General features: G+C 71.0%; 52 protein-coding genes and 1 pseudogene. 38 read left to right on the top strand and 15 right to left on the bottom strand.

The annotated features are described in order from the left end of the window. Positions 1 to 59 precede the first annotated feature (59 nt). From uvrC to pgi, 12 genes are all read left to right on the top strand, one after another. Entirely contained in the window at positions 60 to 2,306 is a 2,247-nt protein-coding gene (gene uvrC, locus ACZ6ZN_RS07830; protein WP_469644116.1) for an excinuclease ABC subunit UvrC, read from the top strand. Further along, positions 2,303 to 3,262: an RNase adapter RapZ gene (gene rapZ, locus ACZ6ZN_RS07825; RefSeq protein WP_451880166.1), complete on the top strand. Its 960-nt coding sequence runs from the start codon at positions 2,303 to 2,305 to the stop codon at positions 3,260 to 3,262. Before uvrC ends, rapZ begins: the two co-directional genes overlap by 4 nt. Then, on the top strand, positions 3,259 to 4,338 hold the full coding sequence (locus ACZ6ZN_RS07820) for a gluconeogenesis factor YvcK family protein (RefSeq protein ID WP_469644113.1): 1,080 nt from the start codon (positions 3,259 to 3,261) through the stop codon (positions 4,336 to 4,338). Before rapZ ends, ACZ6ZN_RS07820 begins: the two co-directional genes overlap by 4 nt. Continuing rightward, positions 4,329 to 5,318 (top strand): DNA-binding protein WhiA, encoded by a 990-nt coding sequence (gene whiA, locus ACZ6ZN_RS07815; RefSeq protein WP_398111900.1) that lies wholly within the window; start codon positions 4,329 to 4,331, stop codon positions 5,316 to 5,318. Before ACZ6ZN_RS07820 ends, whiA begins: the two co-directional genes overlap by 10 nt. 150 nt (positions 5,319 to 5,468) lie before the next feature. Further along, on the top strand, positions 5,469 to 8,420 hold the full coding sequence (locus tag ACZ6ZN_RS07810) for a M14 family metallopeptidase (RefSeq protein WP_469644110.1): 2,952 nt from the start codon (positions 5,469 to 5,471) through the stop codon (positions 8,418 to 8,420). 225 nt (positions 8,421 to 8,645) lie between these two features. Beyond that, entirely contained in the window at positions 8,646 to 9,653 is a 1,008-nt protein-coding gene (gene gap, locus ACZ6ZN_RS07805; protein ID WP_398111898.1) for a type I glyceraldehyde-3-phosphate dehydrogenase, read from the top strand. Between the two features lie 145 nt (positions 9,654 to 9,798). Beyond that, positions 9,799 to 11,010: a phosphoglycerate kinase gene (locus ACZ6ZN_RS07800; RefSeq protein ID WP_451880163.1), complete on the top strand. Its 1,212-nt coding sequence runs from the start codon at positions 9,799 to 9,801 to the stop codon at positions 11,008 to 11,010. 6 nt (positions 11,011 to 11,016) lie between these two features. Then, positions 11,017 to 11,793, top strand: a complete 777-nt coding sequence (tpiA, locus tag ACZ6ZN_RS07795) for a triose-phosphate isomerase (RefSeq protein ID WP_398111896.1) — start codon at positions 11,017 to 11,019, stop codon at positions 11,791 to 11,793. Between the two features lie 96 nt (positions 11,794 to 11,889). Next, positions 11,890 to 12,126, top strand: a complete 237-nt coding sequence (secG, locus tag ACZ6ZN_RS07790) for a preprotein translocase subunit SecG (protein ID WP_369196361.1) — start codon at positions 11,890 to 11,892, stop codon at positions 12,124 to 12,126. 207 nt (positions 12,127 to 12,333) lie between these two features. Further along, positions 12,334 to 12,669 (top strand): RNA polymerase-binding protein RbpA, encoded by a 336-nt coding sequence (locus ACZ6ZN_RS07785; RefSeq protein ID WP_078066843.1) that lies wholly within the window; start codon positions 12,334 to 12,336, stop codon positions 12,667 to 12,669. A gap of 121 nt (positions 12,670 to 12,790) precedes the next feature. Then, on the top strand, positions 12,791 to 14,059 hold the full coding sequence (locus ACZ6ZN_RS07780; protein WP_451880162.1) for an MFS transporter: 1,269 nt from the start codon (positions 12,791 to 12,793) through the stop codon (positions 14,057 to 14,059). A gap of 69 nt (positions 14,060 to 14,128) precedes the next feature. Then, positions 14,129 to 15,781, top strand: a complete 1,653-nt coding sequence (pgi, locus tag ACZ6ZN_RS07775; protein WP_469644103.1) for a glucose-6-phosphate isomerase — start codon at positions 14,129 to 14,131, stop codon at positions 15,779 to 15,781. Positions 15,782 to 15,847: 66 nt separating this feature from the next. On the opposite strand, the gene ACZ6ZN_RS07770 is transcribed toward pgi, so the two are convergent. Genes ACZ6ZN_RS07770 through ACZ6ZN_RS07760 form a run of 3 tightly spaced genes read right to left on the bottom strand, consistent with a single transcriptional unit; the run spans position 15,848 to position 19,440 of the window. After that, the gene (locus ACZ6ZN_RS07770; protein WP_469644101.1) at positions 15,848 to 18,130 is read right to left on the bottom strand and encodes an ABC transporter permease; all 2,283 of its coding nucleotides are present in this window, start codon (positions 18,128 to 18,130) and stop codon (positions 15,848 to 15,850) included. Between the two features lie 39 nt (positions 18,131 to 18,169). Next, a complete protein-coding gene (locus ACZ6ZN_RS07765; RefSeq protein WP_469644099.1) occupies positions 18,170 to 18,928 on the bottom strand; it encodes an ABC transporter ATP-binding protein in 759 nt (252 codons plus the stop codon). Further along, positions 18,925 to 19,440, bottom strand: coding sequence for a PadR family transcriptional regulator (locus ACZ6ZN_RS07760; protein WP_376331881.1), 516 nt, complete (start codon positions 19,438 to 19,440; stop codon positions 18,925 to 18,927). The genes ACZ6ZN_RS07765 and ACZ6ZN_RS07760 overlap by 4 nt, the downstream gene beginning before the upstream one ends. Positions 19,441 to 19,562: 122 nt before the next feature. Between ACZ6ZN_RS07760 and ACZ6ZN_RS07755 the strand changes: the two genes are divergently transcribed. Together ACZ6ZN_RS07755 and ACZ6ZN_RS07750 are read left to right on the top strand one after the other, a co-directional pair. Beyond that, positions 19,563 to 20,834 (top strand): ABC transporter substrate-binding protein, encoded by a 1,272-nt coding sequence (locus ACZ6ZN_RS07755; RefSeq protein WP_469644096.1) that lies wholly within the window; start codon positions 19,563 to 19,565, stop codon positions 20,832 to 20,834. A 165-nt stretch (positions 20,835 to 20,999) separates the two neighbouring features. Further along, positions 21,000 to 22,655 (top strand): glycoside hydrolase family 13 protein, encoded by a 1,656-nt coding sequence (locus ACZ6ZN_RS07750; protein WP_469644093.1) that lies wholly within the window; start codon positions 21,000 to 21,002, stop codon positions 22,653 to 22,655. 62 nt (positions 22,656 to 22,717) lie between these two features. Here ACZ6ZN_RS07750 and ACZ6ZN_RS07745 read toward each other — a convergent pair. Continuing rightward, positions 22,718 to 22,777, bottom strand: a pseudogene (locus ACZ6ZN_RS07745) (hypothetical protein); the annotation flags it as partial. Between the two features lie 5 nt (positions 22,778 to 22,782). Between ACZ6ZN_RS07745 and ACZ6ZN_RS07740 the strand changes: the two are divergent. Genes ACZ6ZN_RS07740 through ACZ6ZN_RS07730 form a run of 3 tightly spaced genes read left to right on the top strand, consistent with a single transcriptional unit; the run spans position 22,783 to position 26,309 of the window. After that, positions 22,783 to 24,105 carry an ABC transporter substrate-binding protein gene (locus ACZ6ZN_RS07740; protein WP_398112319.1) on the top strand — a complete coding sequence of 441 codons (1,323 nt, stop codon included), beginning with the start codon at positions 22,783 to 22,785 and terminating at the stop codon, positions 24,103 to 24,105. Between the two features lie 6 nt (positions 24,106 to 24,111). Further along, positions 24,112 to 25,473, top strand: coding sequence for a carbohydrate ABC transporter permease (locus ACZ6ZN_RS07735; RefSeq protein WP_469644091.1), 1,362 nt, complete (start codon positions 24,112 to 24,114; stop codon positions 25,471 to 25,473). Next, positions 25,470 to 26,309, top strand: coding sequence for a carbohydrate ABC transporter permease (locus ACZ6ZN_RS07730; RefSeq protein ID WP_398112321.1), 840 nt, complete (start codon positions 25,470 to 25,472; stop codon positions 26,307 to 26,309). Before ACZ6ZN_RS07735 ends, ACZ6ZN_RS07730 begins: the two co-directional genes overlap by 4 nt. Positions 26,310 to 26,387: 78 nt before the next feature. Here the strand turns inward: ACZ6ZN_RS07730 and pgl are convergent, their stop codons facing one another. The 5 genes from pgl to tkt are packed head-to-tail and all read right to left on the bottom strand — an operon-like array spanning position 26,388 to position 33,089. Continuing rightward, the gene (gene pgl, locus ACZ6ZN_RS07725) at positions 26,388 to 27,173 is read right to left on the bottom strand and encodes a 6-phosphogluconolactonase (RefSeq protein ID WP_398112322.1); all 786 of its coding nucleotides are present in this window, start codon (positions 27,171 to 27,173) and stop codon (positions 26,388 to 26,390) included. Then, positions 27,170 to 28,309, bottom strand: a complete 1,140-nt coding sequence (gene opcA, locus ACZ6ZN_RS07720; protein WP_469644087.1) for a glucose-6-phosphate dehydrogenase assembly protein OpcA — start codon at positions 28,307 to 28,309, stop codon at positions 27,170 to 27,172. The genes pgl and opcA overlap by 4 nt, the downstream gene beginning before the upstream one ends. After that, positions 28,306 to 29,829 carry a glucose-6-phosphate dehydrogenase gene (zwf, locus tag ACZ6ZN_RS07715; protein WP_398112324.1) on the bottom strand — a complete coding sequence of 508 codons (1,524 nt, stop codon included), beginning with the start codon at positions 29,827 to 29,829 and terminating at the stop codon, positions 28,306 to 28,308. The genes opcA and zwf overlap by 4 nt, the downstream gene beginning before the upstream one ends. Positions 29,830 to 29,833: 4 nt before the next feature. Next, complete coding sequence (gene tal, locus ACZ6ZN_RS07710) at positions 29,834 to 30,952, bottom strand: transaldolase (protein WP_398112325.1); 1,119 nt, start codon at positions 30,950 to 30,952, stop codon at positions 29,834 to 29,836. A gap of 34 nt (positions 30,953 to 30,986) precedes the next feature. Then, positions 30,987 to 33,089, bottom strand: coding sequence for a transketolase (tkt, locus tag ACZ6ZN_RS07705; RefSeq protein ID WP_469644083.1), 2,103 nt, complete (start codon positions 33,087 to 33,089; stop codon positions 30,987 to 30,989). 383 nt (positions 33,090 to 33,472) lie between these two features. On the opposite strand from tkt, the gene ACZ6ZN_RS07700 reads away from it, so the two are divergent. The 3 genes from ACZ6ZN_RS07700 to ACZ6ZN_RS07690 all read left to right on the top strand — a co-directional run bounded on the left by ACZ6ZN_RS07700 (position 33,473) and on the right by ACZ6ZN_RS07690 (position 36,120). Continuing rightward, complete coding sequence (locus ACZ6ZN_RS07700; RefSeq protein WP_451879830.1) at positions 33,473 to 34,390, top strand: heme o synthase; 918 nt, start codon at positions 33,473 to 33,475, stop codon at positions 34,388 to 34,390. 58 nt (positions 34,391 to 34,448) lie between these two features. After that, positions 34,449 to 34,781: a hypothetical protein gene (locus ACZ6ZN_RS07695; RefSeq protein ID WP_451879829.1), complete on the top strand. Its 333-nt coding sequence runs from the start codon at positions 34,449 to 34,451 to the stop codon at positions 34,779 to 34,781. 175 nt (positions 34,782 to 34,956) lie between these two features. After that, positions 34,957 to 36,120, top strand: coding sequence for an amidohydrolase family protein (locus ACZ6ZN_RS07690; RefSeq protein ID WP_469644080.1), 1,164 nt, complete (start codon positions 34,957 to 34,959; stop codon positions 36,118 to 36,120). Here the strand turns inward: ACZ6ZN_RS07690 and ACZ6ZN_RS07685 are convergent. The 4 genes from ACZ6ZN_RS07685 to ACZ6ZN_RS07670 all read right to left on the bottom strand — a co-directional run bounded on the left by ACZ6ZN_RS07685 (position 36,117) and on the right by ACZ6ZN_RS07670 (position 39,797). Next, complete coding sequence (locus tag ACZ6ZN_RS07685; protein ID WP_398112329.1) at positions 36,117 to 37,124, bottom strand: COX15/CtaA family protein; 1,008 nt, start codon at positions 37,122 to 37,124, stop codon at positions 36,117 to 36,119. The two genes, ACZ6ZN_RS07690 and ACZ6ZN_RS07685, sit on opposite strands and share 4 nt — an antisense overlap. A gap of 102 nt (positions 37,125 to 37,226) precedes the next feature. Further along, positions 37,227 to 37,997 (bottom strand): ABC transporter permease, encoded by a 771-nt coding sequence (locus ACZ6ZN_RS07680; RefSeq protein ID WP_469644077.1) that lies wholly within the window; start codon positions 37,995 to 37,997, stop codon positions 37,227 to 37,229. Continuing rightward, a complete protein-coding gene (locus ACZ6ZN_RS07675; RefSeq protein WP_469644074.1) occupies positions 37,994 to 38,917 on the bottom strand; it encodes an ABC transporter ATP-binding protein in 924 nt (307 codons plus the stop codon). Before ACZ6ZN_RS07675 ends, ACZ6ZN_RS07680 begins: the two co-directional genes overlap by 4 nt. A 31-nt stretch (positions 38,918 to 38,948) precedes the next feature. Continuing rightward, a complete protein-coding gene (locus ACZ6ZN_RS07670) occupies positions 38,949 to 39,797 on the bottom strand; it encodes an AAC(3) family N-acetyltransferase (protein WP_451879827.1) in 849 nt (282 codons plus the stop codon). Between the two features lie 161 nt (positions 39,798 to 39,958). On the opposite strand from ACZ6ZN_RS07670, the gene ACZ6ZN_RS07665 reads away from it, so the two are divergent. Genes ACZ6ZN_RS07665 through ACZ6ZN_RS07630 form a run of 8 tightly spaced genes read left to right on the top strand, consistent with a single transcriptional unit; the run spans position 39,959 to position 46,516 of the window. After that, positions 39,959 to 40,702, top strand: a complete 744-nt coding sequence (locus ACZ6ZN_RS07665; RefSeq protein WP_398112333.1) for a helix-turn-helix transcriptional regulator — start codon at positions 39,959 to 39,961, stop codon at positions 40,700 to 40,702. Further along, positions 40,699 to 42,120 (top strand): Fe-S cluster assembly protein SufB, encoded by a 1,422-nt coding sequence (sufB, locus tag ACZ6ZN_RS07660; RefSeq protein WP_376326047.1) that lies wholly within the window; start codon positions 40,699 to 40,701, stop codon positions 42,118 to 42,120. The genes ACZ6ZN_RS07665 and sufB overlap by 4 nt, the downstream gene beginning before the upstream one ends. 54 nt (positions 42,121 to 42,174) lie before the next feature. Next, positions 42,175 to 43,359, top strand: coding sequence for a Fe-S cluster assembly protein SufD (gene sufD / locus ACZ6ZN_RS07655; protein ID WP_451879825.1), 1,185 nt, complete (start codon positions 42,175 to 42,177; stop codon positions 43,357 to 43,359). Beyond that, entirely contained in the window at positions 43,356 to 43,673 is a 318-nt protein-coding gene (locus ACZ6ZN_RS07650) for a non-heme iron oxygenase ferredoxin subunit (protein WP_142164656.1), read from the top strand. Before sufD ends, ACZ6ZN_RS07650 begins: the two co-directional genes overlap by 4 nt. A gap of 7 nt (positions 43,674 to 43,680) precedes the next feature. Then, on the top strand, positions 43,681 to 44,445 hold the full coding sequence (sufC, locus tag ACZ6ZN_RS07645) for a Fe-S cluster assembly ATPase SufC (protein ID WP_398112335.1): 765 nt from the start codon (positions 43,681 to 43,683) through the stop codon (positions 44,443 to 44,445). After that, positions 44,442 to 45,698: a cysteine desulfurase gene (locus ACZ6ZN_RS07640; RefSeq protein ID WP_398112336.1), complete on the top strand. Its 1,257-nt coding sequence runs from the start codon at positions 44,442 to 44,444 to the stop codon at positions 45,696 to 45,698. The genes sufC and ACZ6ZN_RS07640 overlap by 4 nt, the downstream gene beginning before the upstream one ends. 18 nt (positions 45,699 to 45,716) lie before the next feature. Continuing rightward, complete coding sequence (sufU, locus tag ACZ6ZN_RS07635; RefSeq protein WP_398112337.1) at positions 45,717 to 46,187, top strand: Fe-S cluster assembly sulfur transfer protein SufU; 471 nt, start codon at positions 45,717 to 45,719, stop codon at positions 46,185 to 46,187. Then, positions 46,184 to 46,516, top strand: coding sequence for a metal-sulfur cluster assembly factor (locus ACZ6ZN_RS07630; RefSeq protein WP_469644068.1), 333 nt, complete (start codon positions 46,184 to 46,186; stop codon positions 46,514 to 46,516). The genes sufU and ACZ6ZN_RS07630 overlap by 4 nt, the downstream gene beginning before the upstream one ends. Positions 46,517 to 46,580: 64 nt before the next feature. Here ACZ6ZN_RS07630 and ACZ6ZN_RS07625 read toward each other — a convergent pair whose 3' ends face one another. Beyond that, entirely contained in the window at positions 46,581 to 47,417 is an 837-nt protein-coding gene (locus ACZ6ZN_RS07625; protein ID WP_469644066.1) for an AbfB domain-containing protein, read from the bottom strand. 219 nt (positions 47,418 to 47,636) lie between these two features. Here ACZ6ZN_RS07625 and ACZ6ZN_RS07620 point away from each other — a divergent pair, with 219 nt between their 5' ends. The 7 genes from ACZ6ZN_RS07620 (at position 47,637) to ACZ6ZN_RS07590 (ending at position 53,285) form a co-directional block, all read left to right on the top strand. Next, positions 47,637 to 47,957: a DMT family transporter gene (locus tag ACZ6ZN_RS07620; RefSeq protein ID WP_469644064.1), complete on the top strand. Its 321-nt coding sequence runs from the start codon at positions 47,637 to 47,639 to the stop codon at positions 47,955 to 47,957. Beyond that, a complete protein-coding gene (locus tag ACZ6ZN_RS07615; RefSeq protein ID WP_469644062.1) occupies positions 47,957 to 48,493 on the top strand; it encodes a TetR/AcrR family transcriptional regulator in 537 nt (178 codons plus the stop codon). The genes ACZ6ZN_RS07620 and ACZ6ZN_RS07615 overlap by 1 nt, the downstream gene beginning before the upstream one ends. Positions 48,494 to 48,678: 185 nt before the next feature. Continuing rightward, positions 48,679 to 49,668 (top strand): 2,3,4,5-tetrahydropyridine-2,6-dicarboxylate N-succinyltransferase, encoded by a 990-nt coding sequence (gene dapD, locus ACZ6ZN_RS07610; protein WP_469644060.1) that lies wholly within the window; start codon positions 48,679 to 48,681, stop codon positions 49,666 to 49,668. Positions 49,669 to 49,917: 249 nt separating this feature from the next. Further along, the gene (locus ACZ6ZN_RS07605; protein WP_469644057.1) at positions 49,918 to 50,838 is read left to right on the top strand and encodes a hypothetical protein; all 921 of its coding nucleotides are present in this window, start codon (positions 49,918 to 49,920) and stop codon (positions 50,836 to 50,838) included. Positions 50,839 to 50,882: 44 nt separating this feature from the next. Then, positions 50,883 to 51,398 (top strand): Pycsar system effector family protein, encoded by a 516-nt coding sequence (locus ACZ6ZN_RS07600; protein ID WP_469644054.1) that lies wholly within the window; start codon positions 50,883 to 50,885, stop codon positions 51,396 to 51,398. A gap of 412 nt (positions 51,399 to 51,810) precedes the next feature. Beyond that, positions 51,811 to 52,722 (top strand): ankyrin repeat domain-containing protein, encoded by a 912-nt coding sequence (locus ACZ6ZN_RS07595; protein WP_469644052.1) that lies wholly within the window; start codon positions 51,811 to 51,813, stop codon positions 52,720 to 52,722. Positions 52,723 to 53,054: 332 nt separating this feature from the next. Further along, on the top strand, positions 53,055 to 53,285 hold the full coding sequence (locus ACZ6ZN_RS07590) for a hypothetical protein (RefSeq protein ID WP_469644049.1): 231 nt from the start codon (positions 53,055 to 53,057) through the stop codon (positions 53,283 to 53,285). 70 nt (positions 53,286 to 53,355) lie between these two features. Here ACZ6ZN_RS07590 and dapA read toward each other — a convergent pair whose 3' ends face one another. Further along, a complete protein-coding gene (gene dapA, locus ACZ6ZN_RS07585) occupies positions 53,356 to 54,240 on the bottom strand; it encodes a 4-hydroxy-tetrahydrodipicolinate synthase (RefSeq protein ID WP_469644047.1) in 885 nt (294 codons plus the stop codon). Between the two features lie 144 nt (positions 54,241 to 54,384). Here dapA and ACZ6ZN_RS07580 point away from each other — a divergent pair, with 144 nt between their 5' ends. The 3 genes from ACZ6ZN_RS07580 (at position 54,385) to ACZ6ZN_RS07570 (ending at position 56,122) form a co-directional block, all read left to right on the top strand. Continuing rightward, a complete protein-coding gene (locus tag ACZ6ZN_RS07580) occupies positions 54,385 to 54,804 on the top strand; it encodes a phage holin family protein (protein ID WP_398112344.1) in 420 nt (139 codons plus the stop codon). Beyond that, positions 54,801 to 55,166 (top strand): DUF3618 domain-containing protein, encoded by a 366-nt coding sequence (locus ACZ6ZN_RS07575; RefSeq protein WP_469644043.1) that lies wholly within the window; start codon positions 54,801 to 54,803, stop codon positions 55,164 to 55,166. The genes ACZ6ZN_RS07580 and ACZ6ZN_RS07575 overlap by 4 nt, the downstream gene beginning before the upstream one ends. Positions 55,167 to 55,447: 281 nt before the next feature. Next, positions 55,448 to 56,122: an antibiotic biosynthesis monooxygenase gene (locus ACZ6ZN_RS07570; RefSeq protein ID WP_398112346.1), complete on the top strand. Its 675-nt coding sequence runs from the start codon at positions 55,448 to 55,450 to the stop codon at positions 56,120 to 56,122. Positions 56,123 to 56,251: the final 129 nt, after the last annotated feature.

The following is a 56,251-nucleotide window of genomic DNA, read 5'->3' as shown; positions in this document are numbered from 1 at the left end:
ACCCCGGGCAGGACCCGCCGCCCGGCCGCGCTGTCGGTCCTCGCCAGTAGGGTGTGAGCATGGCCGACCCCTCCAGCTACCGCCCGAAACCGGGCGAGATCCCCGACTCGCCGGGGGTCTACAGGTTCCGCGACGAGCACCGCCGGGTGATCTACGTCGGAAAGGCGAAGAGCCTGCGCCAGCGCCTGGCGAACTACTTCCAGGACCTGGCCGGACTGCACCCGCGCACCCGCTCCATGGTCACCACGGCGGCGTCCGTGGAGTGGACGGTGGTGTCCACGGAGGTCGAGGCGCTCCAGCTGGAGTACTCGTGGATCAAGGAGTTCGACCCCCGGTTCAACGTCAAGTACCGCGACGACAAGAGCTACCCGTACCTCGCGGTGACGATGAACGAGGAGTTCCCGCGCGTGCAGGTGATGCGCGGTCACAAGAAGAAGGGCGTGCGCTACTTCGGGCCGTACGCGCACGCGTGGGCGATCCGCGACACGGTCGACCTGCTGCTGCGCGTCTTCCCGGTGCGCACGTGCTCGGCGGGTGTCTTCAAGAACGCCGCCCGCACCGGCCGCCCCTGCCTCCTCGGTTACATCGGCAAGTGCTCCGCGCCCTGCGTGGACCGGGTCTCCCCCGAGGAGCACCGCGAACTGGCCGACGAGTTCTGCGACTTCATGACGGGCCGGACGACCACGTACATCCGCCGCCTGGAGCGGCAGATGGGCGAGGCGGCCGAGGAGATGGAGTACGAGCGGGCGGCCCGCCTGCGCGACGACATCGAGGCCCTGCGGAAGGCCATGGAGAAGAACGCGGTCGTGCTCGCCGACGCGACCGACGCCGATCTGATCGCCGTCGCCGAGGACGAGCTGGAGGCGGCCGTCCAGATCTTCCACGTGCGGGGCGGTCGCGTACGAGGTCAGCGCGGCTGGGTCACCGACAAGGTGGAGGAGATCACCACCGGCGCCCTGGTGGAGCACGCGTTGCAGCAGCTCTACGGCGAGGAGACCGGCGACGCCGTGCCGAAGGAGGTGCTGGTCCCCGCCTTGCCCGACCCGGTCGAGCCGGTGCAGGAGTGGCTGGCCGGGCGGCGCGGGTCGAACGTGTCCCTGCGCATCCCGCAGCGCGGTGACAAGAAGGCCCTGATGGAGACGGTGCAGCGCAACGCCCAGCAGGCGCTGGTGCTGCACAAGACCAAGCGCGCCTCCGACCTGACCACGCGTTCGCGCGCCCTGGAGGAGATCGCCGACGCGCTCGACCTCGACGGCGCCCCGCTGCGGATCGAGTGCTACGACATCTCGCATCTCCAGGGCGACGACGTGGTGGCCTCCATGGTCGTCTTCGAGGACGGGCTCGCCCGCAAGAGCGAGTACCGGCGCTTCCAGATCAAGGGCTTCGCCGGGCAGGACGACGTCCGCTCCATGCACGAGGTGATCACCCGCCGCTTCCGCCGCTACCTGGCGGAGAAGGAGAAGACGGGCGAGTGGACTGACGGAGCCGACACCGGATCGGGTGAGACGCCGCTCACCAGTACGGACGCCCTCACTGATACGGAGACCCCGGCAGGCCAGGACGCCCTCCCCGCCGCAGGGACCCCGGCCCCAGACACGCTCGCTCAGGCCCCGGACCCCCTCGCCCCGACCCCCGAGGGCCCCGGCACCCCCGAAGAGACCGCTCCCGACGTGCTCACCGCTTCCGGCGCCCCGGTCGCCCCCTTGGGACTCACCGAGGAGGACGGCCGCCCCAGGAAGTTCGCCTACCCGCCGCAGCTCGTCGTCGTCGACGGCGGCGCCCCGCAGGTCGCCGCCGCCCGGCGGGCCCTGGACGAGCTGGGCATCGACGACATCGCGGTGTGCGGGCTGGCCAAGCGCCTGGAGGAGGTCTGGGTCCCCGGGGACGACGACCCGGTCGTCCTGCCCCGCAGCAGCGAGGGCCTCTACCTGCTCCAGCGGGTCCGTGACGAGGCTCACCGGTTCGCCATCACCTACCAGCGCGCCAAGCGCTCCAAGCGCTTCCGTTCCAGCCCCCTGGACGACGTCCCCGGTCTCGGGGACACGCGCAAGCAGGCGCTCCTGAAGCACTTCGGCTCGTTGAAGAAGCTGAGGGCCGCCACGATCGACCAGATCTGCGAGGTCCCCGGCATAGGCCGCAAGACGGCCGAGACGATCGCCGTCGCGCTGGCCCGCTCGGCCCCGGCCGCACCCGCCGTCAACACGGCGACTGGAGAGATCATGGAAGAGGAACCGGGCACGATGGGTTCCGGTGGGGAGCCCGTGGCAGCGGGCGCCCCGGACGAACGACGGGGGCAGGAGACATGAATGTGAACGAGCACCACGGGCCGGACGAGCAAGCCGGGGACGGAGCACAGGTGAGTACGGGCAAGCCCAACGACAAGGCCCAGGTCCCCGAGCCGGCCATCCCCGAGCTGGTGATCATCTCCGGCATGTCCGGGGCGGGCCGTTCGACGGCCGCGAAGTGCCTGGAGGACCTCGGCTGGTTCGTCGTCGACAACCTGCCGCCCGCCCTGATCCCCACCATGGTGGAGCTCGGCGCCCGCTCCCAGGGCAACGTGGCCCGCATCGCCGTCGTCGTCGACGTGCGCGGCCGCCGCTTCTTCGACAACCTCCGCGAGTCCCTCGCCGACCTGGAGGCCAAGCACGTCACGCGCCGGATCGTCTTCCTGGAGTCCTCGGACGAGGCCCTGGTGCGGCGCTTCGAGTCGGTGCGCCGCCCGCACCCGCTCCAGGGCGACGGCCGCATCGTCGACGGCATCGCCGCCGAGCGCGAGCTGCTGCGCGAGCTGCGCGGCGACGCCGACCTGGTGATCGACACCTCCAGCCTGAACGTGCACGAGCTGCGCGCCAAGATGGACGCCCAGTTCGCCGGCGAGGAGGAGCCGGAGCTGCGGGCCACGGTGATGTCGTTCGGCTACAAGTACGGCCTGCCCGTCGACGCCGACCTCGTCGTCGACTGCCGCTTCCTGCCGAACCCGCACTGGGTCCCCGAGCTGCGCCCCTACACGGGTCTCAACGAGGAGGTCTCGGGCTACGTCTTCAACCAGCCCGGCGCCAAGGAGTTCCTCGACCGCTACACGGAGCTGCTCCAGCTCGTCGCGACCGGCTACCGCCGCGAGGGCAAGCGCTACGTGACCATCGCCGTGGGCTGCACGGGCGGCAAGCACCGCTCGGTCGCCATGTCGGAGAAGCTGGCCGCCCGGCTCGCCGCCGAGGGCGTGGAGACGGTGGTCGTACACCGGGACATGGGACGCGAATGACACCACGTACACCGCGGCTGGGCCGGCTGCGCCGGGTGGTGCCCGAGGGCGGCACCGGGCACCGGGGCGGCCGGCCCGCCGAGGCCCGGGGCGGCCGGCCGCGCCGCCGCGGCGCCCAGCCCAAGGTCGTCGCCCTCGGCGGCGGCATGGGCCTGTCCGCCTCGCTCGCCGCACTGCGCCGGATCACCGGCGACCTCACCGCCGTCGTCACCGTCGCCGACGACGGGGGCTCCAGCGGGCGGCTGCGCGACGAGCTGGGCGTGCTGCCGCCCGGCGACCTGCGCAAGGCGCTGGCCGCGCTGTGCGGGGACGACGACTGGGGCCAGACCTGGGCCCGGGTCATCCAGCACCGCTTCCAGTCCCAGGGCGACCTGCACGAGCACGCCGTCGGCAACCTGCTGATCGTCGCGCTGTGGGAGCAGCTCGGCGACCATGTCCAGGCCCTCGACCTGGTGGGGCGCCTGCTGGGCGCCCAGGGCCGGGTGCTGCCCATGTCGGCGGTGCCGCTGGCGCTGGAGGCCCTGGTCAGGGGCCACGACCCGGAGCGCCCCGACGAGGTCGACACGGTCCGCGGCCAGGCGACCGTGGCCCTCACCCCGGGCGAGGTGCAGTCCGTGCACCTGGTGCCCTGCGACCCGCCGGCCGTCCCCGAGGCGGTCGAGGCCGTCCTGGACGCCGACTGGGTGGTGCTGGGCCCCGGCTCCTGGTTCTCCTCGGTCATTCCGCACCTCCTGGTGCCCGAGCTGCTGGACGCGCTCTCGCAGACCAAGGCCCGCCGGGTACTCTCGCTGAACCTCGCCCCGCAGCCCGGAGAAACCGAGGGCTTCTCCCCGCAGCGTCATTTGGAGGTTTTGGGACGACACGCCCCTAAACTCGCCCTGGACGTGGTGCTGGCCGACGAGGCCGCCGTGCCCGACCGCGACTCCCTGACCGACGCCGCCAAGCGCTTCGGGGCCGCGGTCGAGCTGGCGCCGGTGGCCAGGCCCGACGGGACCCCGAGGCACGACCCGGAGCTGTTGGCCGCCGCGTACGACCGTATTTTTCGGATGCATGGAAGGATCGGCCCATGGCGATGACGGCAGCGGTGAAGGACGAGATCAGCCGGCTCCCCGTCACCCGGACCTGCTGCAGAAAGGCGGAGGTCTCCGCCATCCTGCGGTTCGCCGGCGGCCTCCACCTGGTGAGCGGCCGCATCGTGATCGAGGCGGAACTGGACACCGCGATGGCGGCCCGCCGCCTCAAGCGGGACATCCTGGAGATCTTCGGCCACAGCTCCGAACTGATCGTGATGGCACCGGGCGGTCTGCGCCGCGGCTCGCGGTACGTGGTGCGCGTGGTCGCCGGCGGTGACCAGCTCGCCCGCCAGACCGGTCTGGTCGACGGGCGGGGCCGCCCGATCCGCGGTCTGCCCCCGCAGGTGGTCTCGGGGGCCACCTGCGACGCCGAGGCCGCCTGGCGCGGCGCGTTCCTCGCGCACGGCTCGCTCACCGAGCCCGGCCGCTCCTCCTCCCTGGAGGTGACCTGCCCGGGTCCCGAGGCAGCGCTTGCCTTGGTGGGCGCCGCCCGGCGCCTCCAGATCCCCGCGAAGGCCCGCGAGGTGCGCGGCGTGGACCGGGTCGTCGTCCGTGACGGTGACGCGATCGGCGCCCTGCTGACGCGGCTCGGCGCCCACGAGTCGGTGCTGGCCTGGGAGGAGCGCCGGATGCGCCGCGAGGTGCGCGCCACGGCGAACCGGCTCGCCAACTTCGACGACGCCAACCTGCGCCGTTCGGCCCGCGCGGCCGTCGCCGCCGGCGCCCGCGTGCAGCGTGCCCTGGAGATCCTCGGCGAGGACGTGCCCGAGCACCTCGCCGCGGCCGGCCGGCTGCGCATGGAGCACAAGCAGGCCTCCCTGGAGGAGCTGGGCGCCCTCGCCGACCCGCCGCTGACCAAGGACGCGGTCGCCGGGCGGATCCGCCGCCTGCTGGCGATGGCCGACAAGCGCGCCTCCGACCTCGGCATCCCGGGGACCGAGGCCAACCTCAGCGACGAGCTGGCCGACAACCTCGTCGGCTGACCTCACAGACCGTCACCCCGCCGGTGCCGACGCCCACTTGGGTGGTCGGCGCCGGTGTTTCGCGTGTCCGAGGCCCCCTTGACTCGATCATGGTCTGTCATGAGCCTGGCATCTGTTCGCTGCTGTGGCGGACCCACGCTAGGGGGGTTCATGAGACGAAGAGCGAGATCGATCCTCGCTGTCGGCGCGCTCCTGTTCGGCGGAGCGAGCATCGCACCCATCGCCCAGGCACAACCCGGGAGTCCGGCCCCGTCCGACCCGGACGAGGTCAAGGTCTTCCGCGCCGACGTCACACAGAAGCAGGTACCCCTGCTGCTGGCGGCCGGCCAGGACGGCCACGAACTCGGTGAGCGCGTCCCCGAGAAGGGCACCGCCACCGTCGAGGTCTACCTGACGGACCAGCAGGCGCGGAAACTGGAGAGGCAGGGCGTCGACCTCACCGAGCACGACCTCACGGCCACGGCCGAGAAGCGCGTCGACGCCGCCGCCGAGGGCGTGTTCCGGCCGTACAGCGGCAAGGGCGGGCTGCGCGAGGAGCTGCTGCGCACCGCCCAGGAGAACCCGGACCTCACCAAGGTCGTCTCCATCGGCAAGACGGTCAAGGGCCAGGACATCCTCGCGCTGAAGCTGACCAAGGGCGCGAAGCGGAGCAAGGACGGCTCCAAGCCGGCCGTCCTCTACATGTCCAACCAGCACGCGCGTGAGTGGATCACGCCGGAGATGACCCGGCGCCTGATGCACCACTACCTGGACAACTACAAGAAGGACCGGCGGATCAAGAAGATCGTCGACTCCACCGAGGTGTGGTTCCTGCTGTCGGCCAACCCCGACGGCTACGACTTCACCTTCGCCGACCCCGCCAACCGCCAGTGGCGCAAGAACCTGCGGGACGTCAACGGGGACGGCACCATCACCACCGGCGACGGCGTCGACCTCAACCGCAACTTCGCCTACAAGTGGGGCTACGACGACGAGGGCTCGTCCCCGAACCCCACCAGCCAGACCTACCGGGGCGCCGGGCCGAACTCCGAGCCGGAGACCAAGGCCCTCGACGCCTTCGAGAAGCGGATCGGCTTCACGTACGGCATCAACTACCACTCCGCCGCCGAACTCCTCCTCTACGGGGTCGGCTGGCAGGTCGCCACGCACACCCCGGACGACGTGCTGTACAAGGCGCTCGCCGGCACGCCCGAGAACTCCGCCGTCCCCGGCTACCACCCGCAGCTCTCCTCCGAGCTGTACACCACCAACGGCGAGGCGGACGGCCACGCGGCGAACGTCAACGGCATGGCGATGTTCACGCCCGAGATGTCGACCTGCCAGAGCGCCTCGGACCTGGACCCGAACGACGAGTGGAAGGCGTCCGACTGCCAGTCGGTGTTCACCTTCCCGGACGACGAGAAGCTGATCCAGCAGGAGTTCGCCAAGAACGTCCCGTTCGCGCTCTCCGTCGCCGAGACCGCCGCGCACCCCGACCGGCCGTCCTCCTCCGTCGGGCTGAAGGCCGCCGACTTCACCCCGGCCGCGTTCGGCACGTCCTACTCCCGCGGCGCCGACCAGGAGGTGTCCGTCGTCGTGCGCAAGTCCGTGCGCGACAAGGAGCTCAAGTACCGCGTCGACGGCGGCCGCACCCGCGACATGGCGCTGCGCCCCTGGAAGGGCGGCGAGACCTACGGCGGCGAGGACAACCTCTACTTCGACGAGTACCGCGCGAAGGTCAAGGACGGCGAGCCGGGCGACGAGGTCGAGGTCTGGTTCACCGGTGAGGCGAAGAACGGCAAGAAGGTCTCCAGCGACCACTTCACCTACACCGTCGCCGAGCGGCCCCGCGCGGACGCCCTCGTCGTCGCCGAGGAGGGCGCGACCGCGACCCAGGCCCAGAAGTACGTCGACGCGCTCAAGGCCAACGGCCGCAAGGCGCTCGTCTGGGACGTGGCCCGTCAGGGCGCACCCGACGCGCTCGGCGTGCTGAGCCACTTCGACACCGTCGTCCACTACACCGGCGCGAGCACCCCGGGCGTGGCCACCCAGCTGCAGCTGCGGGCCTTCCTCAACGAGGGCGGCCGGCTGATCGAGGCGGGCGAGCAGGCCGGCGGCAGCGTCGACCTCGGCGGCGCCCTGTCGAACGACTTCAGCCAGTACTACCTGGGTGCCTACACCCGCACCTCCACCCCCGGGGCCACCGCCTTCACCGGCTCCGGTGAACTGGGCGGCGTCACCACCCCGCTCGGCGCGGCACCCGGCAACCCGCTCGACAAGGCGGGCACCTACAGCGTCACCTCCGACGAACTGCCCGTCGGGCAGTACCCGCAGTTCGCGAGCAAGGGCGCCGGGCAGTTCGCCGGGACCGTCAATCCGTACGGTCCCTACGCGGGCAGCGGGATGGCCGCCGCCGTCCACACCGACGACGCCTACAAGCGCCTCGGCCGCACCGTGGACCTCGGCGGCACCACCGCCGCGGAGCGGCCCACGCTGCGCACCCAGCTGCTGTGGGACACCGAGGCCGGCTACGACCACGTCGTCGTCGAGGCGCGCACCGCCGGCGCCGACGACTGGACGACCCTGCCCGAGAAGGGCGGCGCGACCAGGAGCACCGTGCCGACCGAGTGCGAGGGCGGGTTCTACATCGGCGAGCACCCCTGGCTGAAGCACTACCTGACCCAGGGTGCCGACGGCTGCACCGCCACCGGCACCAGCGGTGCCTGGCACAGCCTGACCGGCTCGTCCGGCGGCTGGCAGCAGGTGGAGTTCGACCTGAGCGCCTACGCGGGCAGGACGGTCGAGCTGTCGATCGCCTATGTCACCGACCCGGGCACCGGGGGGCGCGGTGTGTGCGCCGACAACGCCTCGCTCGTCGTCGACGGCGCGGCGAAGGACACCGAGGGCTTCGAGACCTCGCTCGGGGCCTGGAAGGTCACCGGACCGCCCGAGGGCAGCCCGGCCGTCCTCAAGGACTGGGCGCGCACCGGCGCCCTGTTCCAGACGTACGGCGCCGTCACCACGGACGACACCGTGCTGCTGGGCTTCGGCCTGGAGCACGTCACCGCGGCGGCCGACCGGGCGGCGCTGATGAGGAAGGCACTGGCCTCCCTGGACGTGTGACACCCCGGTCGGCGGGGACCCGGACCGTGGGCGGGATCGGCTGATCCCCCTTCGGCGGTGGGCGGTCCGTACCCCTACTGGCGGGTACGGACCGCCCTGCCGTGTATGAGGCATCTGAATGTCACCACCCGGGCTCCAGGGAGGTAGGGTCGTAGGCGGTCGGGGACATCCCAAACAGAGCTCGCCGGCACCTCATGGCCGGCGTACCAACGAGGAGATCGGTTCGTGACGATCCGCGTAGGCATCAACGGCTTCGGCCGCATCGGTCGTAACTACTTCCGCGCGCTGCTGGAGCAGGGTGCAGACATCGAGATCGTGGCTGTCAACGACCTGGGTGACACCGCGACCACCGCTCACCTGCTGAAGTACGACACCATCCTCGGCCGCCTCAAGCAGGAGGTCACGCACACCGAGGACACCATCACCGTCGGCGGCAGGACCATCAAGGTCCTCGCCGAGCGCAACCCCGCCGACATCCCCTGGGGTGAGCTGGGCGTCGACATCGTCATCGAGTCGACCGGCATCTTCACCAAGAAGGCGGACGCCGAGAAGCACATCGCGGGCGGCGCCAAGAAGGTCCTCATCTCGGCTCCGGCCAAGGACGAGGACGTCACCATCGTGATGGGTGTCAACCAGGACACCTACGACCCGGCGAACCACCACGTCATCTCCAACGCCTCCTGCACCACCAACTGTGTGGCGCCGATGGCCAAGGTCCTCGACGAGAACTTCGGCATCGTCAAGGGCCTGATGACGACGGTGCACGCGTACACGAACGACCAGCGCATCCTGGACTTCCCGCACAAGGACCTGCGCCGCGCCCGTGCCGCCGCGGAGAACATCATCCCCACCACCACGGGTGCCGCCAAGGCCACCGCGCTGGTCCTGCCGCAGCTCAAGGGCAAGCTGGACGGCATGGCCATGCGCGTGCCGGTCCCGACCGGCTCGGTCACCGACCTGGTGCTGGAGCTCGGGCGCGAGGTCACCAAGGAAGAGGTCAACGCCGCCTTCCAGAAGGCCGCCGAGGGCGAGCTGAAGGGCATCCTCGAGTACACCGAGGACCCGATCGTCTCGTCCGACATCGTCAACGCCCCGGCGTCCTGCACCTTCGACTCCTCCCTGACCATGGTCCAGGAGGGCAAGAACGTGAAGGTCATCGGCTGGTACGACAACGAGTGGGGCTACTCCAACCGCCTCGTCGACCTCACGGTCTTCGTCGGCAACCAGCTCTGATCGAATAGACCAGGCACCACGGTGTGAGAGCAGGGCTCGGGCAGCGCGCGGTCGCGCCGTCCGAGCCCTGACGCACGTACAGATCAGAGCTGTTCGATCACGAGCGCTTACGAGCGCTCACGAGCTCTTTCAGGAGTCCCCTTTCATGAAGACGATCGACGAACTCCTCTCCGAGGGAGTGGCGGGCAAGCGGGTCTTCGTCCGCGCCGACCTGAACGTCCCGCTGGACGGCACGACCATCACCGACGACGGCCGCATCCGCGCGGTGCTGCCCACGGTCGAGGCCCTCGCCGCGGCGGGCGCCCGCGTGGTCGTCGCCTCGCACCTGGGCCGCCCCAAGGGCACCCCGGACCCGGCCTTCTCCCTGGCCCCGGCCGCCACGCGCCTCGGTGAACTGCTCGGCGCCGACGTGGCCTTCGCGACCGACACGGTCGGCGAGTCCGCCCAGGGCGTCGTCGCCGGCCTGGCCGACGGGCAGGTGGCCGTCGTGGAGAACCTGCGCTTCAACGCCGGCGAGACCAGCAAGGACGACGCCGAGCGCGGCGAGTTCGCGGACCGGCTGGCCGCCCTCGCCGACGTCTACGTCGGTGACGGCTTCGGCGCGGTGCACCGCAAGCACGCCTCGGTCTACGACCTCCCGGGCCGCCTGCCGCACTACGCCGGCCACCTCATCGCCACCGAGGTCGGTGTCCTCAGGAAGCTCACCGACGACGTCAAGCGCCCCTACGCGGTCGTCCTGGGCGGCGCCAAGGTGTCCGACAAGCTGGCCGTCATCGACCAGCTGCTCGGCAAGGCCGACCGCCTGCTCATCGGCGGCGGCATGGTCTTCACCTTCCTCAAGGCCAAGGGCCACGAGATCGGCACGTCCCTGGTCCAGGAGGACCAGCTCCCGGCCGTCCGGGAGTACATCGAGCGCGCCGAGAAGAACGGCGTCGAGCTGGTCCTGCCCGTGGACGTCGTGGTGGCCCCGGAGTTCCCGGACCTGAAGACCAAGGCGCCGGCGCAGCCCAGCACCGTGGCCGCCGACGCCATGCCGGGCGGCCAGATGGGGCTGGACATCGGCCCCGAGTCCCGCAAGCTGTACGCATCGAAGATCGCCGACGCCGCCACCGTCTTCTGGAACGGCCCCATGGGCGTCTTCGAGCACCCCGATTTCGCCGAGGGCACCAAGGCGGTCGCCCAGGCTCTCCTCGACTCCCGGGCCTTCACGGTGGTCGGCGGTGGCGACTCCGCCGCGGCCGTCCGCATCCTGGGCTTCGACGAGAATGCATTCGGCCACATCTCGACCGGTGGCGGCGCCTCCCTCGAATACCTCGAGGGCAAGACGCTCCCCGGCCTCGCCGCACTGGAGGACTGACCCTTTATGAGCACGCGCACGCCGCTGATGGCGGGCAACTGGAAGATGAACCTCAACCACCTCGAGGCCATCGCGCACGTCCAGAAGCTCGCCTTCGCCCTGGCCGACAAGGACTACGAGGCCGTCGAGGTCGCCGTCCTCCCGCCCTTCACCGACCTGCGCTCCGTGCAGACCCTGGTCGACGGCGACAAGCTCAAGATCAAGTACGGCGCCCAGGACATCTCGGCCCACGACGGCGGTGCCTTCACCGGTGAGATCTCCGGCCCCATGCTGGCCAAGCTGAAGTGCACGTACGTCGCCATCGGCCACAGTGAGCGCCGCCAGTACCACGCCGAGACCGACGAGCTGGTGAACGCCAAGGTCAAGGCCGCCTACAAGCACGGCATCACCCCGATCCTGTGCGTCGGCGAGGAGCTGGAGGTCCGCGAGGCGGGCAACCACGTCTCCCACACCCTCGCCCAGGTCGAGGGCGGTCTGAAGGACCTCCCCGCCGAGCAGGCCGAGACCGTCGTGGTCGCCTACGAGCCGGTGTGGGCCATCGGCACCGGCAAGGTCTGCGGTGCCGAGGACGCCCAGGAGGTCTGCGCGGCGATCCGCGGCAAGATCGCCGAGCTGTACTCGCAGGAGCTGGCCGACAAGGTCCGCATCCAGTACGGCGGCTCCGTGAAGTCGGGCAACGTCGCCGAGATCATGGCCCAGGCCGACATCGACGGCGCCCTGGTGGGCGGTGCCTCGCTGGACGCCGACGAGTTCGTCAAGATCGTGCGCTTCCGCGACCAGTGAGTATGCGCTAACGGCGATTCGTCGTACCCTTGCGGGGTCCAGCGCCGTGCTGGGCCCCGCGTCGTCCGTCCGCATTCCGAGGAAGTTGGTCCAGCCGTGGTTTTGGGGTTCTCGATCGCCCTGATCGTCTTCAGCCTGCTGCTGATGCTGCTGGTGCTGATGCACAAGGGGAAGGGCGGCGGCCTCTCCGACATGTTCGGTGGCGGCATGCAGTCCTCCGTCGGTGGCTCCTCGGTCGCCGAACGCAACCTCGACCGGATCACCGTGGTGATCGGTCTGCTGTGGTTCGCGTGCATTGTCGTGCTCGGCATCCTGATGAAGATGAACAACTGACCGAGCGGCACTCCGCACGGACTCGTACGTAAAGCCCCATGTCGGGTACGCGCAGCTGAGCGCGGCCTATCATGGGGCTTGCGTCTAGGGGTGAGGGTTGTAACTCCAATCACTGGACGCGCGTTGGGCCTTACGTAGACTGAGGCGCTCGCAGCGAAGCGGAACGCCGAATCGCTTCGCGGCACCATCACGCAGGGAGTTACGACCGTGGCAAGTGGCAACGCGATCCGGGGAAGCCGGGTCGGGGCGGGGCCGATGGGCGAGGCCGAGCGCGGCGAGTCCGCGCCGCGGCTGCGCGTCTCCTTCTGGTGCTCCAACGGACACGAGACCCAGCCGAGCTTCGCCAGCGACGCGCAGGTGCCGGACACCTGGGACTGTCCCCGCTGCGGCTTTCCGGCCGGCCAGGACCGGGACAACCCCCCGGACCCGCCGCGCACCGAGCCCTACAAGACGCACCTGGCGTACGTCCGGGAGCGGCGCAGCGACGCGGACGGCGAGGCGATCCTCGCCGAGGCGCTGGCCAAACTGCGGGGCGAGATCTAGAAGTCGACACCGGCCGGGCACCCACAGGTGCCCGGCCGGAACTGCCTGAGGCCCTTGGCCCCGGCCGGTTGTCAGTGCCACCCCCTACGGTGTGCGCATCGGATGAACCGGAGGGGGAGCGGTGGTCACGGTGGAGGCGGGGCAGGCCCGTGCGCCCGCATGGCGCGGCAGTTTCGGGCGGCTGTGGAGCGCGGCGGTGCTGTCCAGTTTCGGGGACGCGCTGCGCACGTCCGCGCTGCCGCTGCTCGCCGTCACCCTGACCGACGAGCCGCTGCTCGTCGCCTCCGTCACCGCCTGCGGCTACCTGCCCTGGATCGTCTTCGGCCTGCTCGGCGGGGCCGTCGCCGACCGGGTGGACCAGCGGCGCGCGATGTGGACGGTCGACGCGGCGCGCGGACTGCTGACCGGCGCCTTCGCCGTCGCCGTCGCCCTCGGCCACGCCTCGATCGGCCTGCTCGTCGCCCTGGCCTTCGCGCTCACCACCTTGCAGACCCTCTTCGACAACGCGGCCACGGCCCTCCTGCCCGACCTGGTCGACCGGGACGCCCTGGGCAGCGCCAACGCCCGGCTGATGACCGGCCAGCGCATCGCCGGCGGCCTCCTCGGGGGGCCCGTGGTGCCGCTGCTGCTCGCTGCGGGGGCGGCGGTGCCGTTCGCGGCCGACGCCCTCACCTACCTGGTGGCCGCCGCCCTGATCGCCTCCCTGCCCGCCGCCCGGTCCGAGCGGGCAGCGCGGCCTGCGGGCAGCACCCTGCGCCGCGAGATCGCCGAGGGGCTGCGCCACCTCCGGCGCGACGGCCCGCTGCGCGGACTGTGCGCCGCCACCGCCCTGTGCAATATCGGCATGGGCGGCCTGCTCGCGCTGCTCGTCGTCCTCGTCACCGACTGGCTGGGAGCGGGGCCCGCGGGCTACGCGGCGGCCGGCACCGCGTTCACCGTGGGCAGCCTGACCGGGGGAGTGCTGAACGGCCGGATCGTGACGCGGCTCGGCCGCCTGCGCTCCGTGCTGCTCGCCGGGGCGGTGCAGACCGGCGCCCTGGTCCTCATGGGCACCGTGCGCAGCCTGGCCGTCCTCGTGTGCGCGCTGGCGGTGTTCGGGTTCATGGGCATGGTGTGGAACGTCAACACCACGACCTTGATGCAGGAACGCGCCCCGGCGGGCATGCTCGGCCGGGTCAGCTCCGCCTTCCGGACCCTCGCTCTCGCCGGAGTGCCCCTGGGCGCGCTGCTGGGCGGGGCCGCCGCCACCTTCTGGGGACCCAGTACCCCGCCCCTGCTGACGGCCGCCTTCTTCGTCCTGTCCGTCCTCGCGCTGATACCGGCGCTGCGCGCGGACGTATCTGTCGTCGAGCCGGACCCCGGCGCCACGGCGACCGACGTCACGCGCTGATCAATTAGGTTGGGACCGGCAGCGGGGCAAGGTACGCAGGCAGGACAGGAAAGAAGGCTGAAGACCGGGATGAACGCAGACGGCCGTACCAGGCTCAACCAGACGCCCGAGTGGACCGCACTGGCCCAGCACCGCGAGGAACTCGGCGGCGTCGGGCTGCGCGAGCTGTTCGCCGCCGACTCCGGCCGCGGCAGCGCCTACACCCTGCGCGTGGGCGACCTGTACATCGACTACTCCAAGCACCTCGTCACCGACGACACCCTGCGGCTGCTGCGGGAACTGGCCGTGGCGACGGACGTGTTCGGGTTGCGGGACGCCATGTTCCGCGGTGAGCGGATCAACACCACGGAGAACCGGGCCGTGCTGCACACGGCGCTGCGCGCGGCGCGGGACGCGGTGGTCGAGGTCGACGGCGAGAACGTGGTGCCGGGTGTGCACGCCGTGCTCGACAAGATGGCCGACTTCGCCGGGCAGGTGCGCTCGGGGGAGTGGACCGGGCACACCGGCAAACCGATCCGCAATGTCGTCAACATCGGCATCGGCGGCTCCGATCTGGGCCCCGCGATGACCTACGAGGCGCTGCGGGCGTTCACCGACCGCGAGCTGACGGTGCGTTTCGTGTCGAACGTGGACGGCTCCGACCTGCACGAGGCCATCCGGGACCTGGATCCGGCCGAGACGCTGTTCATCGTCGCCTCGAAGACCTTCACCACCATCGAGACCATCACCAACGCCACCTCGGCCCGTTCCTGGCTGCTGGCCGGGCTGGGCGACGACAAGGCCGTGGCCCGGCACTTCGTGGCCCTGTCGACCAACGGCGAGAAGGTCGCCGGCTTCGGTATCGACCCGGACAACATGTTCGAGTTCTGGGACTGGGTGGGCGGCCGCTACTCCTTCGACTCCGCGATCGGCCTGTCGCTGATGATCGCCATCGGCCCGGACCGCTTCCGGGAGATGCTGGACGGTTTCCGCATCGTCGACGAGCACTTCCGCAACGCCCCGGCCGAGGCCAACGCCCCGCTGATCATGGGTCTGCTGGGCATCTGGTACGGCAACTTCCTCGACGCCCAGTCGCACGCCGTCCTGCCCTACAGCCACTATTTGTCGAAGTTCACCGCCTACCTCCAGCAGCTCGACATGGAGTCCAACGGCAAGTCCGTGGACCGTGCGGGCGAGCCGGTCGGGTGGCAGACGGGGCCGGTGGTGTGGGGCACGCCGGGCACCAACGGGCAGCACGCCTACTACCAGTTGATCCATCAGGGCACCAAGCTGATCCCGGCGGACTTCATCGGCTTCGCCCGGCCGGTCGCCGAGCTGAGCGAGGAGCTGAAGGCCCAGCACGACCTGCTGATGGCCAACTTCTTCGCCCAGACCCAGGCACTCGCCTTCGGCAAGACACCCGAGGAGGTGCGCGCGGAGGGCGTGCCGGAGGAGCTGGTGGCGCACAAGACGTTCCGGGGCGACCACCCCACCACCACGATCCTGGCCACCGAACTGACCCCGTCCGTGCTGGGTCAGCTGGTCGCCCTCTACGAGCACAAGGTGTTCGTCCAGGGCGCGGTGTGGAACATCGACTCCTTCGACCAGTGGGGCGTCGAACTCGGCAAGGTCCTCGCCAAGCGCGTCGAACCCGCCCTCACCGAGGGCGCGGAGGTCGAGGGCCTGGACGCCTCGACCCGGGCGCTGGTCGCCGCGTACCGGGAGGCGCGCGGCCGTCGGTGACGGTCACGGGACAGCGTGAAGCGTCACGCACGGCGGGCGGGGCCGGACCCCGCCCGCCGGAGGGCGTCAGGCCACGGCGCTGAGGGTGTCGGCGAGGCGGCGCCGGGCCGACCGGGCGGCGGGGACGGCGGCCAGGGCGGCCGCGCAGAGCACCGCCGCGGCCCCGAGCAGCACCACGAGGAGTGCCGAGGGGCCCTGCGCGATGCCCGCGCCGATGCCGCTCGACCTGCCCTGGGCGTCGATCAGCCACCGGGCGAGGGGCAGCCCCAGGGCGGTGGCGGCGAGCACGGCCGCCAGGGCGGTGAGGCCGGTGGCCGTGACGGTGACCGCCGTGATCTGCCGGGGGGACAGGCCGACGGCCTTCAGCGCCAGCAGGTCCCGCTCCCCCTCGCGGACGGTGCCGCCGATCGCGGTGAGCAGCTCGATCAGCCCGATCAGGGCGAGGACGGCGATCAGCCCGGCGACCACGGCGCGCAGCGGGGAGAGCCCGTCGGCCGGGTTGGTCACGGCGTGCACGTCGAGGCGGCCGTGCCCGGCCGAGGCGAGCCGCCCGGCGACCTCCGCGGGATCGGCGCCGGGCTTCAGCCGCAGTTCGTAGAGGGTGGGGCGGAGCCCGGGGTCGTTGGCGCGGAGGGTGTCGAGCGACGTCGAGATCACCCGGCCGGCGTTCTCCGGTTCGATGCTGCGGCCCACGATGTGCAGGATCTGCGGCTGGTCCCCGACGGTCATGCGCACCCAGTCCCCGACGCGCACGTCCAGCAGGTCGAGCAGCCCCTGCCCGGCCACGGCCTCGTCGGCGCCGCGGGCGGGACGGCCCTCGGCGAGGCTGTACGGATACGGCTCGGCCCGGGTGCCGAGGCCGCGCAGGGCGATGGTCGCGGTCTGGCCCGGTACCAGGGCGGCCGTCTCGACGCCCGGGTAGGCGGCGGCGACCTGCGGGTCGTCCTCCAGGAGCGCGCGGACGCCCCGCTCGTCCGGTCCGGAATCGGCGCGGACGCTCAGGGTGGTGGGCAGACCGACCTGCTCGGGCCGGCTGTGGAAGCGGTCGAGGGTGGTCCACGCGCTCACCGCCACCACGATCAGCAGCAGCGGCAGCGCGAGGCGGGCGACCGTGGCCAGCGAGCGGGGACGGCGGGGGAACGCCGTGTGCCAGCCCAGGACGAGCGCGGGCGGCACCCGCACGCCGAGCGCCCGGCGGGCCACGCCGGACAACCGCCCGCCCGAGGTCGCGGCGGGCCGGGGCACCGGCACCGGCGGCACCCGCCCGGCGCGCCAGGCGGCGAGCCCGGTGGTCGCGCCGATGAACAGCACCGCCCCGGCGGGGACCACGAGCAGCGCCACCGTGTGCCCGGGCAGTCCCTGCCACACCCCGACCGCGTCCCCGAGCCGGCCCGGGATCCGGCTGCCCAGGGCCTCGGCCAGGGCGGCGGCCGACACCGCGCCGAGCAGGGCGTAGGCGAGGTGCTGAAGGAGGAAGACGCGCACGACCTGCCCGGGTGTGAAGCCGATCGCCTTCAGCACCGACAGGTCGCGCAGATGGCCCCGGATACGGGTGCTGATCGCGCCGTGCACGGCGAGACCGGCGGCGACCAGCGCGCCCAGCCCGAACAGTCCGAGCACCTGCCCGAGCAGCCGGTTGTCCCCCTGGGCCTCGGCGCGGGCCTGCTGCCAGGTGGAGACCTCGCCGATCGCGCCCGCCCCCAGCACGGTCACGGCCCGCTGCACGACGTAGGACGTGTCGCCCGGGTCGGTCAGCCGCAGCCCGATGACCTGGCCCCCGGGATCGGGCACGGCCGCCGGCAGCGCCCACACGAGGCCCGGCTGCTCACCGGGCCGGTAGCGCGGCTCGGCGCTGTCGGCGAGGCCGACGACGGTCAGCCGGCGGGCGGTGCTGGGCACCTCCAGGGTGTCGCCGGGCTGGACCAGCAGCGCCCGGGCCAGGCGGCTCTCCAGCACGACGCCGTCGGGCGTCGCGGGGTCGAGCCAGTGCCCGGAGACGAGCGGCGGGCGGCCGACGGACGGGCGCTGGGCGGTGGAGCGCAGTTCCACCGAGGCTCGGCTGCCGCGGGCGGAGACGCTGGTGGCGGCGGTGGGATACGGTCCGGCGACCTCGTCGACACCGTCCAGCGCGGCCAGTCTGCCCGCGTCGGCGGAGGAGTCGGTGTGCAGCCACACGTGCGCGCCGTGCGACTGCGTGAAGACGCGCTGCCAGGGGTTGGTCGCGTACCCGAACAGGGCGGTGGCCAGCAGCAGGGAGGCGACGACGCCCGCGGTGGCGAGGACGAGGAACAGCGCCTCGCCGCGGTGCGTGCGCAGATCGGAGTGGGCCCAGCGCAGGGTGGCTCGCATACGGGTCAGCCCTTCCGGGGTGTGTCGTACCCGCGCATGTCAGTCCCGGAGCTCCAGCACACCGGAGATCCCGGAGCGGCGTGGCGGGGTGGTGCCGCCGTCCAGTTCCGCGTCGTCGGCGATCCGGCCGTCGAAGAAGCTGATCACCCGGTCCGCCGCGCTCGCCAGCCGCGCGTCGTGCGTGACCAGCAGGATCGTCTGGCCGCGCTGGTGGAAGCGGGACAGCAGCCGCATCACCTCGCGGGTGCCCTTGCTGTCCAGGCTGCCCGCGGGCTCGTCGGCCAGCAGCAGCGGGGGGTGGTTGACCAGCGCCCGGGCCAGGGCCACGCGCTGCTGCTCACCGCCGGACAGTTCGCCCGGCATGCTGCGCTCCTTGCCGGTCAGGCCCAGCTCGGCCAGCAGCGCCTCCCGCTCGGCGCGCGCCTGCCTCGGCGACGTCCCGGCGAGCAGGGCGGGCAGCTCGACGTTGTCGGCGACGGACAGGTTGGACACCAGGTTGAAGAACTGGAAGACGATCCCGATCCGCTTGCGGCGCTCCACGGCCCAGCGGGCCTCGCCGTAGGTCTCGGTGGACTCGCCGTCGAGCCAGATGCGCCCCGCGTCCGGCCGCTGGAGCCCGCCGAGCAGATGCAGCAGCGTGGACTTGCCGGCGCCGGAGGGGCCGGTGATCGCCACGAACTCGCCCCGCCGCACGCTCAGGTCGACCCCGCGCACGGCCCGGGCGGGCGCGCCCTCGCCGTGGTGCGTCTTCACCAGGCCCTCGGCGCGCAGCACAGGAGCGGGACGGTCGTCGCTCACTCCAGCTCCTCCAGCTCTTCCTGGCACCGCTCCAGCCAGTCGAGGTCGGCCTGCAGGTGCAGCATCGCGCCCTCGATCAGCAGGTGGGCGATGCGGTTGTCGCGGTCTTCGGCGGCGGCCAGCCTCGACAGCTGCCGCATGGTGTTCAGGTACTGGCGCCGCTGCTGGTTGATCAGGGCCACCTGGTCGGCGAGACCGGTCTGCGGGGCGAGGGCCAGCTTCATGAAGAACTCGTCCCGCACCCGCGGCTCGTCCTCGGGCTCCTCGAACCAGGCGCGCAGCGCCTCCCGCCCGGCCTCGGTGAGGTGGTAGACCTTCTTGTTGGGCCGGCTGGACTGTGCCACGTCCTCGCCCTCGATCAGTCCCGACTTCTCGAGGCGGCCGAGGGTCACATAGACCTGGCCGACGTTCGGCTGAGGGTACGCGGAGCCCAGCAGTTGCTCAAGGTCCTGCTTGAGCTCGTAGCCGTGGGCGGGTCCGCGGGCGAGGAGAGCCAGGAGGGGCAGGCGCACGCGTGCAGTCCTCCTGTCCGGTCCAATGTGCTCCAGGCCCTAGTATCGCCCATACCTAACAGGTATACATGGCCTCTGATTCCGGGCAAGGGTGCCCGTCGCCGGTGTACAGGGAGGAACCTATGCGGTGGATCCACGCCGCCGGTAGGGGCCTCCTCGTTCTCGTCGTGGTCCTGACCGGTCATGTCGCCGCCGGAGCGCAGGCCGGTGAACCCTCCCGGGACGGCCGCGGGCCGCTCACCCTCGCGACCGCCGGGGACCTCACCGGCTACCTCGGCCCCCTGCTGGACGGCTGGAACCGCGCCCATCCCGCCGAGAAGGTCACCCTCGTCGAACTGCCCGACTCGGCCGACGAGACCCAGGCGCAGATGATCACCGATCTGCGCGACGGCGACCGCAGCCGGTTCGACGTGCTCAACATCGACGTCAACTGGACCTCGGACTTCGCCGCCGCGGGCTGGATCAGGCCCCTGCCGCGCGACCGGTTCCCGCTGAAGATGTTCCTCCGGCCGGTCGTGGACACGGCCACCTACGACGACCGGCTCTACGCCGTCCCCTACGTCACCAACGCGGGCCTGCTCCTCTACCGCAAGGACGTGCTCGCGAAGGAGGGCGTCGAGCCGCCGCGCACCTGGGCCGAGCTGGAGCGCTACGCGAAGACGATCGCCCCCGAGTACGGGCTGGACGGGTACGCCGGGCAGTTCCTGCCGTACGAGGGCCTCACGGTCAACGCGGCGGAGGCGGTCTACTCCGCGGGCGGCTCGATCCTCGGCGACGAGGGCGAGCGCGTCACCGTCGACTCGGCGGCCGCCCGTGAGGGCATCGGATTCCTGGCACGGGGGGTGCGCGAGGGCTGGATCCCGCGCGAGGCCCTGTCGTACAAGGAGGAGGAGTCCAAGCAGGCCTTCCAGGACGGCCGGCTGCTCTTCCTGCGCAACTGGCCCTACGCCTACGTCGGGGCCTCCGCCCCGGGATCGAAGGTGGCCGGGAAGGTCGGCGCCGTGCCGCTGCCCGGCCGGGAGGGGCCCGGGACGAGCGTCCTGGGCGGATCCAACCTGGCCGTCAGCGCCCACGCCCGGCACCCGGACTCGGCGGCCCGGCTGATCGCCTACCTCACCAGTGAGCCGGTCCAGCGCCAGGTCCTCACCCGGGGCGCGCTGCCGCCCGTTCGTGCCGACCTCTACCGGGACCCGGCGCTGATCCGCCGCTTCCCGTACCTGCCGACCCTGCGCGAGAGCGTGATCGCGGCCGAGCCGCGCCCCAAGAGCCCGCGCTACGACCAGGTCAGCCTGGTCGTCCAGGCGGTCGTGCACGACGCGATGGCCGGCCACCAGACGCCCGAGGCTGCGGTGCGCCGGCTGGCGCGCGAACTCGCCCTCATCTCGCGCCGCTAGCCGGGCCCCGGCGGCAGAGTCCGCCCTCTCCTAGTTACATGTTAGGTAACGCGGACGTCTCATCTGCCGACGAGATACCCCCTTTACGACGGTTCGCCCCACATCAACTCTCCAGTAGCTTCTGCCTTTTCATTGACACCCTCTCGACACGCCTACTTAACATGCATGCATAACCGCTGCCCTCCACAGAGACAGGTCGATGGGTTGAACAGGCACCACTGGTGGCGTGACGCAGTGATCTACCAGGTCTACGTCCGCAGCTTCCTGGACAGCACCGGCGACGGCGTCGGCGACCTCGCCGGCGTCCGCGCGGGACTGCCCTACCTGAAGAAGCTCGGCGTCGACGGGATCTGGCTGAGCCCCTTCTATCCCTCGCCGCAGCACGACCACGGCTACGACGTGGCCGACTACTGCGACGTCGACCCGGTCTTCGGGGACCTCGGCGAGTTCGACCTGCTGGTCGGCTCCGCTCACCGGCTGAACGTCAAGGTGCTGCTCGACATCGTCCCGAACCACTGCTCCAGCGAGCACCCCTGGTTCCGCGAGGCGCTCGCCGCCCCGCCCGGCAGCCCCGCCCGCGCCCGCTTCCACTTCGCCGACGGCCGCGGCCCCGACGGGTCCGAGCCGCCCAACAACTGGCACTCCATGTTCGGCGGCCCCGCCTGGACCCGGGTGACCGAGCCGGACGGCCGGCCCGGCCAGTGGTACCTGCACATGTTCGCGCCCGAGCAGCCCGACTGGAACTGGCGCAACCCGGAGATCGCCGCCGAGTTCGAGCGGATCCTGCGCTTCTGGCTCGACCGGGGCATCGACGGCTTCCGCATCGACGTCGCCGCCGGCCTCTTCAAGCACCCCGACCTGCCCGACTCCGACGACCCGGAGGCCGACGCCCGCACCCGCGACTCGGTCAACCCCCTCGCCTGGAACCAACCCGAGGTGCACGACGTGTGGCGCCGCTGGCGCTCCCTGTGCGAGGAGTACACCGAGCGCGACGGCGCCGAACGCCTCCTCGTCGGCGAGGTCTCCGTCCCGACCGCACGCGAACACGCCCGCTACGTACGGCCCGACGAACTCCACCAGGCCTTCTTCTTCGACCTGCTCAGCGCGCCCTGGGACCCGGACGCCTTCCGCAAGGTCATCTCCGAGGCCATGCACGACATCGCCGGCACCGGCTCGACGGTCACCTGGGTCCTCAACAACCACGACCAGGTCCGCACCGTGACCCGCTACGGCGAACCCGCCACCGAGGGCAGCGGCCTCGGCGCCGCCCGCGCCCGCGCCGCCGCCCTGCTGATGCTGGCCCTGCCCGGCGCCGCGTACATCTACCAGGGCGAGGAGCTCGGACTGCCGGAGGTCGTGGACCTGCCGGACGACGTGCTCACCGACCCGATCTTCCGCCGCACCGGCAGCAGGGCCCGCATCCGCGACGGCTGCCGCGTGCCGCTGCCCTGGTCGGGGCAGGCCTCGCCGTTCGGCTTCACCCCCGGCGCCGAGAGCGCCAAGCCGTGGCTGCCGCAACCGGAGTACTTCGCCGAGTACGCCACCGACCGGGCCCTCGCCGACACCCGCTCCTTCTGGCACCTGTACCGCGACGGACTCCAACTGCGCTCCGCGCTGCCCCAGTTGGGCGAGGGCACGCTGCGCTGGCTGGACTCCCCGCCCGGCGTCCTGGCCTTCGAACGCGGCGATCTCGTCTGCGCCGTCAACTTCGGCACCGCCCCGACCCCCGCGCCGGTCCCCGGCACCCCCCTGCTCGCCAGCGGCTCCTGCCCGCCCGGAGTCCTCTCCGGCTCGACGGCCGCCTGGTGGATCCGTACCTGACCACCCCGCACGCGACACCCGCGCAAGCAACACCCGCGTAAGCAACACCCGCGTAAGCAACACCCGCGTAAGCAACATCCGCGCGAGCGAACTCCCCGCAAGCGAACCCTCCGAAGGGACATCGACGATGATGCGACGTACCACCCTGCTCACCGGCTGCACCGCCCTCGTGCTGGCGCTCGGCGCGACCGCCTGCGGCGGCGGGCCCGTCTCGGCCGGCGGCGGGGACAAGGCGCTCGACGGCCAGACCGTCACCGTGGCCGGCGTCTGGTCCGGCACCGAGCAGAAGAACTTCCAGAAGGTGCTGGACGCCTTCACCGAGAAGACCGGCGCCAAGACGCAGTTCACGTCCACCGGCGACAACGTCTCCACCGTCGTCGGCAGCAAGATCGAGGGCGGCAACGCCCCCGACGTCGTGATGGTCCCGCAGGTCGGCGTGCTCAAGCAGTTCGCGCAGAAGGGCTGGCTCAAGCCGCTGTCGCAGAAGACCGAGCAGGCCGTCGACGCAGGCTACGCGCCGGTGTGGAAGAACTACGGCAGCGTCGACGGCAAGCTGTACGGCCTGTACTTCAAGGCCGCCCACAAGTCGACCGTCTGGTACAGCCCCGACGCCCTCGACCAGGCAGGCGTCAAGCCCCCGAAGACCTACGACGAGATGCTGAAGGCCGGGCAGACCGTCTCCGACTCCGGCCTCGCCGCGTTCTCCGTCGCCGGACAGGACGGCTGGACCCTCACCGACTGGTTCGAGAACATCTACCTCTCGCAGGCCGGGCCCGAGAAGTACGACGCGCTCGCCGCGCACGAACTGAAGTGGACCGACTCCTCCGTCGTCGACGCCCTCACCACCCTCGGCAAGCTGTTCAAGGACAAGCAGCTCATCGCCGGCGGCCAGAAGGGCGCGCTGAACACCGACTTCCCCGGCTCGGTGGAGAAGGTGTTCGGGCCCGAGCCCGAGGCCGGCATGGTCTACGAGGGCGACTTCGTCGCCGGTGTCGCCAAGGACCAGTTCGGCAGGAAGGTCGGCGAGGACGCGAACTTCTTCCCCTTCCCGGCGGTCGGCGGCGGCGAGGCCCCGGTCGTCAGCGGCGGCGACGCCGCCGTCGTCCTGAAGGACGGCAAGAACCAGAAGGCCGCCCAGGCCCTCCTGGAGTACCTGGCCACCCCCGAAGCCTCCGCGGTGTGGGCCGAGGCCGGCGGCTTCCTCTCCCCGAACAAGAAGCTCGACCTCGCCTCCTACGGCGACGACGTCACCCGCGCCACCGCCGAGTCCCTCGTCGAGGCCGGCGACTCGGTCCGCTTCGACATGTCCGACCAGGCCCCCGCGGCCTTCGGCGGCACGAAGGGCACCGGCGAGTGGAAGCTGCTCCAGGACTTCCTGCGCGACCCCTCCGACCCCAAGGGCACCGCGGCGAAGCTGGAGGCCGCGGCGGCCAAGGCGTACCAGGACTGATACGCCGTGACCGCGACCCTCGTGAAAGAGACGAGTTCCCCGCCGCCGACCCCGGACGCCGACCGCACCCGGCGCCTGCGGCGGCGCGGCAGAACCGTCGCCCTGCTGTTCGTGCTGCCCGCACTGCTGCTGCTCGGGGCGCTCGTCGTCTACCCCGTGCTGTTCAGCATCGGCCGCAGCTTCTTCGACGCCTCCGGCACGACCTTCGTCGGCGGCGACAACTACACCGAGATGTTCCGCGACCCGGCGACCCTCAAGGCCGTGCGCAACACGGCCATCTGGGTCGTCGTGGCCCCGGCGCTGCTCACCGGGCTCGGGCTGATCCTGGCCGTCCTGGTCGAGAAGGTCCGCTGGGCCACGGCGTTCAAACTGCTGCTGTTCATGCCGATGGCGGTCTCCTTCCTCGCCGCCGGCATCATCTTCCGCCTCGCCTACGACGAGGACCCGGACAAGGGCGTGCTGAACGCGGCGGTCGTCTCCGTCCACGACGCCTTCGCGGACCGGTCGACCTACCCGACGGCCCGGGCCCGCGACGGGCAGGGCCTGACCAAGGGCAAGGACGGCTCGTACCGCACGAGCGCCTCCCTCTCACCCGGCGACGCGATCGCACTCGGCCTGGTCGGCGTCCGGCCCGCGGACCTGCCCGGCGACGCGCGACCCGCGTCCGGGGCGGCCGGGCGGAAGGCCGCCGCGGACGAACTGCGCGGCGTCGTCTACCTGGACTTCACCCCCGGCGGGGGAGGGGAGCAGGGCAGGGTCGACGCACGGGAGAGCGGACTGCCGCAGATGAAGGTCGAGGCGGTCCGCGGCGGCGAGACCGTCGCCACGGCCACCACCGCCGCCGACGGCTCCTTCCGCTTCGAGGGCCTCGAACCGGGCTCGTACACGGTGACGCTGCCGTCGGCGAACTTCGCCGCGCCCTACGAGGGCGTCTCCTGGCTGGGCCCGGCGCTGGTCACCCCGGCGATCATCGGCGCCTACCTGTGGATCTGGACCGGTTTCGCGATGGTCCTGATCGGCGCGGGTCTGTCGACACTGCCCCGGGACGCGCTGGAGGCGGCGCGCATGGACGGCGCGAGCGAGTGGCAGATCTTCCGCCGCATCACGGTCCCGCTGCTCGCCCCGGTCCTCACGGTCGTCTTCATCACGCTCGTGATCAACGTGATGAAGGTGTTCGACCTCGTGTACATCATCGCGCCCGGACCCGTGCAGGAGGACGCGACCGTCCTCGCGACGCAGATGTGGCTGGTGTCGTTCGGCGGCGGCAACAACCAGGGCCTCGGCAGCGCGCTCGGCGTCCTGCTCCTGCTGCTGGTCGTCCCGGCCATGGTCTTCAACGTCCGCCGCTTCCGAAGGAGTCAGCGATGAACGCGGTACGGCGCTCCCTGGGCAACGGCGTCGTCCAGGCCTTCCTCGTGCTGGTCGGCCTCGTGTGGATGACCCCGCTGGCCGGGCTGTTCCTGTCCTCGCTGCGGTCCGCCGAGGACACGGCGAAGGGCGGCTGGTGGACGGTGTTCTCCAGCCCCGGGCAGCTGTCCTTCGACAACTACTCGTCGCTGCTGGGGAACGCCGGGATCACCCAGGCCTTCTGGAACACGGTGCTGATCTCGGTGCCGACGACGGTACTGGTCGTGGTCGTCGCGGCCCTGGCCGGATACGCCTTCGCCTGGCTGGACTTCCCCGGCCGGGAGCCGGTGTTCCTGGTCGTGGTGGCACTGCTGGTGGTGCCCGTCCAGATCGGCCTGCTGCCGGTCGCCAAACTCTTCGGCCAGCTGGGCCTGTTCGGCACGATCCCCGGAGTCGTCCTCTTCCACGTGGCGTACGGACTGCCCTTCGCGGTGTTCCTCCTGCGCAACTACTTCGCCGAGATGCCGAAGGAGATGCTGGAGGCCGCGCGGATGGACGGCGGCAGCGAATGGCGCATCTTCACACGCCTGGTGCTGCCCGTCGGCCGCCCGGCGATCGCCTCGCTGGCCATCTTCCAGTTCCTGTGGGTGTGGAACGACATGCTCGTGGCGTTGCTCTTCGCCGACAGCGCGTCCCAGCCGCTGACCGTGGAACTGCAGTCCCAGATACGCCAGTTCGGCAGCAACATCGACGTCCTGGCCCCGGGCGCGTTCCTGTCGCTGATCGTCCCGGTCGTCGTGTTCTTCGCCTTCCAGAAGCACTTCGTCCAGGGCGTGATGGCGGGCTCGGTCAAGTAGCCGCGCCCGACACGCCTTCGCCCACCCGCGACCGTCCTGACGCCGGTCGCGGGTGGGCGAGGACTTCGAGCCGGAACCCTAGGCCGAAGCCGGCGGGTACAGCGAGCGCGGGAGCTGGGACGCCGCCGCGGTGTCCAGGAGCCACAGGGTGCGGCTGCGGCCGTAGGCGCCCGCCGCCGGGGCCTGGATCTCGCCCGCGCCGGACAGTGCGATCGCCGCCGCCGACGCCTTGTCCTCGCCGGCCGCCAGCAGCCACACCTCGCGGGCCGCGCGGATCGCCGGCAGCGTCAGCGTCACCCGGGTCGGCGGGGGCTTGGGCGCCCCGTGGACGCCGACGACCGTGCGGTCCGTCTCGCGCACCGCCGGCAGCTCCGGGAACAGCGACGCCACGTGCGTGTCCGGGCCGACGCCCAGCATCAGCACGTCGAACGCCGGCACGGGGCCGTGGTCCTCGGGCCCCGCCGCCGCTGCCAGTTCCTCCGCGTAGGCGGCCGCCGCCGCCTCCACGTCGTCGCCGTGCGGGCCGTCCGAGGCGGGCATCGCGTGCACCCGCTTCGGATCGAGCGGCACCGCGTCGAGCAGTGCCTCACGGGCCTGGGTGACGTTGCGCTCCGGGTCGCCCTCCGGCAGGAAGCGCTCGTCGCCCCACCACAGGTCCAGCCGCGACCAGTCGACCGCGTCCCGGGCCGGTGCGGCCGCCAGCGCGGCCAGCAGGCCGTTGCCGTTGCGGCCGCCCGTGAGGACCACCGACGCCGAGCCCCGGGAGGACTGCGCGTCCACGATCCGGGTGATCAGCCGAGCCGCCGCGGCCTGCGCCATCAGCTCCTTGTCGCGGTGGACGACCAGCTGGGGAGTCGTGCTCACCTCGGGTCCCCCTTCCGCACCGGTTCCGGCGTCGGCGGCTGCTGCTTCACCGGTGCCTGCGCCGTCGCCTGCGCGGCGGGAGCTTTCGCAGCCTCCTCGACCGGGGTGGGGACACCGAGCCGGTCCCGTCCGCCGCCGCTTCCGGACCCACCGCCGGACCCCGGTTCTCCTTTGGCCACCGCCTGCTCCTGCGAGGCCGTCGCCGACCCGGAATCCGTCAGCCGCTCCACGCCGTAGCGCAGCGCCGAGGCGTAGGTGTCGTCCGGGTCGAGCCGCCGCAGCTCCTCCGCGATCAGCTCCGCCGTGTCCCGGCGCTTGAGCGCCACCGCGCGGGGCGGCTGGCCCTCGATGGTGAGCGTCGCCAGGGAGCCGTCGGCCCGGTCCAGCTGGATCGGGCCGCAGTCGGTGTCCATGCGGACCGCCGTGAGCCCGGGGCCGCCGGACCGGGAGCGCTTCACGGGAACGTCCAGCCGGTCCGCGAGCCACATCGCCAGCAGCTCGCAGCTCGGGTTGAACTCCTCGCCCTCCACCTCGACGGCCTTCACCTCGCAGGTGATCTGGTCGAGCGCCGCCGCCAGCATCGAGCGCCAGGGCGTGATGCGCGTCCAGGACAGGTCCGTGTCACCGGGGGTGTAGGCCCCGGCCCGGGTGGCCAGGTCCCGCACCGGCTGCTCGGAGGCGTAGGTGTCGGTGACGCGGCGCTGCCCGAGGGCCCCCAGGGGGTCCTTCGCCGGGTCGAGCGGAGCGTTCACCGGCCACCAGACCACCACCGGGGCGTCCGGCAGCAGCAGCGGCAGCACCACCGACTGGGCGTGGTCCACGACCTCGCCGTACAGCCGGAGGATCACGGTCTCGCCGGTGCCGGCCTCCGCGCCGACGCGGACCTCCGCGTCGAGGCGGGACTGTGTGCGGTCCCGGGGGGAGCGGGAGACACGCTTGATGACGACGAGCGTGCGCGAGGGGTGCTCGCGCGAGGCGTCGCTCGCGGCCTTCAGCGCGTCGTAGGCGTTCTCCTCGTCCGTCACGATGACCAGCGTGAGCACCATGCCGACCGCCGGGGTGCCGATCGCCCGGCGGCCCTGCACCAGCGCCTTGTTGATCTTGCTGGCCGTGGTGTCGGTCAGGTCTATCTTCATGGCCGGCGCCAGCTCCGTCCGTGTCGCTCGAGCATGTCGTCCGCCTCGGCCGGGCCCCAGGTACCGGCCGGGTACTGGGCGGGCTTGCCGTTGGTGTCCCAGTACTCCTCGATCGGGTCGAGGATCTTCCAGGACAGCTCGACCTCCTCGGTGCGCGGGAAGAGGTTCGAGTCACCCAGCAGGACGTCCAGGATGAGACGCTCGTACGCCTCCGGGCTGGACTCCGTGAAGGACTCGCCGTACGCGAAGTCCATCGACACGTCCCGGATCTCCATGGACGTGCCCGGCACCTTGGAGCCGAAGCGGACCGTGACGCCCTCGTCCGGCTGGACGCGGATGACGATCGCGTTGGAGCCGAGCTCCTCGGTGGCCGTGGAGTCGAAGGGGGAGTGCGGGGCCCGCTGGAAGACGACGGCGATCTCCGTCACCCGGCGGCCCAGCCGCTTGCCCGTGCGCAGGTAGAAGGGGACGCCCGCCCAGCGGCGGTTGTCGATCTCCAGCTTGACCGCGGCGTAGGTGTCGGTCTTGGAGGAGGCGTCGATGCCGTCCTCCTCCAGGTAGCCGCGCACCTTGGTGCCGCCCTGCCAGCCGGCCGCGTACTGGGCGCGCACGGTGTCGCGGCCCAGGTCCTGCGGCAGCCGCACGGCCCCGAGCACCTTGGTCTTCTCCGCGGCGAGCGCGTCCGCGTCGAAGGAGGCGGGCTCCTCCATCGCGGTGAGCGCCATCAGCTGGAGCAGGTGGTTCTGGATGACGTCGCGGGCGGCGCCGATGCCGTCGTAGTAGCCGGCCCGGCCGCCGATGCCGATGTCCTCGGCCATGGTGATCTGCACGTGGTCCACGAAGGACCGGTTCCAGATCGGCTCGAACATCGTGTTGGCGAAGCGCAGCGCCAGGATGTTCTGGACGGTCTCCTTGCCCAGGTAGTGGTCGATGCGGAAGACCTGGTCCGGGGCGAAGACCTCGTGGACGACCTTGTTGAGCTCCTCGGCCGACTCCAGGTTGTGGCCGAACGGCTTCTCGATGATCGCCCGCCGCCACGAACCGCCCGGCTGGTCGGCCAGCTGGTGCTTCTTCAGCTGCTTGATGACCACCGGGAAGGCCGACGGCGGCACCGAGAGGTAGAAGGCGAAGTTCCCGCCCGTGCCCTGCGCCTTGTCCAGCTCCTCGATCGTGGAGCGCAGCCGCTCGAAGGCGTCGTCGTCGTCGAACGTGCCCTGGACGAACCGCATGCCCTGGATGAGCTGCTGCCAGACCTCCTCGCGGAAGGGCGTGCGCGCGTGTTCCTTGACCGCGTCGTGCACCTCCTGCGCGAAGTCCTCGTGCGCCCACTCGCGGCGGGCGAAGCCCACCAGCGAGAAGCCCGGCGGGAGCAGGCCCCGGTTGGCGAGGTCGTACACGGCCGGCATGAGCTTCTTGCGGGAGAGGTCGCCCGTGACGCCGAAAATGACCAGGCCCGACGGCCCCGCGATGCGCGGGAGCCGTCGGTCCGCGGGGTCACGCAGCGGATTGCTGCTCGACACCTGTTCAGCCCTCCGAGGGGGCGAGGCGCTTCAGCTCGGCCTCGGTCGACTTCAGCAGGTCGTTCCAGGAGTCCTCGAACTTCTCGACTCCCTCCTTCTCCAGCAGCTGCACGACCTCGTCGTACTTGATGCCCAGCCGCTCGACGGCGTCGAGGTCGGCGCGGGCCTGCTCGTAGGTGCCGGCGACGGTGTCGCCGGTGATCTCGCCGTGGTCCTCGGTGGCGAACAGGGTCGCCTCCGGCATGGTGTTCACCGTGTTCGGGGCGACGAGGTCGGTGACGTACATGGTGTCGCTGTACGCCTTGTCCTTGACGCCGGTCGACGCCCACAGCGGACGCTGCTTGTTGGCGCCGGCCTTCTCCAGGGCGTTCCAGCGGTCCGAGGAGAAGACCTCCTCGTAGGCCTGGTAGGCGAGGCGGGCGTTGGCCACGGCGGCCTTGCCACGCAGCGCCTTGGCCTCGTCGGTGCCCAGCGCATCGATCCGCTTGTCGATCTCGGTGTCCACGCGGGAGACGAAGAAGGACGCCACGGAGTGGATCTGCGACAGGTCCAGGCCGCGCTCCTTGGCCTTCTCCAGGCCGGTCAGGAACGCGTCCATCACCTTGCGGTAGCGCTCCAGGGAGAAGATCAGCGTCACGTTGACGCTGATGCCCAGGCCGATGGTCTCGGCGATCGCCGGGATGCCGGCCTCGGTCGCCGGGATCTTGATGAGGGTGTTGGGCCGGTCCACCAGCCACGCCAGCTGCTTGGCCTCGGCGACCGTGGCCCGGGTGTTGTGCGCCAGGCGCGGGTCGACCTCGATCGAGACCCGGCCGTCCTTGCCGCCGGTGGCGTCGAAGACGGGCCGCAGCACGTCGGCGGCGTCGCGGACGTCCGCCGTGGTGATCATGCGGATGGCCTCTTCGACGGTGACCTCACGGGCGGCCAGGTCGGTCAGCTGCGTGTCGTAGCCGTCGCCCTGCGAGATCGCCTTCTGGAAGATCGACGGGTTGGTGGTGACGCCCACGACGTGCTGCTGGTCGATCAGCTCGGCGAGGTTGCCGGACGTGATCCGCTTGCGCGACAGGTCGTCCAGCCAGATCGCCACGCCTTCCTCGGAGAGGCGCTTCAGTGCGTCTGTCATGGAAATTCCATCTCCTACGTGTCGTATATGAGCGTCAGCGCTGAGCTGCGGCGATCGATTCCCGGGCGGCGGCGGCGACGTTCTCCGCGGTGAAGCCGAACTCCCGGAACAGCACCTTGCCGTCGGCCGAAGCACCGAAGTGCTCCAGGGAAACGATGCGGCCGGCGTCCCCCACGTACTTGTGCCAGGTGAGGCCGATCCCGGCCTCCACCGCGACACGGGCCCGGACGGACGGCGGCAGGACGCTGTCCCGGTACCCCTGGTCCTGCTGCTCGAACCACTCCACGGACGGCATCGACACCACGCGCGTGGGCACGCCGGCGCCCTGGAGCTGCTCGCGCGCCTCGACGGCGACGTGCACCTCCGAGCCGGTGGCGATCAGGATGACCTCGGGCGCAGCACCCTGCCCTTCGGGCCCTTCGGCCTCGAACAGGACGTAGCCGCCCTTGGCCGCGTCGTCGTTGGGCTCGTAGGTCGGTACGCCCTGGCGCGTGAGCGCCAGACCGTGCGGCTGGCCCTTGCCGAACTCCTTCGTCCAGCGCTTGAGGATCTCGCGCCAGGCGATGGCGGTCTCGTTGGCGTCGGCCGGGCGGACGACGTTCAGGCCCGGGATCGCGCGCAGCGACGCGAGGTGCTCGACCGGCTGGTGCGTCGGGCCGTCCTCGCCGAGACCGATGGAGTCGTGCGTCCACACGTACGTCACCGGCAGGTGCATCAGCGCCGACAGCCGCACCGCGTTGCGCATGTAGTCGGAGAACACCAGGAAGGTGCCGCCGTAGATGCGGGTGTTGCCGTGCAGCGCGATGCCGTTCATCTCGGCGGCCATCGCGTGCTCGCGGATGCCGAAGTGGATCGTGCGGCCGTACGGGTCCGCCTCCGGCAGCGGGTTGTCCGCCGGGAGGAAGGAGCTGGTCTTGTCGATGGTGGTGTTGTTGGAGCCGGCCAGGTCGGCCGAGCCGCCCCACAGCTCGGGGATGACCCCGCCGAGCGCCTGCAGCACCTTGCCGGACGCGGCACGCGTCGCGACGCCCTTGCCGACCTCGAAGACCGGGATCTTCTCCTCCCAGCCCTTGGGCAGCTCGCCCTGGGCGATGCGGTCGTACTCGGCGGCGCGCTCGGGGTTGTTGTCCCGCCACTGCTGGTACGCCTTGTCCCACACCGCGCGGGCCGCCCTGCCCCGCTCCAGCGCCTTGCGGGTGTGCTCGATGACCTCGTCGGAGACCTCGAAGGACTGCTCCGGGTCGAAGCCGAGGACGCGCTTGGTGGCCGCGACCTCGTCGTCGCCGAGCGCCGAGCCGTGCGCGGCCTCGGTGTTCTGCGCGTTCGGCGCCGGCCAGGCGATGATCGAGCGCATCGCGATGAAGGACGGCCGGTCCGTGACGGCCTGGGCCTGCTGGATCGCCTCGTGGATCGCGGCCGGGTCCAGGTCGCCGTTCTCCTGCGGCTGCACCCGCTGCACGTGCCAGCCGTAGGCCTCGTACCGCTTGACGGTGTCCTCGGAGACGGCCGTCTCGGTGTCGCCCTCGATCGAGATGTGGTTGTCGTCCCACAGCAGGATCAGGTTGCCGAGCTTCTGGTGGCCCGCGAGGGAGGACGCCTCGGAGGAGATGCCCTCCTGGAGGCAGCCGTCACCGGCGATGCAGTAGACGAAGTGGTCGAAGGGCGACTCGCCCTCCGGGGCCTCCGGGTCGAACAGGCCGCGCTCGTAGCGGGCGGCCATCGCCATGCCCACCGCGTTGGCGACACCCTGCCCCAGCGGGCCGGTCGTCGTCTCCACGCCGGTGGTGTGCCCGTACTCGGGGTGGCCGGGGGTCTTCGAACCCCAGGTGCGGAACGACTTCAGGTCGTCCAGCTCCAGGCCGAAGCCCGCCAGGTACAGCTGGGTGTAGAGGGTCAGGGACGAGTGGCCGGCGGACAGCACGAAGCGGTCACGCCCGACCCAGTCGGCGTCCGCCGGGTCGTGCCGCATCACCTTCTGGAAGAGGGTGTAGGCGGCGGGCGCGAGGCTCATCGCCGTACCCGGATGGCCGTTGCCGACCTTCTGTACGGCGTCGGCGGCCAGGACACGCGCGGTGTCCACGGCCCGCTGGTCCAACTCGGTCCACTCGAGGTCTGTGGTGGTCGGCTTGATGCTCACCCTGGGTCAGGGCTCCTCTCCACATGTTCGGATGCCGGTGTATCGGGGCGCCCACCGGCCGCAGTCGAGCCTACCCCCGTGGGACGTGCGATTTTCCGAGTCACTCCAGAGTGCCGGGCGTCATCGCGATCCGCCTCCCGACTGGGCCGTACCGCATTCGACAGGTGAATACGGAGCCGCTCATCCGGGTGCTCAATCGAGCTTCGAACCGCCCGTCCGAAGCCCCTCGCCAACACGAGGCGACCCCCGCGAATGTCCGACTCTGGGCAACGTCTAAAGTGGCGTGGTACGCGCGAGCCTTTACCGTCACTTCACACGGTGGGGCTCGCTGGACTGTCTCTGTAGGGGTGTGCGTGACGGCCGTTGAATCCCGTCCAGCGGGGATGCTGGGGACGGACCAGAGCCCGGCCCACCGGCCGTTCGGGGCCCGTGTCAAGGGCTTCGTGGCTCTCACCAAGCCGCGGATCATCGAGCTGCTGCTCATCACCACGGTGCCGGTGATGTTCCTGGCGGAGCAGGGCGTGCCCGATCTGACGCTGGTGCTGCTCACCTGCGTCGGCGGTTACCTGTCGGCGGGCGGCGCCAACGCGCTCAACATGTACATCGACCGCGACATCGACGCGCTGATGGACCGCACCTCGCAGCGCCCGCTGGTCACCGGCATGGTCAGCCCGCGCGAGTGCCTCGCCTTCGGCATCACCCTGGCGATCGTCTCGACGCTGCTGTTCGGCCTCACCGTGAACTGGCTGAGCGCCTGGCTCTCCCTGGGCGCCCTGCTGTTCTACGTGGTCGTCTACACGATGATCCTCAAGCGCCGCACCTCGCAGAACATCGTCTGGGGCGGCATCGCCGGCTGCCTGCCGGTGCTGATCGGCTGGTCCTCGGTCACCAACTCGATGTCCTGGGCCCCGGTCATCCTGTTCCTCGTCATGTTCTTCTGGACGCCGCCGCACTACTGGCCGCTGTCCATGAAGGTCAAGGACGACTACGCGCGCGTGGGCGTGCCGATGCTGCCGGTGGTGGCCTCCAACAAGGTCGTCGCCAAGCAGATCGTGATCTACAGCTGGGTCATGGTCGGTGTGTCGCTGCTGCTCACCCCGCTCGGCTACACCGGCTGGTTCTACACGGCGGTGGCCCTGCTGGCCGGCGGCTTCTGGCTCTGGGAGGCCCACGGCCTGCAGAACCGCGCGAAGGCGGAGGTGACGGGCGCCAAGCTCAAGGAGATGCGCCTGTTCCACTGGTCGATCACCTACGTCTCGCTGCTGTTCGTGGCCGTCGCCGTGGACCCGTTCCTGCGCTGACGCACGTCACACCGACCAGCCCTCGCGAGTCGATCTACCCGTGAGTAGCATCCTGGTCATGGCAGAGACGCAGCAGGCAGACCCGAAGGCCGAGCGCAAGGTGGCCCGGCTGGCCCAGCAGATCACCTCCTTCTCCAAGGCCCACGGCGGTGCCGAGGGCCAGGTCGCCTACCTCGGCGAGCGCGGCGCCCGCATCGTCCTGGTCGGCGAGGACGGCGGCTGGGGCGACCTGGTGGCCCCGACCTACGAGATCGCCGAGAAGGCCGTCGAGAAGGCGGGCATCACCCGACACGAGTCCTTCGACGGCGATCTCGCCGCGAAGGTGAGGACGGGCCGCTACGAGTGGTCGCGGATGGCGGGCATCCAGGTGGGCGGCCCCAAGAACGACTGACCGGATCCGGGGCGCGGGGCCGGATCGGTGTGCGGTTCCGCCGCGTGGGTGTGACCAGCCACGACGGCCTCGCACCGCTGGACCCACCGGTCCTCCCGCGACGGCCCCGCGACCTCACACCCGGTTCACCCGTTAGGACCCTTGAGAGCGACAGGGTCCACCCCGGGAGGCCCGGATGATCGAAACGCCGTCACTGGTGGACCAGTACTGCCACGGAGTACTCCGCACGGAGCTGGGCCTCGGCACCTTCGAGGCCCACCTCGCGCGCACCGAGGGCCCGCCCGCCCCCGGCACCACCCTCTTCGACACCCAGACCGGGTTCGCGGTACGGCGCTGGTGCCCGCCCCTGCTCGGCCTGGAGCCGCACTGCCCGCCCGCCCGGTACCTCGCCCGGCGCCGCGAACTCGGTGTCCTGGAGGCCGGGCGAAGACTCCTGCGCGGCAGCGGCATCACGACCTATCTGGTCGACACCGGGCTGCCCGGCGATCTGACCGGCCCGGCGGAACTGGCTTCCGCCGGATCCGCCGGGGCCCACGAGATCGTGCGGCTGGAACTGCTCGCGGAGCAGGTCGCCGACACCTCCGGAACGGTCGAGTCGTTCCTCGCGAACCTCGCGGAGTCCGTGCACGCCGCCGCCGCGCACGCCGTGGCCTTCACCTCCGTGGCGGGTGTGCGCCACGGCCTCGCGCTCGCGCCGGAGCCGCCCGGGCCGGGGGAGGTGCGCGGGGCGGCCGGCCGCTGGCTCGCGGGGCGCGGGGTCGGCGGGGAGCTGAGTGATCCGGTGCTGCTGCGGCACCTGCTGTGGAGCGCCGTCGCCTCGGGGCTGCCGCTGCAACTGCACGCCGGACTCGGCGCCCCGGGCCTGCGCATCGATCGGACCGACCCGGTCCTGCTGACCGACTTCGTCCGCGCCACCGCCGGGCTGGGCACGGACCTGGTGCTGCTGCACGGCTACCCGTACCACCGGCACGCCGCCCATCTGGCCGGTGTCTTCCCGCACGTCCACGTCGACTGCGGTGCCGCCCTGGTGCGCACCGGCGCCCGGGCCGCCACGGTGCTCGCCGAGATCCTGGAACTCGCGCCGTTCGGCAAGATCCTGTTCTCCACCGGCGCGCAGGGGCTGCCCGAACTGCACGTGGTGGGCGCCCGCCTGTTCCGCGAGGCCCTCGGCCGGGTGCTGGGGACCTGGGTCGCCGAGGGCGCCTGGTCCCTGGGGGACGCCCAGCGGGTCGCGGGCATGCTGGCCTCGGCGAACGCGCGCAGGGTGTACGGCCTCGCCGAGGACGCCCGCGCCCCGGGCCCCTTGCCCGGCCCGGGGCGGGAGCGGGCCCTGCTCTAGGCCTTCGTCAGGTTCGGCTCGGCGGCGGGCCCGGGCACACCGGACAGCGGCTGCGGCCGCTCGCGCAGCGACAGCACCACCCGCAGCACCCAGATCCACATCACCGCGGAACCGAGCATGTGCAGGCCGACCAGGATCTCCGGCAGATCGGTGAAGTACTGCACGTAGCCGATGGCGCCCTGCGCGAGCAGGATCAGGAACAGCTCGCGGGTGCGGTGCAGCGGGCCGCCGGGCGCGTCGACCGCCTTGAGGACGAACCACAGGGCGAAGGTCAGCGTCACCACGATCCACGCCAGCACGGCGTGCAGCTTGCTCACCGTCTCCCAGTCGACCGGCATCCGCTCGACCTCGCTGGAGTCGCCCGCGTGCGGTCCGGCGCCGGTGACCACGGTGCCGACCAGGATGAGCAGCACCGCCGCCGCGACCAGGAACCACACCAGCTGCCGGACGGCGTTGCCGACCAGCGGGCGCGGCTCCCCGTCGCCCTCCCGGGTGCGGTGCCACATCACCGTCGCCACCGCGATGAGCGCGGACGTCGCCACGAAGTGCGCCGCGACCGTGTAGGGGTTCAGGCCGACCAGGACCACGATGCCGCCGAGGACCGCGTTGCTCATCACGATCCAGAACTGGGCCCAGCCCAGCCGGGTCAGCCCCCGCCGGTACGGCTTCTGCGAGCGTGCGGCGATGATCGCCCACCCGACGGCGGCGCACAGCACGTACGTGAGCATGCGGTTGCCGAACTCGATGGCGCCGTGGAAGCCCATCTCGGCGGTCGAGGTGAGCGAGTCGTCGGTGCACTTGGGCCAGGTCGGGCACCCCAGGCCCGAGCCGGTCAGCCGCACGGCACCGCCGGTGACCACGATGAGCACCGACATCACGAGTGCGGACAGGGCGGCGCGCCGGACGGTCCGGGGGTCCGGGGTCCAGCGTGCGGCGATGAAGGCGAGCGGGTTGCGCAGGGCCGCCTGGGCGTCGGCACGGGTCACGTTTGGCACGCGTCCCATCGTAGGGCGCTGCTTGTGCACGCTTTCACGAGGGTCCGCCGCGGCCCTTGTCCCACCAGGGTCGGGTGCCGCCGCCGGTGGCGAGCGTCACGCCCGGGCGGGTCACTCCCAGCGGAAGAAGCGCCCGGCCGCGGCGAGCCCGGCCACCGCCCAGACCGCGAGGATGCCCACGTCGCCCCAGGGCATCGCGGCCCCGTGCTGCAGCACGTCCCGCAGTCCGTCGGACAGGGCGGCGATGGGCAGCAGACCGAGGACGTCCTGGACGCCGGAGGGGAACTTGTCGAGGGGGACGACGACCCCGCCGCCGACGAGCAGCAGCAGGAAGACCAGGTTGGCGGCGGCGAGCGTCGCCTCGGCCTTCAGCGTGCCGGCCATCAGCAGCCCGAGGCCGGAGAAGGCCGCCGTGCCGAGGACGAGGAGCAGCAGCACGGCGAACGGGTTGCCGTGCGGGGACCAGCCGAGCGCGCACGCGATCACCGTGAGCAGCAGTACCTGCAGCACCTCGGTGACCAGCACCGACAGTGTCTTGGCCGTCATCAGGCCCCAGCGCGGCAGGGGCGAGGCGGCGAGCCGCTTCAGCACCCCGTAGCGCCGCTCGAAGCCGGTCGCGATGGCCTGGCCGGTGAACGCGGTCGACATCACCGCCAGCGCGAGGACACCGGGGGCGAGGAAGTCCACCGCCTCGCCGGAGCCCGTGTCGACGATGTCCACCGTGCTGAACAGGACCAGCAGCAGCGTCGGGATGACGACGGTCAGCAGCAGCTGCTCGCCGTTGCGCAGGAGCATCTTCGTCTCCAGCACGGCCTGGGCGGCGATCATGCGCGGCAGGGGCGCCGCGCCGGGCCTGGGGGAGTAGGTGCCCGTCGCGGTCATGAGCGCAGCTCCTTGCCGGTCAGCTCGAGGAAGACGTCCTCCAGGGTGTGCCGCTCCACCGAGATCCTCTCCGGCATCACCCCGTGCTGGGCGCACCAGGAGGTGACCGTCGCGAGCAGCTGGGGGTCGACCTTGCCGACCACCCGGTACGAGCCCGGCGTCAGCTCGGCGGCGGAGCAGTCGGCGGGCAGGGCCTTGAGCAGGGAGCCCACGTCGAGACCGGGCCGGCCGGTGAAGCGCAGGGTGTTCTCGGCGCCCCCGCGGCACAGCTCCTCGGGGGAGCCCTGGGCGATGACCCGGCCGGCGTCGATGATCGCCACGTCGTCGGCGAGCTGCTCGGCCTCGTCCATGTAGTGCGTGGTGAGGATGACCGACACGCCGTCGGCGCGCAGGTCCCGGACCAGGTCCCAGGTGGCGCGGCGGGCCTGCGGGTCGAGTCCGGCGGTCGGCTCGTCCAGGAAGACCAGCTCCGGGCGGCCGACCACGGCCATCGCCAGGGCCAGCCGCTGCTGCTGGCCGCCGGACAGCCGCCGGTAGGACGTGCGCCCGCAGGAGCCGAGGCCGAGGCGCTCGACGAGGGCGTCCACGTCGAGGGGGTGGGCGTGCAGCCTCGCCACGTGGCGGAGCATCTCCTCGGCGCGCGAGCCCGAGTAGACGCCGCCGGACTGGAGCATCACGCCGATGCGGGGCCGCAGGTCCGCGGACTGCCGCACCGGGTCCAGGCCCAGCACGCGCACGCTGCCGGAGTCCGGCCTGCGGTACCCCTCGCAGGTCTCGATCGTGGTGGTCTTGCCCGCCCCGTTGGGGCCGAGCACGGCGGTCACGCCCGCGCGGGCCTCCAGGTCGAGCCCGTCCACCGCGGTCTTCGTGCCGTACCGCTTCACCAGGGCCTGGACCTGGACCACGGGCTCACTTCGCATGGGTCCAGAGTCTAGGGAGGCGCGCGCGGGCTCAGACCCGGGGGTCCCCCGGCGCGGGCGGGCCCGGCAGCGGCGCGGCGGGCGGGATCTCCTCCTCGCGCGGCCGGTGCACGGCCAGCCACCGCTCGGCGTAGGCCACCGCGTCCGCCACCGGGAACAGCCGCACCTCGGCCGCCCCGGCCTTCCCGCGCACGACGGGCCGGTCCCGCTCGAAGTCGTAACCCAGCTCGTCGAAGCGGTCGGAGCTGATGGACACCTCGGTCACAGTCTCCCAGCCGTCCGGACCGGGCCTGCCCACCTCCACGCGCGGGGACGGAATGCGGTACTCGGCGAGGTGGAAGCTCGTGCAGGAGGCGTAGCCCGCCCCGAGCAGCAGCACCCGGGCGCCCATCGCCTCCAGCGTCGCCAGCGGGCTGCGCTCGCCCAGCCGGCAGTCCGTCGCGTGCCCCTCGACCACCTGAGCCGCGCGCGCCCCGAGAGCGGCGAACGAGGTCTGCGGGTGGGCGCTGCGCAGCGCCCCCGGCCAGGTGCGCACGGTCTCCGGGACGATGCCGACCCCGCGCGAGGGCGTGGTCGCCGGGTCGTAGGCGGGCATCGTGGCGCGGATGGCCGGCCACCACTGCGGCGGGACGGGCGGGTCGCTCCACAGCGCCGGGTCGGACAGGGCGCCGGTCTGGGTCGGGACCACCAGGGTCCCGTCGGGGCCGAGCACGTCGAGCAGGGCCTGCACCACCGCGACGGGGCCGCCGTTGACCCAGCCGAGCGCCCGGAGCGAGGAGTGCACCAGGAGGGTCTCGCCGGGGCGCACGCCCAGTTCGCGCAGCTCGGTGCGGAGTGTCTCGCGGGTGACAAGAGGGCCGGTCGCAGGGGGTGTCGGCATGGTTGTGGAGTGTCCCCGAAGCGGCCCGGCCATGCCACCGTTTTGATCGATCAGAGATCGTTTCCGCAGGTCGGCTTAGGTTTGCCTAAGTGACGCAGGGCACCGTCGGGCGTCCGGCGGGCGGCTTGCCCGCTCCCGGAGAATTACGCAACAATGGCGTTGTGAAAAACGTCGGCGAGGCTCGGGAGACCCCCACGGGGACCCCGCAGGAGGAGCTCGCGACCGGGGAGCGGTCCACCCGCAACCGGGTCGCGCGGTCCATCCTGGACCACGGCCCCTCGACCGTCGCGGAGCTGGCCGAGCGCCTGGGCCTGACCCAGGCGGCCGTGCGCCGCCACTTGGACGCCCTCGCGGGCGACGGCGTCGTCGAGGCGCGCGAGCGGCGGGTATACGGCGCACGCACCCGCGGCCGCCCGGCCAAGGTGTTCGCCCTGACCGACTGCGGCCGGGACGCCTTCGACCAGTCCTACGACAAGCTCGCCACCGACGCCCTGCGCTGGATCGCCGACCGCGAGGGCGGCAGCGAGGCGATCGCCGCCTTCGCCCGCGCCAGGATCGCCGCACAGGCCGGTGCCTACCGCGCCGCGGTCGAGTCCGCCTCCCCCGAGGAGCGCACGGAAGCCCTGGCCAAGGCGCTGAGCGCCGACGGGTACGCTGCTACGGCGCGCAGCGCGCCCCACCCGCAACAGGGTGAGCAGCTCTGCCAGCACCACTGCCCGGTCGCCCACGTCGCCGAGCAGTTCCCGCAGCTGTGCGAGGCGGAGACGGAATTTTTCGCGGAGCTGCTCGGTACGCATGTCCAGCGGCTCGCCACCATCGCGCACGGCGACGGCGTCTGCACGACGTTCATCCCCAAGATTTCCCACAACGCATCTGCAAGCACGGCCGGGAGGAACCCCGCATGACTCTCCCCACGGAGACTGCCCACCCTGAGCTGGAGGGCCTGGGCAAGTACGAGTACGGCTGGGCCGACTCCGACACGGCCGGCGCCTCCGCCAAGCGCGGCATCAACGAGGACGTCGTCCGGGACATCTCCGCCAAGAAGAGCGAGCCGGAGTGGATGACCAAGCTCCGCCTCAAGGGCCTGCGCCTGTTCGAGAAGAAGCCCATGCCGAACTGGGGCTCGGACCTGTCGGGCATCGACTTCGACAACATCAAGTACTTCGTGCGCTCCACGGAGAAGCAGGCGGAGTCCTGGGAGGACCTGCCCGAGGACATCAAGAACACCTACGACAAGCTGGGCATCCCCGAGGCGGAGAAGCAGCGCCTCGTCGCCGGTGTCGCCGCGCAGTACGAGTCGGAGGTCGTCTACCACCAGATCCGCGAGGACCTGGAGGAGCAGGGTGTCATCTTCCTGGACACCGACACCGCGCTGAAGGAGCACCCGGAGCTCTTCAAGGAGTACTTCGGCACCGTCATCCCCGCCGGTGACAACAAGTTCGCGGCCCTGAACACCGCCGTGTGGTCGGGCGGCTCCTTCATCTACGTGCCGAAGGGCGTGCACGTCGAGATCCCGCTCCAGGCCTACTTCCGCATCAACACGGAGAACATGGGCCAGTTCGAGCGGACCCTGATCATCGTCGACGAGGGTGCCTACGTGCACTACGTCGAGGGCTGCACCGCCCCGATCTACAAGTCGGACTCGCTGCACTCCGCGGTCGTCGAGATCATCGTCAAGAAGAACGCCCGCTGCCGCTACACGACCATCCAGAACTGGTCGAACAACGTCTACAACCTGGTCACCAAGCGCGCCGTGGCGTACGAGGGCGCGACCATGGAGTGGATCGACGGCAACATCGGCTCCAAGGTGACGATGAAGTACCCGGCCGTCTACCTCATGGGCGAGCACGCCAAGGGCGAGACCCTGTCCATCGCCTTCGCGGGCGAGGGCCAGCACCAGGACGCCGGCGCCAAGATGGTCCACATGGCCCCGAACACCTCCTCCAACATCGTCTCCAAGTCGGTGGCGCGAGGCGGCGGCCGCACCTCCTACCGCGGTCTCATCGAGATCGGCGAGGGCGCCCCGGGCTCCAAGTCGAACGTCCTGTGCGACGCGCTGCTGGTGGACACCATCTCCCGCTCGGACACCTACCCCTACGTGGACGTCCGCGAGGACGACGTGTCCATGGGCCACGAGGCGACCGTCTCCAAGGTCTCCGAGGACCAGCTCTTCTACCTGATGAGCCGCGGCCTGAGCGAGGACGAGGCCATGGCGATGATCGTGCGCGGCTTCGTCGAGCCCATCGCCAAGGAGCTCCCCATGGAGTACGCGCTGGAGCTCAACCGGCTGATCGAGCTGCAGATGGAGGGCGCGGTCGGCTGACCGCCCCCCTCGACAGCAGACGACCCCCTCAGGAAAGAGAGCACTACGACAGCCATGGCTGAGGCCCAGAACATCCCCGTGGGATCCACCACCGCGGGCTCGATCGCGGTCGCCGCGGAGTCGACCGTCGCCACGCGCATGAGCGCGCCCCCCTCCTTCGACGTCGCGGACTTCCCCGTCCCGCACGGCCGCGAGGAGGAGTGGCGGTTCACCCCGCTGGAGCGCCTGCGCGGCCTGCACGACGGCACCGCCGTCGCCACCGGCAACGGTGTGAAGGTCGAGGTGCAGGCCCCCGAGGGCGTCACCGTCGAGGCCGTGGGCCGTGACGACGCGCGGCTCGGCAAGGCCGGCACCCCGGTGGACCGCGTCGCCGCCCAGGCCTACTCGGCGTTCGAGAAGGCCTCGGTCGTGACCGTCCCCAAGGAGACCGTCCTCACCGAGCCGATCCGCATCGCCGTGCACGGCGAGGGCGGCACCGCCTTCGGCCACCAGGTGATCGAGCTGGGCGCCTTCGCCGAGGCCGTCGTGGTCATCGACCACACCGGGGACGCGGTGCTCGCCGCCAACGTCGACTACCTGCTGGGCGACGGCGCCAAGCTCACCGTCGTCTCCGTGCAGGACTGGGACGACAAGGCCGTGCACGTCGCGCAGCACAACGCGCTCGTCGGCCGCGACGCCTCCTTCAAGTCGGTCGTCGTCACCTTCGGCGGCGACGTCGTCCGGCTCCACCCGCGCGTGCAGTACGCCGGGCCCGGCGGCGAGGCCGAGCTGTTCGGCCTGTACTTCACCGACCGGGGCCAGCACCAGGAGCACCGCCTCCTGGTCGACCACAACGTCCCGCACTGCAAGTCCAACGTCGTCTACAAGGGCGCCCTCCAGGGCGATGACGCCCACGCGGTGTGGATCGGCGACGTGCTCATCGAGGCCAAGGCCGAGGGCACCGACACGTACGAGATGAACCGCAACCTGGTCCTCACCGACGGGGCGCGCGTGGACTCCGTGCCGAACCTGGAGATCGAGACCGGCGAGATCGTCGGCGCCGGCCACGCCTCGGCGACCGGCCGCTTCGACGACGAGCAGCTCTTCTACCTCATGGCGCGCGGCATCCCCGAGATCGACGCCCGCCGTCTGGTGGTCCGCGGCTTCTTCGCCGAACTGGTCCAGCAGATCGGCGTCCCCGACATCGAGGAGCGCCTGATCGCCAAGATCGAGGAGGAGCTGGAGGCGGCGGTCGCATGACCTTCGTACGCGCCTGCGGACTGGGCGAGCTGGAGGAGGACACCCCCAAGCGGGTGGAACTCGACGGCACGCCCGTGTCCATCGTGCAGACCGAGGGCGAGGTGTTCGCGATCCACGACATCTGCTCGCACGCGAACGTCTCCCTGGCGGAGGGCGAGGTCGACGACTGCCACATCGAGTGCTGGCTGCACGGCTCGCGCTTCGACCTCCGTTCCGGCAAGCCCGACGCCCTCCCGGCGACGCGCCCCGTCCCCGTATACCCCGTAAAGATCGATGGGGACGACGTGCTCGTCTCCCTCACCCAGGAGTCCTGAGGCATCCATGGCAACGCTTGAAATCCGAGACCTGCACGTCACCGTCGAGGCCGACAACGCCACGAAGGAGATCCTCAAGGGCGTCGACCTCACCGTGAAGCAGGGCGAGACGCACGCCATCATGGGCCCCAACGGCTCGGGCAAGTCGACCCTCGCCTACTCCCTCGCCGGTCACCCCAAGTACACGATCACCGGCGGCACCGTCACCCTCGACGGCGAGGACGTCCTGGAGATGTCCGTCGACGAGCGGGCCCGCGCCGGCCTGTTCCTCGCCATGCAGTACCCGGTCGAGGTCCCGGGTGTCTCCGTGTCGAACTTCCTGCGCACCTCCGCCACCGCCGTCCGCGGCGAGGCCCCCAAGCTGCGCACCTGGGTGAAGGAGGTCAAGGAGGCCATGGAGCGCCTCAACATGGACCCGTCCTTCGCCGAGCGCAACGTCAACGAGGGCTTCTCCGGCGGTGAGAAGAAGCGCCACGAGATCCTCCAGCTGGAGCTCCTCAAGCCGAAGATGGCGATCCTCGACGAGACCGACTCCGGTCTGGACGTCGACGCGCTGCGTGTGGTGTCGGAGGGCGTGAACCGCGTCCGCGAGACGGGCGAGGTCGGCACCCTGCTGATCACCCACTACACGCGCATCCTGCGCTACATCAAGCCCGACCACGTGCACGTCTTCTCCGGCGGCCGGATCGTCGAGTCCGGCGGCGCCGAGCTCGCCGACAAGCTGGAGAACGAGGGGTACGAGGCATACACGAAGGGTGGCGCATCCGCGTGACACAGCTGCCGGGCCTCCTCGACACCGAGGCGATCCGCAAGGACTTCCCCATCCTGGACCGCCAGGTCCACGACGGCCGGAAGCTCGTGTACCTGGACAACGCGGCCACCAGCCAGAAGCCGCGTCAGGTGCTGGACGCACTCAGTGAGTACTACGAGCGCTACAACGCCAACGTCCACCGCGGTGTGCATGTGCTCGCCGAGGAGGCCACGGCGCTGTACGAGGGCGCGCGCGACAAGGTCGCGGCGTTCATCAACGCGCCCTCACGCGACGAGGTGATCTTCACCAAGAACGCCTCGGAGTCGCTCAACCTCGTGGCGAACATGCTGGGCTGGGCCGACGAGCCCTACCGCGTGGACTCCGACACCGAGATCGTCATCACGGAGATGGAGCACCACTCCAACATCGTGCCGTGGCAGCTGCTCGCGCAGCGCACGGGCGCGAAGCTGAAGTGGTTCGGCCTCACCGACGACGGCCGCCTGGACCTGTCGAACATCGAGGAGGTCATCACCGAGAAGACGAAGATCGTCTCCTTCGTGCTGGTCTCCAACATCCTCGGCACCCAGAACCCGGTCGAGGCGATCGTGCGCCGCGCCCAGGAGGTCGGCGCCCTGGTCTGCGTCGACGCCTCCCAGGCCGCTCCGCACATGCCGCTGGACGTGCAGGCCCTCCAGGCCGACTTCGTGGCCTTCACCGGCCACAAGATGTGCGGTCCGACCGGCATCGGCGTCCTCTGGGGCCGCCAGGAGCTGCTGGAGGACCTGCCCCCGTTCCTCGGCGGCGGCGAGATGATCGAGACGGTGTCGATGCACTCCTCGACCTACGCGCCGGCCCCCCACAAGTTCGAGGCGGGCACGCCCCCGATCTCCCAGGCGGTCGGTCTCGGCGCGGCGATCGACTACCTCGAGTCGATCGGCATGGAGAAGATCCTCGCCCACGAGCACGCGCTGACCGAGTACGCGGTCAAGCGGCTGCTGGAGGTCCCCGACCTGCGCATCATCGGCCCCACCACGGCCGAGGAGCGCGGCGCGGCGATCTCCTTCACCCTCGGCGACATCCACCCGCACGACGTGGGCCAGGTCCTGGACGAGCAGGGCATCGCCGTCCGGGTCGGCCACCACTGCGCGCGGCCGGTCTGCCTGCGGTACGGAATTCCTGCGACCACGCGAGCGTCGTTCTATCTGTACTCCACGCCGGCCGAGATCGACGCGCTGGTCGACGGCCTGGAGCACGTTCGGAACTTCTTCGGCTGAAGGGCGTGAGCTGAGACAGTGAAGCTGGACTCCATGTACCAGGAAGTCATCCTGGACCACTACAAGAACCCGCACGGGCGTGGTCTGAGGGACGGCGACGCCGAGGTGCACCACGTCAACCCGACGTGCGGCGACGAGATCACGCTGCGCGTGAAGTACGACGGCACGACGATCGAGGACGTCAGCTACGAGGGCCAGGGCTGCTCCATCAGCCAGGCCTCGGCGTCCGTGCTGAACGAGCTGCTGGTCGGCAAGGAAGTGTCCGACGCGCGGAAGATCCAGGAGACCTTCCTGGAGCTGATGCAGTCCAAGGGCCGGATCGAGCCCGACGACGCGATGGAGGACGTCCTGGAGGACGCGGTGGCGTTCGCCGGGGTGTCCAAGTACCCGGCCCGGGTCAAGTGCGCCCTGCTGAGCTGGATGGCCTGGAAGGACGCGACGGCCCAGGTGCTGGGCGGAGCCGACGCCGAGAAGGAGACGACGGCATGAGCGAGACCGTTGAGATGAAGCCGGCCTCGGAGGAAGAGGTCCGCGAGGCGCTGTACGACGTGGTCGACCCCGAGCTGGGCATCGACGTCGTCAACCTCGGCCTGGTCTACGGCATCCACATCGACGACGCGAACATCGCGACGCTCGACATGACCCTGACGTCGGCGGCCTGCCCGCTGACGGACGTCATCGAGGACCAGGCCAAGTCGGCCACGGACGGCCTCGTGAGCGAACTGCGGATCAACTGGGTCTGGATGCCCCCGTGGGGCCCCGACAAGATCACCGACGACGGCCGTGAGCAGCTGCGCGCGCTCGGGTTCAACGTCTGAGACCGACCGACGGTCCACGCGCGTTCGAGGGCGGCACCCGACCGGGTGCCGCCCTCACGTGTGTTCAGCCCAGCCCGGCCACCAGCCGGAACGAGGCGTCCGCGCGGTACTGGCGGCTGTTGTCGTAGGGGTCCAGGCGGAGCTGGAAGTCGCGGTGGCGCAGGAAGCGGCCCGGGTAGTTGAGCGACTCCAGGGCGACGGCGCCCGACCGGTGCCGGGCGCGCGGGCAGAACGTGGCGTCCTGCCGGAGGAGGGACGAGCCGTCGTCGGCGCTCGCGACCAGGACGAAGTCGCGGTGGCGCAGATAGCGGCCGTCCGCCGTGGCGAAGGACCAGCAGGAGGAGTCCGCGAGTCCGGCCACCCGCCGGAACGTGGCGGTCTCGCGCGACCCCTGGCCGGCCGGTTCCAGGCGGACGGAGCCGTCCCGGACCCGCCAGTAGCGGTCGGGGTAGTTGACCGACACGAGGGACGTGCCACCTGCGGCCGGGTCCTTGGACGGGGCGGGCCCGGAGGGCAGGGGGGACGCCGGCGGTGTCGGCGTCCGCCTCCCGGCCTCCGCACTCGGGGATGCGCCGCGCGCGGACCGGCTCGGCGCGGATGGGGCGGACGGGCTGCCGGTGCTCGCGCCGGGAGACGGGCTGCCGCTCTGCGAGGGCGTGGCGAAGGAGATCAGGCCGCCGGGGGCCGAGCCGCCGAGGGCGGCGGGCCGGTCCGCCCCGCCGGCCGGTTCGGCCGGCCCGTTGCCGGTGAGCGCGACGGCGGTGACGCACGCGGTGACCGTGGCCAGCGCGAGGGCGCCCGCCAGCCAGAGCCGTCGCGTGCCCGGGGACCGGGTGGTGTCCGGGGCCCAGCCGCTCTCCCACGGGCGGTCCAGCGGCGGCCGGGACTTCTGTGCTGACATGCGCGGTTCCTCCGCGGGCACCCGTGACGGCGGCGCAGTTGTGGTGGCCCGGTGTGTGATCGGGGAGACACCGTAGTGGAGAGGTGCGGCGCGCGGGAGCCCTTTGCGGTAAGCGGGGTTCGCTCGCTGTCCGGGCCGCGTTGTGCACCCCGTACATTCGGTGCGTACACCGTACATATGGTGTGTACGAGCGTACGTATGGTGTGTACGCTCGTACACATGGGCTATCTGCTGCTCGCCGGGGCCATCGCCGCGGAGGTCGGCGCGACCACCGCCATGAAGTACAGCGACGGCTTCAGCCGGCTCGGGCCCTCGCTGCTCACCCTCGCCGGCTATGTCGTCTCCTTCGCGCTGCTCGCCCAGACGCTGAGGACGGTCGCGGTCGGCACGGCCTATGCGATCTGGGCCGGAGTGGGCACGGCGGCCATCGCCACTATCGGCGTGGTGTTCCTCGGTGAGGGCATGCCCACCGCCAAGGCCGTCGGCATCGCGCTGATCATCATCGGGGTCGTCGTGCTCAACCTGGGCGGTGCGCACTGATGCCCCGGCGCCACGACCCCGAACGACGGCAGCGGATCATCGACGCGGCGATCCGGGTCGTCGGGGCCAAGGGCATCGCCGGGCTCAGCCACCGCAGCGCCGCCGCGGAGGCCGACGTCCCGCTCGGCTCGACCACGTACCACTTCGCCACGCTCGACGAACTCCTGGTCGCCGCCCTGCGCCAGGCCAGCGAGGGGTTCGCCCAAGTGGTCGCCTCGCGCGGCGGCCTGGAGGATCCGCACACCGATCTGGCCGCGGAACTCGCCGGGCTGATGGGGGAGTGGCTGTCCGGCGACCGGACGGGCGTGGAGCTGGAGTACGAGCTGTACCTGGCCGCGCTGCGCCGGCCCGCCCTGCGCCCCGTGGCCGCCGAGTGGGCCGAGGGGCTGGCCCGGCCGCTGGCCCGGCGCACGGACCCGGCCACCGCGCGGGCCCTGGTCGCGGTGATCGACGGCATCTGCCTCCAGGTGCTGCTGACGGGGGCGGCGTACGACGAGGAGTACGCGCGGGAGGTGCTGGGGCGGGTGATCGGCTGAGGCGGGGTGGGGGGCGGGGGCGGTTCCGGGTGCGTGCGTGGTCGGTCGGCCGCCGGGCCGGGTGCGGGCTCGGTTGCCCGGGTGCGGGCGGTGGGCGGTGGGCGTCCGGTGGGTCGGGGGACCGGCTCGTGAGACGCCCGGGGACCGGTTCGCATCGAGCCGTGTCCGCCGGTTAGGTTGCCCTCATGACCGACACGACTGCTCCCCGCACCACCGGCGCCGTGGCCGCCGGCCTCGCCACGATCGCCGCCGACGGCACCGTCCTCGACACCTGGTTCCCCGCGCCCGAGCTCGTCGACGAGCCCGGCCCGTCCGGCACCGAGCGGCTGTCCGCCGAGCGCGCCGCGGAGTTGCTCGGCGGGGGCGCCACCGCAGCGGTCGGCCCCGACGCCCGACGCGGCGTCGAGGTGGTCGCGGTCCGCACGGTCATCGGCTCCCTCGACGACAAGCCGGTCGACGCGCACGACGTCTACCTGCGCCTGCACCTGCTCTCGCACCGCCTGGTCAAGCCGCACGGCCAGAGTCTGGACGGCATCTTCGGCCACCTCGCCAACGTCGCCTGGACCTCGCTCGGCCCGGTCGCCGTCGACGACCTCGAGAAGGTCCGGCTCAACGCCCGCGCCGAGGGCCTGCACCTCCAGGTGACCTCCGTGGACAAGTTCCCGCGGATGACGGACTACGTGGCGCCCAAGGGCGTGCGGATCGCCGACGCCGACCGGGTCCGCCTCGGCGCGCACCTCGCCGCGGGCACCACCGTGATGCACGAGGGCTTCGTCAACTTCAACGCCGGCACACTCGGCACGTCGATGGTGGAGGGCCGCATCTCCGCGGGCGTCGTCATCGGCGACGGCTCGGACATCGGCGGCGGCGCGTCCACCATGGGCACCCTGTCCGGCGGCGGCAACGTCATCATCGCGATCGGTGAGCGCTGCCTGATCGGCGCCGAGGCGGGCGTCGGCATCGCGCTGGGCGACGAGTGCGTCGTCGAGGCCGGCCTCTACGTCACCGCCGGCACCCGCGTCACCATGCCCGACGGGCAGATCGTCAAGGCCCGCGAGCTGTCCGGCGCGTCCAACATCCTCTTCCGCCGCAACTCGGTCACCGGCGCCGTCGAGGCCCGGCCGAACAACGCGGTGTGGGGCGGCCTGAACGAGATCCTGCACAGCCACAACTGATCACCGGCGGCCGTGACCTGCGGCCGCCTTACTGATCAACGCCGTGACCTGCTGCCGAGCTGTCGGTAGCTGTCGACGCTGGTCATCATTGAGCGCCCTTCCACGGCCCGAGGACGGCCCGGGAGGGCGCTCTTGCGTCGGTTGCGCCCGGGATGTCAGTGGCTGCCCGTACGCTGATGGGGAGCAGCTGGCTTACTCGTTCAGAGTGGCGAGAGTACGGCCAGCAGCATGCGCGTAAGGGGATGGGGAATGGCCAGCGACCTGAATCTAAATGAGCTGCTTGCCGATCTGAGCGCCAAGACGAAGGAGGAGATCTCCAGCACTCCTGAGGTAGTCACTCAGGATTCGGTTGACGTAGCTTCACTGCCGATTAAAGCTAGAAAATGGATCAAGCTGCCGAGCATTGTTGCAGTGATGGTCGACCTTAAGAGTTCGACGAAGCTTGGCACCGGTAAGTGGGCTGCGTCTACGGCCAGTATCTATGAGGCATCTACCGGTGGAGTAGTGAAAGTCCTAAACAACTTCGATGCGAACTTTATTCAGATCCAAGGTGATGGCGCCTTCGGGTTGTTCTGGGGGGAGCGGCGGTTTGAAAGAGCCTTGTGTGCTGGTATCACGGTAAAGACTTTCAGTGTCGACCTGGGTGATCAACTCGAAGCTCGGTGGCCTAACATGCCCACCACTGGATTTAAGGTGGGTGTCGCCTGCAGCCCTATCCTCGTCAAGCGCATTGGGACGCCGAGGAACCCCGCTCAGCAGGAACCTGTTTGGGCCGGGAAGGCGGTAAACTACGCAGCTAAGTGTGCGCAGTCCGCAGATCGACATGAAATGATTGTGACTGGATCTGTGTGGGATCGCGTCGAGAAGAACGATTACCTTTCTATTAGTTGTCCGTGTAATGACGGCCCCAGTTCCGGAATTTGGGAGACCGTTCACGTTGATAGGCTCCCTGATGGTGACCCGGAAGCATCGGGGCGCAAGCTCAAGGTTGGCTGGTGCAAGGTGCACGCCCAGGCTTATTGCGAAGCTGTGCTAGCGGGCAACAAGAGGCGGCAAGATGTTGACGGTGTGCGCTCGGAACTGCAAAAAAGTCTGATGCGCGATGCCATCTTCTCCAAGGCTCAGACTGAGCGCGCGATGCGCGACGCGCGAAGAAGAGGATTGAAGTGAGACTGAGGAGAAACGATGGCAGTGCGCGAGGGCAGCAACCGTTGATGTCGCAGATCAATGATGAAGATGTCAGTCGATATGCGGCCTCGCTGCTTACCATCGCGCGCGAAGAAATTGTTCGAGCCGACGGGAAAGCCTCCCTGCTGCTAGCTACGGCCGGAATCGCACTTGGTGCAATCGTCTCCGCCATTCTGTCTGGAGACTGGACGCCGTTCGAGCTGGCCAATTGTGTCGAGTGGATTTGGTGGGTGGGCGTAGCACTTGCTGTTTCGGGTGTCGTGCTTCTTGGTTGTGCCGTTCACCCCCGAGTTGGCCGGGGTCACGACGCGCCAGACTACTTGGTCGCTTATTTTGGAGACATCGCCGGTAAGCCCAGGACTACTTTGGAGCAACGCATTCGAGAGACGTTGAGTGCGCCCAAGGAAGCGCCACTCGACCAGCTGTATAGGGTATCCAATCTTGCCGCCAGTAAATACTGGTATATTCGGACGGCTCTATGGGCTCTAGCAAGTGCTATGTTGCTTTGCCCGTCGTCGCTGCTGTTGAACCTCGCGTTCTAGCGTTTGATGAAAACATAGGTCGGCGGAGCGGCTTTGGGCTGGAGCTGCTTTGGGGCGAGTGATCATGGCCCCGTAAGCTTCCGGCGCGTCGGGCAGTCTGTGGACCTGCCCGTTAAAGCACGACGTTGGGGCCATGATCTTCGAGGCTCGCCCCAAAGTGGCTGCCTAAAGCCGTGGAGCCGACCGCCCCAGCCACCGAGGGTGTCTCCCCCTTCATGCCCGCAGCCGCCGAGCGCGCCGCCGGGCGCGGCCAGCCGGGGCGCAGACAGGAAGCAGGCCGCGTCGCAGAGGCGGCGCGCGCCCGCGCCGTGCGGGGGCCTTGATGAAGTAGGGAAAGTTGTACCGCACCCATGATCGAGTCGCTCGATCGTGGCCTGTCGGCTCCCCGCTCGTCTCGGCTACCGTTCCTTGCATGCCTTCTGCACTGGACACGCCTCACGGTGCGGCCGAACTCGCCGAGTCTCTGCTTCCCCAGCTCGGGAATCGCTGGCTGCACACTCAGGCTGTGGCCGCTCGGGCGCGTGAGGCTTCTGCGGCTGTGTCCGAGGCTGACCGGGATCTCCTCGTCGCCGCAGCGTGGCTGCATGACATCGGTTACGCCCCCGAGCTGCGCGAGACTGGGTTCCATCCCCTCGACGGTGCCCGTCACCTGGAAGCACTGGGTGCGCCGGCGCGTCTCGTGCGGCTGGTCGCTCACCACTCCGGGGCCGTGTACGAAGCAGAGCAGCGTGGTCTGTCGGAAGAGCTGGCCGTCTACGAGCGGGAAGACTCCCCCGTCCTCGACGCGCTGATCTTCGCCGACATGACGACCGGCCCCGCCGGACAGCCCTTCCCCTTCGACACGCGCATCGACGAGATCCTCGTCCGCTACGAGCCTGGCAGCGAGGTTCACACCGCGATCAGCAAGGCGCGACCGTACCTGGGTGGGGCGGTCGAGCGTACGAAGCGACGGGTCGCGGCATTCACGTCTCTGCCGCCGAGTCAGCTAGCGATCATTGACGGAAGTGGTTGGTGGCCTCCGACCCTCTTCGCTGTTGAGCACCAGGACGTGGAACTACTGGCACGGCTGCTCGATGCCGGCGCAGATCCTGACGAGGGCAACGGTGCGACTCCTCTGACGCACGCGGTTGAAACGGAAGGTGACTCGGCGCTGCAGAGCGGTGAGCCGCTGACCGTGGCGACAACGGCTGTCCTCCTCGCGTACGGCGCCGACCCGGAACTGCCCGACGGGACCGGCGACACACCGCTTCAGGTTGCTGAGCGCTACAACCACGCCCCTGCGATCAGGTTGCTCCGTCGACATCTGTCGGGAGATCGCCTCTAGAAGCCTCAGCCGATGTAGGGCTCGGTCCAGTCGGCCAACCCGTGCTCGATCCGCATGCGCATCGACGGGTAGCGAATGCCGCACAGCCAGGCGCGTACCCGGGCCGCCGTGGATCGCGTGCTTCCGGGAGCCGGACAGTACCGAGGACGGCCCCGAAACGGCCCCCGGGGCAAGCTGACCCCCTGACCTGCACTGCAATCGGAACAGTCACAACTGACGTCCCGGGCCTTCCCGTACGGATGACCCGGCGTGACCTTGCGGCGGTATCGGCAGATGAACGGGTGGACGCAGTGTCCGATCACCAGCCGGAACGACGAAATGAGGACCGGGGCATGAGGAACGAGCGGGGACGGGCCGTCGCACGCCGTCTGTCGGTGGCCGTCGCGGCGCTGACGGTGTGCTGGCTGTCGGCGGGCGGCGCGCAGGCCGACGAGACCAACACCGGCTCGCGCAACGGCCACCGGATGGGCCTGCTCAACATCGAGGTCGGCCAGATCGACGACCCGGCGGAGGACGTCCTGGAGCACACCCTGCTGTTCGGTGACGGGTACGCCTGGGACTGAACGGACGCAGTACCGACACAGAGGCCCGTGCCGCGCACACCGCGCGGCACGGGCCTCCGTGTGAGGCGGCTCAGGACGCGAGCAACTCCGCGTGCAGCGAGGCGAGGTGGGCGACCGTGCCCCGGTCCGGTGCGCGCAGGGGTGCGCGGACCGGGCCCGCCGGGAGGGAGAGGGCGTTCAGCAGGGCCTTGGTCGTGACGGTGCCCGGGAGGCCTGCCGCCATGATCGCCTCGATGAGGCGGGTCGCCCGCTGCTGGAGGCGGGCCGCCCGCGCGGTGTCACCGCTGTCGAAGGCGTCCAGCACGGCTCGCAGGTGCGCCGGGACCACGTTCGCGACCGTGCTGACGTATCCCGTGCCGCCCACGGCGTACAGCGCCAGATTGTGTTCGTCGCAGCCCGCGTAGTACGCCAGGTCCGTGCGGGCCAGCACCTTCTGGGCGGCGAGAAAGTCGCCCGAGCAGTCCTTGACCGCGGTGATGCGGGGGTGCGCGGCGAGGCGCAGGAGCGTCTCCGCCTCGACGCTCACGCCGGTGCGGACGGGGATGTCGTAGAGCATGAGCGGGAGGCCGGTGGAGTCGGCGACCTCGCGGAAATGTGCCTCGATCGCGTCCTGCGGGGGACGGCTGTAGTAGGGCGCGACGACCAGCAGGCCGTCCGCCCCCGCCTTCTCGGCCTCGCGGCCCAGCTCCGCGGTGTGGCGGGTGTCGGAGGTGCCGACGCCCGCGACGATCGACGCCATGTCCCCGACGGCCTCGCGCACCGCGGTGATCAGGGCCGACTTCTCCGTGTCCGTGGTGGTCGGGGACTCGCCCGTCGTGCCCGAGAGGACGAGGCCGTCGCACCCGTGCGCGACCAGCTGGGCGGCGAGCCGCTGGGCGCCGTCGAGGTCGAGGGTCCCCACGTCGGTGAAGGGGGTGATCATCGCGCAGAGCGTGCGGCCGAAGGGAGAGGTCATGGCACGAGTGTCGTCCGGTTCATTGTGTAGCTCCACTTAAATTTTCTACGGGGTGTTGTTAAGGGGTGCTGTGAGGTGGGGCGTCCGTGGTAGGGGGCCGGGCCGCCGGGTACCCGGGGTGCTGCTTCGAGAGGAGGCGGAACCGTGACCGGAACCATGGATCACCGAGTCGTGCGCGACGAGCACCACTCCGTGGGTGAACTCGTCAACCAGGCCGCCGAACAGGCCTCCCGGCTGGTACGGCAGGAAGTGGCGCTAGCCAAGGAGGAGCTGGCCGAGAAGGGCCGCCGGGCGGGGCGCGGCGGCGGGCTCCTGGGCGCGGCCGGGGCGGTCGCGTACGCCGGGTTCATCGCCCTGGCCGGCGCGGGGGTCGCCGCGCTCTCGCTGGTGCTGCCCGTGTGGGCGGCGGCGCTGATCGTGACCGGCGTGCTGTTCGTCGTCGCCGGTGTGCTGGCCGCGCTCGGGCGTGGACAGTTGCGGCGGGCGGCACCGCCCACGCCCGAGCAGGCGATCGGCAGCGTCAAGGCGGACGTGGAGGAGATCAAGGAAAGGGCGCATCGATGACGAAGCCGACGGGTGGGGCCAAGGGGCCCGACGAGCTGCGGCGGCAGATCGAGCAGACGCGTGGTGAACTCGGCAACACGGTGGAGGAGTTGGCCGGGAAGACGGATGTGAAGGGACGGGCGCTGGCCCGGGCCGCCGACCTGAGGGACAAGGCCGGGGCGATGTCGGTGCAGTTGCGCAGCAGCGCGGCGCAGGCGGGGCACGCGGTGCAGGAGCGCGCCGCGCACACCGGGCCGGGGCCGGTGCGGACGATCGTGCAGGCCGGGGTGCGGCATCCGCGTCCGGTGCTGGTGGCCGGGGCGGCCGCCGGGGTGGTGGCGGTCGGGGTGCTGCGGTGGAGGCACTCGCACGGGCATCGCTGAGTTCGGAGTCTGGCCGGCGGGGCGGTCGAGTGTCGCGCCTTCGCGCCCTCTAGGGGTCGGGGCCGTGCCGGGGGGTGTCCGTCCTCGGAACGGCGCGATGGGGTGTCGTGCCGACTCACTGTCCGTCGACGCGCCAACCAGCTGCGGGCGGACACCCCCCGGCACGGCCCCTTCCGTGGGACCGCAGGTGCGGGCAGTCGACGGTGTGACGTCCTTGACCTCAAGCTCGGTCGAGGTTGAAGGGTGGTGTTCGTCAAGCGGCGCTACGACTGGAGTGGTCCATGCGAACCGAGAAGCACCCCGATCTCACCGATCCCCGTGTCGGTGCTCCCTTCTTCTCCACCTGGCGGGTGGGCACGCCCGAGCGGCAGCGGCTGACGGTGGAGGCCGTTCGGCGCACCTGGGAGCGGCGTCCCTGGCCCGCGAACGGACTGCTGGGCTACCACGTGTACGCCGGGCACGACGGGACGACGCTGATGCACTATTCGCAGTGGAGCGGCGAGCAGGACTACGAGGCGTTTCTCAAGACGCACCGGCAGGAGCGCGTCGACGAGATCGACACCGTCGTGCCGGGGATCGAGCGGGTGGAGCTGCGGCGGTACCGGCGTCGGCGCAGCCGGGAGCGTGCGGCGGGGGACGTGCGGGTCCCGGGGCTGATCGTCACCGTGCGGATCGACTTCGAGGAGGCCGGGCGCCGGGAGGAGTGGGTCGACCTGGTGCTCAAGGCGCTGGAGGACGACGCCGAGGGTCACGCGGGGCTGGTGTCCGCGCACTTCCACCTGAGCACGGACGGCGGGCACGTGCTGAACTACGCCGAGTGGGAGAGCGCGGCAGCCTACGACCGGGCGCTGGCCGCGCCGTCGACGGACGCCTGGGAGCGCGTACGGACGTTCGACGGGCTGGTGGGCTTCACCGGCAGCCGGTACACGCATGCGCTGGGGCTGGTGCCCGGGTGAGGGGGCGTGGGGGGGGGGGGGGGGGGGCCACGCCGGGGGTTCAGGGGGGAGGAAGAGGGACGGGGGGGGGTTGTGTTTTGTCCTGGTGTTGGGGCCCGCGCTGCCGTGTGCGCCGTCTTCGTTCCAGTC

It is taken from the genome of Streptomyces sp. NPDC053665, assembly GCF_055585285.1.
The sequence above is the reverse complement of the archived record's forward strand: the minus strand, read 5'-3'. Positions and strand labels throughout refer to the sequence as shown.

Coding starts and splice junctions, on each gene's coding strand:
- uvrC (WP_469644116.1), top strand. CDS start 60: ATGGCCGACCCCTCCAGCTACCGCCCGAAACCGGGCGAGATCCCCGAC.
- rapZ (WP_451880166.1), top strand. CDS start 2,303: ATGAATGTGAACGAGCACCACGGGCCGGACGAGCAAGCCGGGGACGGA.
- ACZ6ZN_RS07820 (WP_469644113.1), top strand. CDS start 3,259: ATGACACCACGTACACCGCGGCTGGGCCGGCTGCGCCGGGTGGTGCCC.
- whiA (WP_398111900.1), top strand. CDS start 4,329: ATGGCGATGACGGCAGCGGTGAAGGACGAGATCAGCCGGCTCCCCGTC.
- ACZ6ZN_RS07810 (WP_469644110.1), top strand. CDS start 5,469: ATGAGACGAAGAGCGAGATCGATCCTCGCTGTCGGCGCGCTCCTGTTC.
- ACZ6ZN_RS07800 (WP_451880163.1), top strand. CDS start 9,799: ATGAAGACGATCGACGAACTCCTCTCCGAGGGAGTGGCGGGCAAGCGG.
- tpiA (WP_398111896.1), top strand. CDS start 11,017: ATGAGCACGCGCACGCCGCTGATGGCGGGCAACTGGAAGATGAACCTC.
- pgi (WP_469644103.1), top strand. CDS start 14,129: ATGAACGCAGACGGCCGTACCAGGCTCAACCAGACGCCCGAGTGGACC.
- ACZ6ZN_RS07770 (WP_469644101.1), bottom strand. CDS start 18,130: ATGCGAGCCACCCTGCGCTGGGCCCACTCCGATCTGCGCACGCACCGC.
- ACZ6ZN_RS07755 (WP_469644096.1), top strand. CDS start 19,563: ATGCGGTGGATCCACGCCGCCGGTAGGGGCCTCCTCGTTCTCGTCGTG.
- ACZ6ZN_RS07750 (WP_469644093.1), top strand. CDS start 21,000: ATGCATAACCGCTGCCCTCCACAGAGACAGGTCGATGGGTTGAACAGG.
- ACZ6ZN_RS07740 (WP_398112319.1), top strand. CDS start 22,783: ATGATGCGACGTACCACCCTGCTCACCGGCTGCACCGCCCTCGTGCTG.
- ACZ6ZN_RS07730 (WP_398112321.1), top strand. CDS start 25,470: ATGAACGCGGTACGGCGCTCCCTGGGCAACGGCGTCGTCCAGGCCTTC.
- opcA (WP_469644087.1), bottom strand. CDS start 28,309: ATGAAGATAGACCTGACCGACACCACGGCCAGCAAGATCAACAAGGCG.
- tal (WP_398112325.1), bottom strand. CDS start 30,952: ATGACAGACGCACTGAAGCGCCTCTCCGAGGAAGGCGTGGCGATCTGG.
- ACZ6ZN_RS07700 (WP_451879830.1), top strand. CDS start 33,473: ATGCTGGGGACGGACCAGAGCCCGGCCCACCGGCCGTTCGGGGCCCGT.
- ACZ6ZN_RS07695 (WP_451879829.1), top strand. CDS start 34,449: ATGGCAGAGACGCAGCAGGCAGACCCGAAGGCCGAGCGCAAGGTGGCC.
- ACZ6ZN_RS07690 (WP_469644080.1), top strand. CDS start 34,957: ATGATCGAAACGCCGTCACTGGTGGACCAGTACTGCCACGGAGTACTC.
- ACZ6ZN_RS07685 (WP_398112329.1), bottom strand. CDS start 37,124: ATGGGACGCGTGCCAAACGTGACCCGTGCCGACGCCCAGGCGGCCCTG.
- ACZ6ZN_RS07680 (WP_469644077.1), bottom strand. CDS start 37,997: ATGACCGCGACGGGCACCTACTCCCCCAGGCCCGGCGCGGCGCCCCTG.
- ACZ6ZN_RS07675 (WP_469644074.1), bottom strand. CDS start 38,917: ATGCGAAGTGAGCCCGTGGTCCAGGTCCAGGCCCTGGTGAAGCGGTAC.
- ACZ6ZN_RS07670 (WP_451879827.1), bottom strand. CDS start 39,797: ATGCCGACACCCCCTGCGACCGGCCCTCTTGTCACCCGCGAGACACTC.
- sufB (WP_376326047.1), top strand. CDS start 40,699: ATGACTCTCCCCACGGAGACTGCCCACCCTGAGCTGGAGGGCCTGGGC.
- sufD (WP_451879825.1), top strand. CDS start 42,175: ATGGCTGAGGCCCAGAACATCCCCGTGGGATCCACCACCGCGGGCTCG.
- ACZ6ZN_RS07650 (WP_142164656.1), top strand. CDS start 43,356: ATGACCTTCGTACGCGCCTGCGGACTGGGCGAGCTGGAGGAGGACACC.
- sufC (WP_398112335.1), top strand. CDS start 43,681: ATGGCAACGCTTGAAATCCGAGACCTGCACGTCACCGTCGAGGCCGAC.
- ACZ6ZN_RS07630 (WP_469644068.1), top strand. CDS start 46,184: ATGAGCGAGACCGTTGAGATGAAGCCGGCCTCGGAGGAAGAGGTCCGC.
- ACZ6ZN_RS07625 (WP_469644066.1), bottom strand. CDS start 47,417: ATGTCAGCACAGAAGTCCCGGCCGCCGCTGGACCGCCCGTGGGAGAGC.
- ACZ6ZN_RS07620 (WP_469644064.1), top strand. CDS start 47,637: ATGGGCTATCTGCTGCTCGCCGGGGCCATCGCCGCGGAGGTCGGCGCG.
- ACZ6ZN_RS07615 (WP_469644062.1), top strand. CDS start 47,957: ATGCCCCGGCGCCACGACCCCGAACGACGGCAGCGGATCATCGACGCG.
- dapD (WP_469644060.1), top strand. CDS start 48,679: ATGACCGACACGACTGCTCCCCGCACCACCGGCGCCGTGGCCGCCGGC.
- ACZ6ZN_RS07605 (WP_469644057.1), top strand. CDS start 49,918: ATGGCCAGCGACCTGAATCTAAATGAGCTGCTTGCCGATCTGAGCGCC.
- ACZ6ZN_RS07600 (WP_469644054.1), top strand. CDS start 50,883: ATGTCGCAGATCAATGATGAAGATGTCAGTCGATATGCGGCCTCGCTG.
- ACZ6ZN_RS07595 (WP_469644052.1), top strand. CDS start 51,811: ATGCCTTCTGCACTGGACACGCCTCACGGTGCGGCCGAACTCGCCGAG.
- ACZ6ZN_RS07590 (WP_469644049.1), top strand. CDS start 53,055: ATGAGGAACGAGCGGGGACGGGCCGTCGCACGCCGTCTGTCGGTGGCC.
- dapA (WP_469644047.1), bottom strand. CDS start 54,240: ATGACCTCTCCCTTCGGCCGCACGCTCTGCGCGATGATCACCCCCTTC.
- ACZ6ZN_RS07575 (WP_469644043.1), top strand. CDS start 54,801: ATGACGAAGCCGACGGGTGGGGCCAAGGGGCCCGACGAGCTGCGGCGG.
- ACZ6ZN_RS07570 (WP_398112346.1), top strand. CDS start 55,448: ATGCGAACCGAGAAGCACCCCGATCTCACCGATCCCCGTGTCGGTGCT.